Source organism: Rhodococcoides kyotonense, from assembly GCF_001645385.1.
In the GTDB taxonomy this organism is placed as follows: domain Bacteria; phylum Actinomycetota; class Actinomycetes; order Mycobacteriales; family Mycobacteriaceae; genus Rhodococcoides; species Rhodococcoides kyotonensis_B.
In genome coordinates this window covers 1-56,820 of the sequence record NZ_LVHI01000003.1, presented here as the reverse complement: position 1 = coordinate 56,820, position 56,820 = coordinate 1, and the positions used below count along the sequence as shown (strand labels likewise).

Genomic DNA, 56,820 nt, shown 5'->3' with positions numbered 1-56,820 from the left:
AGGCGTCCGTCGGGCAGCAACATGAAATTCCCTGGATGCGGGTCCGCGTGCAGCAGACCGGCGCGAGCAGGCGCAGCGAACGCGAACAGCGCGAGCAGGGCGCCTGCGTCGTTGCGCTGGTCGGCGGTTCCCGACGCGATGATCGACGACAAGGGGGTACCCGTCATCCATTCGCTGACGAGCACCTTCGGAGCACTCGCGACGACACGGGGAATCGCGAACTGTGGGTCGTCGGCGAACTCTTTCGCGAATGCGCGCTGACTGTCGGCCTCGATGCGATAGTCGAGCTCGTCCTCGGTCCGTGCGATCAGCTCGTCGAGCACGGGCTTGACGTCGGCGCCGGTGAAGATCGCGCTGAAGGTGCTCGCGAAACGTGACATCGTCTTCAGATCCGCGCGCAGTGCGTCGTCGGCGCCCGGGTATTGAATCTTGACGGCGACATCGCGACCGTCCGTCCACACCGCGCGGTGGACCTGCCCGATACTCGCCGATGCGACAGGGGTGTCGTCGAACGACTCGAACCGTGATCGCCAGGCCGTGCCCAGCTGGCGATCGAGCATGCGATGAACCTTGGCTGCCGGCAGTGGCGGCGCGGACGACTGAAGCTTGGTCAGTGCTTCCCGATACGGCTCGGCGAACTCCTCCGGAACGGCCGCCTCCATGACGCTCAGCGCCTGGCCGAACTTCATTGCGCCGCCCTTGAGTTCGCCGAGAACCGAGAACAGTTGTTCGGCGGCCTTGGCCGCGAGATCCGAGTCGATCTCCTCGCGATTGCCACCGGCGAGCTTCTTGCCGAAACCGACCGCGGCCCGTCCTGCGATACCGATGGGGATTCGAGCGAGCTTGGCGGTTCGGGCTGATCCCCGACGAGGAATGTCTGGCACGTACCCATCATGGCTGACGGACGACCATCTCGCCCATAGTGCAGGTAAGAGCGCCGGCACTCGGACGAACGCCCGTCATTCGTGCGCGCAGTCGCACCTGGGGTGGCGGGACCATCGCCGCGTCGTCGTACGGTTCGACGCGAGGTCGATCTCGAGCGTCGTGTCGATCATCGGCGTCGAGTCACGCTTCGTGCAGGCGTCGATCTGAGCCAACGCGAACGCCGCGGTGGCGAGAACGGTCGGTCCGCTCGCGTCTCCCGTGCGTCCGAGCAGCTGCGCCGACACGTAGGGCCACTGCGGATCCAACGCGCTGCGGGTGAGTTCCAGACAGCGGAGGCACGTCGATACTCCGGGTAGGACGAACGGCCCGACGATCCCGACCCCGTCGCGCAACCGAATCTGCAGATGGGGGGTGCGCGTCGCAGCCAGCGCCGTGATCGTCTGCGGGTCCGCCACGAGATCGTCCGCGAGCACGACGAGATCGTTCTGCCAGTGGCCCTCGTCGTAGCGCAGAAGACGACGAGGAGGGTTCGACGATCGTGTCACGGCGATCGTCGACGCGGTGAGACCGTGCTGGACGGCGTCGGCGAGCGGGCCACGTCCCACGATGTGCAGTGTCGACACTCGAGGTTCGGGGGTTGTCGCGCAGTCGACGAGAAGCCCGAACTCGGCGAGTTCGGCCAGAAGCGTGGATGTCGTGGGCGCGGACATTCCCCGCGTTCCGGCGTACCAGACGATGTTCGCTCGCGAGGCTTTGCCGTCGAGGCGGGACAGAACGTCGAGGACGACGTCGGGCGGCACGGTGGGAAGAGCCGTGAGCACGTACGAGCGATCGGGATTCAGCCCGAGCCGGATGGAGCCGTCTCGGAGGACGAACGCGCCGACACGCAGTTTCGGTCTGCGCACGAGTGCACCTATGGACATGAAAGAACGATGACACGGTGGTGCTCGGCGTTTCCGCCCTACGACACGAGTTGTCCACAGGCAGCCAACCCGCTGACCTGGCATTCCATCGAAAAAGAGGGGTGGATCCGACAACGTCGGATCCACCCCTCTTCTTCCTGCGATCAGGCCTGTTCGTCGCCGCCGTCGCGCTTGTCGCGTTCGGAGCGTTCCTGCTCCTCCGTCGCCTTCAGCATCGCGATGGGATCGTCGAACTCGCTGGTTCCGCCGCCGACGACACCGTCGATGAACGATGCCGGATCGTCGAGGTCGGACGACGTCGGAAGCAGGTCCGGGTGGGCCCACACGCCGTCGCGTCCGTCGATGCCTGCCGCTGCAGTCAGTCGGCGCCACAGTTCGCTGGCTTCACGAACGCGACGAGGACGCAGTTCGAGGCCGATGAGTGTCGCGAACGTCTGCTCGGCCGGACCGCCGGACGCGCGCCTGCGGCGGATCGTCTCGCCCAGCGCCACGGCACCGGGGAGTCGTTCGCCGAGAGCGTCCGCGACGACGACCTCGACCCATCCCTCGACGAGGGCGAGCATGGTCTCCAGACGTTCGAGTGCCAGCTTCTGCTCCGGGGTGGTCTGCGGTTCGAACGCACCCTGCTGGAGAATCTCCTCGATCTTCGACGGGTCCGTCAGCGACGCCGGATCCAGTCCGGACGCCGCTTCCTCGATCGCCGAGAAGTCCATCTTGATGCCACGCGCGTACTCCTCGACGGTCGCGAGCACCCGTTGACGCAGCCACGGAACGTGGCTGTAGAGACGCTGGTGGGCGGCTTCACGTGCGGCAAGGAAGACGAGGACTTCGCGTTCGGGCTGCTCCAGCCCGTCGGTGAAACTCGCGATGGCGTCGGGAAGCAACGCGGCGACACCGCTGGGCCCGAGCGGAATTCCGATGTCGGTCGAGGTCAGAACCTCTTTCGACAGCTGCCCGAGCGCCTGGCCGAGCTGCGACCCGAACGCCATTCCGCCCATCTGCGTCAGCATGCCCATCATGGGACCGGCCATCTGCTGCGCCTCGGCGGGCATTCCGGACGTCCACATGCTCGAGATCTGGGCTGCCACCGGGTCGCACAGACGCTTCCAGGTGTCGATGGTGTTGTCGAGCCAGTCGCCCGGCGTCCAGGCAACGGTGCGCGACGCACCCGCGGGAAGCGTCGTCGATCCGTCGAGCCAGAGCTCGGCGAGATGTGCCGCGTCGGCGATCGCGTCGGTCTTGCCGGCCGACACGGGAGACACCGTGCCGATCTGCTGTCGGGCGAGCTGGGTGGCCAGGTCGTAGTTCACCGGGCCCGCGCCCGCGGAACCCGCGGTGCCCATGCCGCTCAGCATCTGACCGAACTGTGTGAGCATCTGGCCCAGCGCGGCGGGGTCGAAGCCTTCGGCACCGAAGCCGAAGCCGTCCGGCATGCCGGCCTGGCCGCCGTCTCCGCCCTGATCCTTCTTCTTGTCCGGATCGTCGTCGGGGCCCTGAAAACCGAAATTGCTCATGGTTCAACGGTACAAGGCATGCAGGCCGGTGGCACCGCTGGTTCTCACGCTGACGGCGAACACGATTGCCGCTGCGAAACACCGCCTGGCACGCCAGTGGGAGGGGTCTCACATCCGCTGCACAGACATCGGTTCTAGTCTTTGTCGGGTGAATCGTAGGATCGCCACTCTCGTGGCCGCTCTCGTGCCGGTCGTCGTACTCGGCGTCGCAGGAACCGTCGTCACCGTCCCGTTCGCTGCGCTCGGCCCGGGACCCACCTACAACACTCTCGGCGACGCGGACGGTCGCCCGGTCGTACAGATCGACGGCACCGACGTCGACCCCACCACCGGGCATCTGAACATGACGACCGTGGCGGTCCGCGACCAGTTGAACATCTTCGAGGCGTTCGGCTTCTGGGCGAGCGGACGGCAGGGCCTCGTTCCTCGCGAAGAGGTGTACCCGCCGGACAAGTCGAAGGAAGAGGTTCAGCAGAGCAACCAGGCGGACTTCGAACAATCCGAGGACAGCGCCGAACTCGCCGCACTGCGACACCTGGGCTATCCGGTGGTGCTGACCGTCGGAACCGTGGCGCCCGACGGTCCTGCCTCGGGCTTGCTGAACGAGGGCGACCGTGTGGTGTCGATCGACGGCGCTCCGATCGACACCGTCACGGGGGTGCGCGACGTCGTCAGCGCCCACTCTCCGGGCGACGTGATCGTCGTGCGGGTGTCCACCGACGGAGTCGAACGCGACGAGTCCGTCACGTTGGGCGCCCGGCCCGACGACGCCGAGAAGGGGTACCTCGGTGTGACACCGACCGAGGAACCCGACGTTCCGTTCGACGTCACGTTCAACCTCGCCGACGTCGGCGGGCCCTCGGCGGGCTTGATGTTCAGCCTCGCCGTCGTCGACAAGCTGAGTCCGGGGGAGCTGAGCAACGGTGAGTTCGTCGCCGGCACCGGCACGATCGCCGATGACGGGGCGGTCGGACCCATCGGAGGCATTCCGTACAAGTTGATCGCCGCGCGTGATGCGGGTGCGACGACATTCCTGGTGCCGTCGCAGAACTGCGACGAGGCCAGTGCGAACACGCCCGACGGTCTGCGTCTGGTGAAGGTCGACTCACTCGACGGCGCGATCGACGCGCTCGAATCGATCGGAGCGGGCGGCGACGCGCCGTCGTGCAGCTGACCGCTTGCGAATCAGGCGGCGTCGTCAGTCATCGGATTCGTTGTCGAAAGTCGCGTACAGGGCCTGCACGATGTTCGGCGCCAGATCCTCGTAGGTGAGCAACTCGGCGGCACCGAACGGGTCTGCGTCGTCGTCGGGCTGCATCTGCAGCAGTGCCAACGACGGACCGTCCTTGACGACGGCCGCGATCAGACGGCCGTCCTTCCGTTCGGGATGCGCGTGTGCAGTCAACCGGGCGGCCTCGTCGGCTGCGTCGCGATCGGCGAGCAACGGCGTCAACGCCTCGTCGAGGTCGGACTCCGCCGTCGGCGGCAGCACGACGATCTCCTGAACGAGCGCGCAGCCGACGACGCCGTCGGGCCAGCTGGTGGTGGCGAGAAATTCCTCGAGCGCGGGTGAACCGCCCTCGATGTCCTCGGGAAGCGAGTGCTGCTGGATCGGCGTCAACGCCGAGCCGTCGGCGATGTCGTCGAGCAGGCCCGGCTCCGCCGCGGCGAGGACGGACGTCGGCACGAGGGCGAAGATCTGCGGAGATTGGCCCCACCCCTCGGCGTCGACGAAATCCGCGACCTCGCGCGCACAACGCGCGAGTGCCGCCTCTAGCTCGTCGGGGCTCATGTCCATGTCACTGCCGTCGAATCGGTGGTCGTCGAAATCGCTCACCTGCTCATCCTCGCATCGACGTGCCGATCGACGTCCCCCGGCCACTGCCGACAGGACGGGTGTGGCCGGGCGACCGAGCGGTTCCGTACAGTGGTTCACAAATCGGACAGGCGACGCACGTTGTGCGTCGCCGAAGCCATCTGCGGTACACGCTGTATCGCCCGAAGTTGGAGTGTGGCACGTGGGCATGAGGGCCCCCACCGGTCTACCGTCGTTGTCGCGGCGGAGCCGGATTCTGCTCGTATTGGCATTGGTCCTCGCAGCGTTGCTGCTTGTCGGTCCGCGCCTCATCGACACCTATACGAACTGGCTGTGGTTCGGGGAAGTCGACTTCCGCCAGGTGTACACGACGATGCTGGTCACCCGGGCGTTGTTGTTCCTGATCGTCGGCGTGCTCGTCGGCGGTGTCGTGTTCCTGGCACTGCTGCTGGCGTATCGCAATCGCCCGGTGTTCGTACCCGTTGCAGGCCCGAACGATCCGATCGCTCGGTACCGGACCACCGTCATGAGCAGGCTTCGTCTGTTCGGAATCGGAATCCCGGTCGCGTTCGGCGTCATCTCCGGTTTGATCGCGCAGACCAATTGGGTTGTCGTGCAACTGTTTCTGCACGGCGGCGACTTCGGTCGCGTCGATCCGCAGTTCGGTCTCGACGTCAGCTTCTACTCGTTCGATCTGCCGTTCTACCGCTTCGTGCTGAACTGGTTGTTCGTCGCGACACTCATCGCGTTCTTCGCCAATCTGTTGACGCAGTACGTCTTCGGCGGAATCCGCCTCGCGGGACGCGAAGGTGCACTGACGCGTGCTGCGCGCGTACAGCTCGCAGTCCTGGCGGGCGCCTTCGTTCTGTTCAAGGCCATCGCCTACTGGCTGGACCGCTACTCGTTGCTGTCGAGCAGCCGTAAGGAACCGACGTTCACCGGCGCAGGCTTCACCGACATCAACGCGGTCCTGCCGGCCAAGCTGATTCTGCTGGCGATCGCATTGATCTGTGCTGCAGCGTTTTTCGCTGCGATCTTCCTGCGTGATCTACGCGTCCCCGCGTTGGCGACGGCGTTGCTCGTGCTGTCGTCGATCCTCGTCGGTGCCATCTTCCCGCTGCTGATGGAGCAGTTCTCGGTGCGCCCCAACGCGGCGGAGAAGGAAAGCGCCTACATCGAGCGGAACATCGCCGCGACGCGGGACGCGTACGGCATCGGTGACGACGTCGTCGAATACCAGGCCTACTCGGGAGAGGGTTCCCAGAACCCACGCGAGAGTCAAGCCGACATCACGACGATCGCGAACACCCGGCTCCTCGACCCGAACGTGTTGTCTCGCACGTTCACTCAGCAGCAGCAGCTGAAGAACTTCTTCGGCTTCCCGGCGACGCTCGACGTCGACCGGTACGAAATCGACGGCCAGCTGCAGGATTACATCGTCGCGGCTCGTGAGCTGTCGCCCGAGAGCCTGACGGGCAACCAGACCGACTGGATCAACAAGCACACGGTGTACACCCACGGCAACGGCTTCGTCGCTGCTCCGGCGAACCGCGTGAACGCGGCCGTGCAGGATCCGACGGCCGAGGGCGCCAACAGCAACAGCGGTTACCCGATCTACACCGTCAGTGACATCGCGTCGCAGGGAACCGAACAGGTCATCCCCGTCGATCAACCGCGCATCTACTACGGCGAGGTCATCGCACAGTCGGATCCCGACTACGCGATCGTCGGCACCGGCGGCGAGGGCGAGGACCGTGAATACGACACCGACACCTCTCGCTACACCTACACCGGTGCGGGTGGCGTGTCGGTGGGCAACTGGTTCAACCGGTTGGCGTTCGCTGCGAAGTACGCCGAACGAAACATCCTGTTCTCGGGTGCGATCGGCGACAATTCGAAGATTCTGTTCAACCGCGATCCACGTGAGCGTGTACAGAAGGTCGCTCCCTGGTTGACGACGGACAGCGACTCCTACCCGGCAGTGGTCGACGGCAAGATCGTGTGGATCGTCGACGGCTACACCACGTTGAAGGACTACCCGTACGCGCAGCGCGCGTCGTTGGACGGCCTGACCGTCGACAGCTTGGAACCCACTACCGGTCGCCCGCTTCCGAAGGAAGAGGTGTCCTACATCCGCAACTCGGTGAAGGCCACGGTCGACGCCTACGACGGAACCGTCACGCTCTACCAGGTCGACGACAAGGATCCGGTGCTGAACGCGTGGATGGGAGTGTTCCCCGACTCGGTCAAGCCGTCGTCGGAGATCCCGGACGATCTGCGGTCCCACTTCCGTTACCCGGAAGACCTGTTCAAGGTCCAGCGCGAGATGCTCGCCAAGTATCACGTCGACGACCCCAACGAATTCTTCACCAACAACGCGTTCTGGTCCGTCCCGAGCGACCCGACGGTCGACGGTGGAACGGATCTGAATCAGCCGCCCTACTACGTGCTGATCGGTGATCCGGAGACCGGTGAACCGTCGTTCCGGTTGACGAGCGCGATGGTCGGCTTCAACCGACAGTTGCTGTCCGCGTACATCTCGGTGCGATCCGACCCGGAGAACTACGGCAAGTTCACGGTGTTGCAGCTACCGACGGACACGCAGACACAGGGTCCTCAGCAGGCGCAGAACTCGATGACATCGGACTCTCGTGTGGCATCGGACCGAACTCTGTTGCAGCAGTCCAACAACATCCAGTACGGAAATCTGTTGACTCTGCCGATCGCAGACGGCGGAATCCTGTACGTCGAACCGCTGTACACCGAACGCAACACTGCGTCGACGTCCACGTTCCCGCAGTTGACGAGAGTGCTCGTCAGTTACCGGGAACCGGGAGCCGGGGGAGGCGTGCGCGTCGGGTATGCGGCGACGCTGTCCGAGGCGCTCGACCAGGTGTTCGGTTCCGGCACCGGCTCCGCGGCGACCGCACCGGGTGGTGACGCGTCGAATCCGCAGTCCACGGAGGAGGAGCCGACACAGTCGGGCACGCAGGCGACCACTCCACCGCCTGCCAACGCGCCGACGCAGAGTCAGCCGCCGAACTCCGATGCGGTGCAACGACTCGACGCTGCGTTGACCGAGGTGCGCTCCGCTCAGCAGAGTGGTGATCTGGGACGGTTGGGTACCGCGTTCGAGGCGCTTCAGCAGGCGATCGACGCGTACCAGAACGGCCGCTGACTCTGCGCCCGGGAAGCTCGGTAATTCACTGAGCTGCAACCGAACACGACAACTGAATTGCGAAAACCGAAGCGGCGCCGTCACTGTCTTCCACAGTGACGGCGCCGCTTCGTCGTCGGATCGTCGACGCGATCCGAACTGCGGTCAGCCGAGAAGATGTCGGCCGAACGTGTTACCGGCCGAACGAAGCCAGCGCCGGCTGTGCGGCGGCGACTGCCTGATCGAACTGCGCGCTGAGCCCGTACTGGCTCGCCAGTGCCGAGGCCTGGTCGAAGCCGTGCTGTGCGACAGCGGTGGCGTGATCGATGTACTGCTGAGCGGTCGCCTGGTATTCGGGTGCGACCGGCAGCTGCGGTGCTGCGGGTGCCTCGACTGCCGGGCCGACGGGTGCGGGCGCCTCCTGGACGGGGGCTTCCTCGATCGCGGCCGCCGGTGCGACGGACGTGGACTCGCCACTGGTCAAGTGCTGACCGCAGACGGGCCATGCGCCGACGCCCTGGGTCGCGAGGACGTTCTCGGCGACGCGGATCTGCTCGGCCTTCGATGCGCCTGCGGGTGATCCCGAGCCGCCGTTGGCCTCCCAGGTGCTCTGCGTGAACTGCAGACCGCCGTAGTAGCCGTTTCCGGTGTTGATGCTCCAGTTGCCGCCGCTCTCGCACTGTGCGACGCCATCCCAGTTGTGCCCGGCAGCGTTCGCGGTGCCCATGGAGACGCCGAGGGGAATCGCAACGACGGCGCCGGTCACGGCAGCCCATCCCAAAGCACGCTTGCCGAATGATGTGTGTGTGGTCATGCGGGTGAATCCTCTCCGCGCTAGCCTGCGCATCTCGTAAGACGAACATCGATCGATGTGTCTCGCGTCGGTGTACGAACGGTCACGGGTTCGTACTTCTCGCGCCTCTGCCCCCGTGCCAATCGGGGAACCGGTCCCCGCGGGGCAGAGAGTCGCAGCGGCGGGGGCGGTTTCGGCCCTGGTTTCTAGGACCGATCGTGAAGGTAGTCCAGTAATCTGGTGACGTCACACAGAGATTTGGTGGCTGGCTTGTCCACATGTTGAGACAAAGAACGGCGTTCGCGCAGGTCGATCCGGGTTGCGACGGATTCGTTTCCGCTTCGTTACACCGTTGTGATGTGACGCAGATCACCGGTAAACCGTGATGCAGCGCACCCATTTCTGTGCATTTTCGACGATGACGCGAGGCCGTTCGGCACCGACGGCGATCGGGAAGCAGGCCCGGGCCGTGAATTTGCTTATCCTCGACACCGTCCTGTAACTTTGCGTTCGCAACGCGGGGTGGAGCAGCTCGGTAGCTCGCTGGGCTCATAACCCAGAGGTCGCAGGTTCAAATCCTGTCCCCGCTACCACCCACAAGACCGGCACTCGCGCGAGTGCCGGTCTTGTTCGTTTTCGGGCGGTCAAATGCGTGCTCATGTGCGCACATAATTGGCTAGTCTGATTCCGTGCCTCTTGCCGACTCGCGGTTCCGACGCCTGTTCACCGCCCAGATCCTGGCTCTGATCGGTACCGGGCTGACGACGGTTGCACTCGGACTCGCGGCATTCGACATCGCCGGATCCGACGCGGGTGCCGTCCTCGGCACGGCCTTGGGCGTCAAGATGGTCGCTTACGTCGCGGTGTCACCCGTCGCGTCGGCCCTGACCGCACGCGTGAACCGTACGACGGTTCTGGTCGCCGCCGACGCGGTGCGTGCGGCGAGCGTGCTCGTACTTCCGTTCGTCGTCCATCCCTGGCAGATCTACGCGCTCGTATTCGTCCTGCAGTCCGCGTCGGCGACGTTCACACCGGCGTTCCAATCGACCATTCCCGCGCTACTGAGGGAGGACGTCGCCTACACGAAGGCATTGTCGCTGTCCCGGCTCGCGTACGACCTCGAGTCGATCGTCAGTCCGATGGTGGCGGCAGCTCTGCTGACCGTGGTTTCGTACCACGTGCTGTTCGTCGGAACGGCTGCCGGCTTCGCCGCGTCGATGAGTATGGTCCTGAGCGCCCGGCTACCGTCGATGAGATCGGTCGACCCGGTGCCGTTTCGCACGCGAATCACGTCCGGCGCACGCGACTTCGTGACTCGAGCACCGTTGCGGGGAGTAGCAGCGATGAACCTCGTCGCGGCCGCGGTGACGAGTGTCGTCGTCGTCGACACGGTCGTGTACGTCCGTGCGCGGCTGGATGGGTCCGCGGATCAGGTAGCGCTGCTGTTGGGCTGCTTCGGCGCAGGCTCCATCGCCGTTGCAGTGTGCCTTCCCCGGCTGCTGAAACGTGTCTCGGACCGCACCGTCATGCTGACGGGATGCGCGGTAGCGGCGTTGACGACCGCCTGTACGACGATCTTCGCTGTCGTCGTCACTACCGGCCCGATCGCCTGGATCTGTCTCGCCGTCCTGTGGGTGGGTGCGGGAGCAGCGGCGTCGGCAATAGGCACTCCGACGGCCCGCGTGATCCGTCGCTGCGCCGCCGCCGACGAGCTGACAGCGCTGTTCACGGCTCAGTTCTCGCTGTCACATGCGTGCTTTCTTCTGACCTACCCGATCGTCGGGTGGGTCGGTGCGGCAGCGGGACAATCGGTCTCGACGGCGATCTCGGCCGTGCTCGCTACACTGGCGACGATTGCAGCCTCGTTGCTGTGGAGGTCGAGTGAGGGAGGTGGCGATGACCGAATCGGTGCCGACTCGAAGTCCGAGTCTCGACCACGGGACGAACCCGGACCGCGTCCGGCTGGAATCCGCCAGTGACATCTTCCGCATGTTGGCCGATCCCACACGGCTTCACCTGCTGTGGATTCTGTCGCACGACCCGTCCGACGTGTCGACTCTGACAGAGGCTACCGGTGCATCGCGGACAGCGGTCAGTCAGCATCTCGCGAAATTGCGCTTCACCGGAATGGTCGAGACGACCAGGGACGGCCGACGCGTCGTGTACCGGATCGTCGACGGGCACCTCGCACGACTGGTTCGCGAGGGCTTCAACTATGCGGATCACCGGGTGACCGGCGAACCGCCGCACCGGTGACGCGCAGAAGGACAGCCGGATTCTGGAGCAGCAGAAGGGCGACGCTTACGTCGCCGCCCTTCTGGCAGCGGTGAAGATCTAGTTCTTCTCGGACGTGTCGGTGTCGACCGCGTCGGAATCGGCATCGGTCTCGTCGGCTGTCAGGTCGACGGTGTCGGCACCCTCGAGTGCGGTCAGCTCCTGCTCGGCCTCGGCGATTAGACCCCTGGCCTCGTCCTTGATCTTCTTCGTCCATTCGGACATGTTCACTTCTCCTCCGCTACCCGTCGAGCATTCGACGCACGTGTACCCGATACTCCGCCAACCATTCTCGGCCCAGTCGACGCCTGCGGGCTAGTCAGGGTCGGAAAGTAGACGTCGGAGGACCTTGCCGGTGGCGTTGCGCGGTAGGTCGTCGACGAACACGACGTCACGAGGGACCTTGTGCCGCGCGAGATGTGCCTTTACGTAGGTCTTGATGTCGTCGGGATCTCGATGGGACGCGGGCGTGGGCACGACGTACGCCCGGAGTCGGTGTCCGAAGTCGGGATCCGCGACACCGACGACGGCGGCCTCGACGACGTCGTCGCGGTCGGCCAGTAGGTTCTCCACCTCGATCGGGTAGACGTTCTCGCCGCCGGACACGATCATGTCGTCGTCACGCCCGTCGACGAAGAGCAGACCGCCTTCGTCGAAATGTCCGAGGTCACCGGTCGACAGCATCCCGTCGATGCGTTCCTTGTCTCGTCCGTCGGTGTAACCGGAGAAGCTGAGGCCACTGGAGACGAAGATGCGTCCCACGGTTCCTGCGGTCGTCACGGGTGTGTCGTCGTGATCGAACAATTGAACGCGGCACGTCACCGGTGGTCGGCCCGCCGTGCCGGGAGCCTGCTCGAGCTCGTCGGGTGTGGCGACCGTCGCCACGGCGACTTCGGTCGATCCGTACAGGTTGTGCAACACCGGGCCGAAGGCGCGGGCGGTCCGACGCGACAGATCCGGTGAAATCGACGAGCCCGCCGCGAAGATGACGCGCAGAGCGGATGTGTCGAACCGATCGAGAACGTCCGGACCGAGGTCGACGATGCGCTGCAACATCGTGGGTACCAGCACGAGCGTGTCCGCCTTGTGCTGTGCGAGCAGTTCGACGGTGTTCTTCGGATCGAACTTGCGATGCATCACGACGGTGTCGGCCAGCGCGAGTGCGAGCGCGAACTGGGACAAACCGGTGCCGTGGAAGATCGGTGCCGCCATCACCATGGTCTTGTTGCGGCGCAACGGCACTCGATCGAGGAACTGCGCCGACGCCAGCGGCGACGTGTGATCCCGAGGAGCCCCCTTCGGCGCGCCCGTCGTTCCGCTGGTCAGCAGTACGAATCCCCCCTGGATCTTGGGTGCCGGCACTGCCGCGGTCGATTCTCGCTCGATGATCGACGCCAGCGTCCGCAAGCGCGGGCTCGCCGTGTCGGTCCATGCGAGATATGTGGTGACTGCGGGGGAGAGGGCGGCGGCGACGTCCGAGAATTCCTCGTCGAAGACGAATGCGCCGACCTGCTCCCTGGCTGCCACGTCGGCCAGCTGCGGGGCGGCGAAGCCGGTGTTCATCATGACGAGCCGGACGCCTCCCTTGGCCGCCGCGAGCATCGTCGTGACCAGGAGTCGGTGGTTACGCGCCATGGCACCCATGACCGATCCGGCTCCGATACCGTCGGCGCGCCACCCTCGGACGAGCGCATTCGACATCCGCTCGAGGTCCGCATATGTGAGGCTGCCCGCCTCGTCGATCAGCGCGACGGTGTCGGCATCGGTGTCCGAATGTGCATGCGCGTGAACGGGACCGGCGAACGGCCCGTACTTGCGCACGGCTCGGAGAGACGCGATCCCCTGATCGATTCGGGGGAACGGGAGAAGCCCCGAGCGGTTCATCACGCGTACCGCGCCCAGACTGTCGACGATGTGCGTCAGCGTGCGGTGGCGTTCGACTCTGTGTCGTACCGACATGATCGTCTCCCCCGAGAACGTTCCGGTGATCCAGCAGTGTTCGTCGAGAAACGATGGTAGTGAACGATCACAAAGCTCGGGCGGAAAGCGCGAACGGGGGTTCAGCCCTCCGCGAATCGTGCGTCGATGATCCGCCGTCGCATCAGATCTCGTTCCGGGTTCGAGCCGGCCAGGTCGAGAGCCCGTCGGAACTCTGCGGCAGCCTCGGCGTTCCGGCCCGACCGCAACAGCAGGTCGCCACGGGCTGCGGCGTACGGAAAGTAGTTCGCCAGCATCGGCTCGTCGGCGATGTCGTCGAGTAGTGCAAGTCCTACCTCGGGGCCGTCGCGCATCGCGACGGCCACCGCACGGCCCAGCGAGACGACAGGAGACGGTGCGACGACGGACAGTACGCCGTACAGGGCGACGATCTGTGGCCAGTCGACGTCGTCCGGGGTGCGCGCCTCGTCGTGCAGCGCAGCGATGGCGGCCTGCACGGCATACGGCCCAGGGGTATCTCCGGACAGTGCCTCGACGACGAGAGCAGTCCCTTCGTCGATCATGGCCTGGTCCCACAGCGTGCGATCCTGTTCCTCCAGCATCTCGATGGCACCGCCCGGGCCGGTGCGAGCGGCACGCCGTGCATGGGTCAGCAGCATCAATGCCAGCAACCCGGTCGTCTCGCGCTGACTCGGTAGCAGCGCGCGAAGAATGCGGCCGAGGCGTATCGCCTCGTCGGCGAGGTCGGTGCGCATCAGATCGTCACCGGTCGATGCGGCGTACCCCTCGGTGAAGATGGAATACACGACCTGCAGCACCCCGGGGAGGCGGTGGGGCAACTCGTCGACGCCGGGGACTCGGAAGGGGATGCGCGCGTCGCGAATCTTCTTCTTCGCCCTCGTTATTCGCTGACCTGCGGTGGTCGGAGTGACGAGAAACGCTCGCGCGACCTCGTGCGTCGTGAACCCTGCCAGGCACCGCAACGTCAGCGCGACGCGGTCGTCGGGTCCCAACGCCGGGTGCGAACACGTGAAGAACATCTGCAGACGGTCGTCGGGAAATTCGGCGTCGGTCACGTCCGGCGGCGACGAGTACTCCGCCCGGTCGCGATCCACGTGCAGCAAGGCCAGCTTCGACGCGTAGGTCGAGTCCCGACGAAGACGATCGACGGCTCGACGCCTTGCCGTCGTCAGAAGCCAGGCGCCGGGAGCTTTCGGGACGCCGTCGACCGGCCAGTGCACCAGGGCGGCTTCGATCGCGTCCGACGCCACATCCTCGGCGAGGTCGAGATCGCCGTAACGACGCACGAGTGTGGCCAACAGTCTGCCGTGTTCTTCGCGGAACACCGCGTCCAGGGAATTGTCCACGCCCGTGCGCCGCACGAGGTCAGTACTCGGCGATCGGGCGTACGACGACGGTCCCGCCGCCCTGCGAACCGGGGCACCGAGCGGCCCAGTCGAGGGCCGCGTCGAGGTCGGGGACGTCGATGACCTCGAAACCACCGAGTACTTCGCGTGTTTCGGCGAACGGCCCGTCGGTGATGCTGCGGCGTCCGTCGTCGTCGACCCGAACGGTGGTGGCGCTCGTCAGATCGGCCAGCGAGTATCCGGTGACGAAGACGCCTTCGTCCTGCATCTCCTTGCCGAACTGGATCCAGTCCTCCGGCGTGCAGCCGTTGTCGAAGTCGGCGCTCGGTGCGTTGATCAGCAGCATGTACTTCATGGTGTCTCCTCGGTCGTTTCTCTCGGCTTACATGATGTAAGACGAACGGAATGCTGCGCTTTCGACACGGCCGAGAAAAAAACTTCGGAGAAACGACGAGAGCCCGCGGCACGAATGCAGCGGGCTCTCGTCGGTCGGTTCTGCTACTTCAATTCGGCGGACGTTTTACCGAGTACGCGACGGGCGACGATCAGCTGCTGAATCTGCTGTGTGCCTTCGAAGATGTCGAGAATCTTGGCATCGCGACTCCACTTCTCGAGCAGAAGTCGTTCGGAGTAGCCGTAGCTGCCGGCGAGTTCGACGGCCTTGAGCGTGATCTCGGTGGCCGACCGTCCCGCCTTGGCCTTGGCCATGGACGCCTGCAGAGAGTTGGGCTCCTTGTTGTCCGCCATCCAGGCGGCGCGCAGGGCAAGAAGGTGCGACGCCTCCCAGTCGGCTTCGAGACGCAGGAACTCGGCTGCCGCTGCGTGCTGGTTGTACGCGGGGGTCGTGTACGAGATCTCGACACCGGCCTCGTCGAGAATGGACCGGAGCTCTTCCAAGGCCGCACGCGCGACGCCGATCGCCATGCCTGCGACGAGCGGGCGCGTGTTGTCGAACGTTTGCATGACGCCCGCGAAGCCCTTCTCGGTGTTGACCTCCGCCGATCCGAGCAGGTTGTCCTTCGGGATACGGCAGTTCTCCAGCAGCAGTGCGGCGGTGTCGGACGCCTTGATGCCCAGCTTGTGCTCGAGTCGTGCGACGCTCAGACCAGGAGCGTCCCGCGGGACGACGAACGACTTGATCGCCGCGCGGCCCTTGGACCTGTCGACGCTGGCCCAGACGACGATGTGGGTGGAGCGTTCGCCCGCGGTGACGTAGATCTTCTCACCGTTGAGCACCCATTCGTCGCCGTCGAGCTCGGCGGTGGTGGTGACGGCGGCCGAATCCGAACCGAAGCTGGGTTCGGTGATCGCCATGGACGCCCACACCTTGCCGAACCGCTCGAGCTGTTCGTCGGTGGACACTGCAGCGATGGCCGAGTTACCGAGGCCCTGGTAGGGGATGGACAGCGTCAGGCCCACGTCGCCCCAGCATGTTTCGATGACGTTGACGAGTGCGGACATGTTGCCGCCGTTGGCATTTGCCGTCTTGCTCGGCTTCGGGGCGGATTCGCTGTCCTTCTCGCGTCCGCCTGCGGCCCCGCCGATCTCGTTGCCCGCGTCGGACATGCCCTCGACCATGGACGCCATCGTGTCCAGCTCGACGGGGTAGGCGTGCTCGGCCAGGTCGTACTTACGGGAGATGGGCCGGAAGATCTCGGCTGCGACCTGGTGCGCCTGATTCGCCTGTGCCCGAAGCTTTTTGGGGAGTTCGAGATTGATCATCGTGTGTCCTCGAGTCTTTCGTTCGCGCGTTGAGACGAATCAGATGAGTACGATGCCCTCGGCAACGCCGACGGCGCGGAGATCGCGGTACCAACGCTCCACCGGGTGCTCCTTGGTGAAACCGTGGCCACCCAGCAACTGCACTCCGTCGGAGCCGATCTGCATGCCCTTCTCGGATGCAAGGCGTCGTGCGAGCGCGGCCTCACGGGCGAACGACTTGCCCTGCTCCGCCCGCGATGCGCCACGCAGCGTGACCAGACGCAGACCATCCACCTCGATCGCGATGTTCGCGACCATGAACGCGACTGCCTGTCGGTTGCTGATCGGTTCGCCGAATGCCACGCGGTCGTTGACGTAGGGAATCACGTAGTCGAGGACTGCTTGGCCGGTGCCGACGGCGAGAGAGGACCAACCGAGCCGAGCGAGGCTGATGGCGTCGGCGTAATCGAGCGCACGCTGGTCGGCGTCACCGCCACCCAGCAGGGCCGATTCGGGAACGGCTACATCGGTCAGATGCAGCCGTCCGAGTCCTGCGGCGCGCAGACCCATGCTCGGATCCGCCTCGACGACAAGGCCTTTGGAATCCGATTCGACGATGAAGAACGACGGCCGTCCGTCGAGCTCGGCGGCCACCACGAACAACTCGGACGAGCCCGCGGCAGGCACGACGCTCTTGACTCCGTTGAGCTTGTATCCGCTGGGGGAGCGAACAGCCTTGGTCTGCAACGAGAACGGATCGAACAGTGCACGAGGTTCGTTGACGACGACCGCCGCGTTCGGGACCTTCTCGCCGACGAACGCCGGGAGGTAGGTCTGCTGCTGAGCGTCGGTTCCCCACTGCGTCAATGCAATTGCGACGCCGCTCGGCGCGAGAATCGGAAGCGCGAGGCCCATGTCGCCGTGTGCGAGGGCCTCGGCGACGAGCGCGTTGGTCACCGCGCCACGCTCACTGGCGGCGCCGTCGAGCTCCTCGGGAACGTTGATGAGCGTGATGCCCAGCTCGGCGCTACGACGAACCAGATCCTCGGGTGACGACGCGGAGGCATCGGCGTCGTGCGCGGCAGGGCGCAGGATCTCGTCGGCGAATTCCTTGACCGTCTCGACGATCATGCGCTGCTCGTCGTCGGGCGTCAGGTCGAAGTAGTCGAGATTCTTGACCGCGGCGTCGTCGAGGCGCTTGGGCTTGCCGCCGCCGGTGACCTTCGCGAAGGTACGCGTGGCCGCGCCGAGTGTCTTGAACCCCGACTTGGTGCCCTCGTACGTGACGCGATCGATGGTCTGCCGGATCTTGTACTTCTCCGCCAGTTCCGATCCGGTGATGGCCGTGAGCACGCGCATGGCGGTGCCGATGGCATCTCGCTTGATCGGGTTCAGGCCGATTGCGGATGTGTCGCGAGGCGTCTTGCGCTTCGTCTCGATCACACTGTCTTGCTTGCTCATGATCACCAGCTGTTTCTCGGTGTCGGGCTCGGACTCCGCCAACCTTACTCCCGAGTAAGATAGCTGTCTACTCCCCGGTAAGAACGGGAACGTCCGCGCACGTCAACGCCGATATGGCACGATTTCGTACCGTGCCGATACTTGCCCAGGTCTTTGCCGCACTCGCGGCCGTGCTCCACGTCGCCATCTTCGTCATGGAAAGCGTCGTCTGGACCAGGCCCACGGTGTGGAAGCGGTTCGGAGTCGCCAGCCAGGCCGACGCCGACACCGTCCGGCCGATGGCCTTCAACCAGGGCTTCTACAACCTCTTCCTCGCACTCGGCATCGTCGGCGGCCTGATCGTCGGAGGATCTGCAGGCCACGCCGTCGTGATCTTCGCGTGCCTGAGCATCGTCGGCGCGGCCGTCGTTCTGGCGACGGGCGGACGCACGTACTTCCGAGCGGCGGTCACGCAGGGCGTCACTCCGCTCGTCGCCCTCGTGATCGCGGCTCTGTTCTGAGCGTCAGCCGTGCTGCAGCGCGGCCAGGACCTCGTCGTGCAGCAGTCCGTTCGTCGCGACCGCGCTGCCGCCGTGCGGTCCGGCGGTGCCGTCGAGACCGGTGAAACGCCCGCCCGCCTCGCGGACGAGAACGTCGAGTGGGGCCAGGTCCCACAGTGAGACCTCGGGCTCGGCGGCGATGTCCAGCGTGCCCTCGGCGAGGAGGCAGTAGGAGAAGAAGTCGCCGTACCCTCGCGTCCTCCACACGGTGTCGGTCAGAGCGACGAACTGCTCACGGATTCCGCGGTCCTTCCAACCGCTGAGGCTCGCGAAACTCAAACTCGCAGAACTCAAGTCACGCACGGACGACGTCGTGATCGCGCGGGCGTCGCCGCCGTCGTACGACGTGAACGCGCCCATGGAGTCGGCGGCCCACCACCGCCGGTTCAGGGCTGGGGCGCTGATCACTCCGACGACCGGCACGCCGTCCTCGAGTAGTGCGATGAGCGTCGCCCAGATCGGCACTCCTCGTACGAAGTTCTTGGTGCCGTCGATGGGATCGACGACCCACTGCCTGCCCTCGAAGACCGCGTCGCCGCCGAACTCCTCACCGAGGACGGCGTCGTCCGGGCGCTGTTCGGCCAGCACGGCGCGCACGTGCCGCTCGACCGCGAGATCGGCGTCGCTGACCGGGCTGAGGTCGGGCTTGTCGTCGACCTTCAGGTCCAGCGCGAGAAATCGATCGCGGGTGATGACGTCGGCCTGGTCGGCGAGGGACAGAGCGAGTTGCAGGTCAGCGGCGGAGAAGGTCACGAGGAGAGCCTAGACAGGGTGACAGTCGCATCGTCACCCCGTCCCGGGCCGGAACCAGCAGTGACCACGACTCGAGTTCGACCACGATCGGTGTGCCGGTAACCTTGTATCTCGTGCATCCTGACGTCTCCGCAGATCTGAACGAACTCGACATCACCCTCACCACCATCGAGTCGGTGCTCGATGTCGAGGAACTGCGTCGCCGGATCGACGAACTCGAACACCAGGCCGCGTCTCCGGACCTCTGGAACGACCAGGAACACGCGCAGCAGGTGACCAGTCAGCTGTCGCATGCGCAGGCCGAGTTGCGTCGCGTCGAAGAGCTTCGTCAACGGCTGGAGGACATGCCGGTTCTGTACGAACTCGCGGAGGGCGAGGAGGGCGACGCGCAGGCGTCGGCCCTTGCCGACGCGGACACCGAGCGCGCGTCGCTGCGCGAGGACATCGCGGCGGCCGAGGTGCGGACTCTTCTGTCCGGTGAGTACGACCAGCGCGACGCGCTCGTCAACATCCGGTCCGGTGCAGGCGGGATCGACGCGGCCGACTGGGCCGAGATGCTGATGCGTATGTACATCCGCTGGGCGGAGAAGCACGGCTACGGCGTCGAGGTGTACGACACGTCGTACGCGGAAGAAGCAGGCATCAAGAGCGCGACCTTCGCGGTCAAGGCGCCCTACACGTACGGAACGCTGTCGGTGGAACAGGGCACGCACCGCCTCGTTCGCATCAGCCCGTTCGACAACCAGGGTCGGCGTCAGACGTCCTTCGCCGAGGTCGAGGTACTTCCCGTCGTCGAGACGACCGATCACATCGACGTCCCGGAAGGCGACATTCGCGTCGACGTCTACCGATCCAGTGGACCGGGCGGACAGTCGGTCAACACGACCGACTCGGCGGTGCGCCTGACGCACATTCCGACCGGCATCGTCGTCACCTGCCAGAACGAGAAGTCGCAGTTGCAGAACAAGGTGTCCGCGATGCGCGTCCTCCAGGCCAAACTGCTCGAGGTCAAGCGCAAGGAAGAGCGCGCCGAGATGGATGCCCTCAAAGGCGACGGCGGCAGCTCCTGGGGCAACCAGATGCGGTCCTACGTGCTGCATCCGTACCAGATGGTCAAGGATCTGCGGACCGAGTACGAGGTCAACAACCCGTCCAGCGTCCTCGACGGCGACATCGACGGTTTCCTCGAATCCGGCATCCGCTGGCGGATGCGCGGCGAAGAGTAGGTCACCCCGGTGAACTCGGCACTCGACTTCGGCGTTCCGCTCTACCTGCGTCTTCGTGGGCTCGAAATAGTGCTGTTCGTTCTGGGCGGCGTGCTGCTGGCCCGGTTCATCTCCTGGCTCGGTTCGCGCATCACGTCTCGGATCGACGCCAACTATCAGCACAGCGACGCGCTCGTGCGTACCGAGGCGGCCAAGCATCGGCACGCTCTCGCGCAGGTGATCACGTGGGTCGCCGTGACGATCGTCTACATCCTCGTCACGATCGAGGTGCTTCGGCGACTCGGCTTCGCTGTCACCGGACTCGTAGCTCCGGCGACGGTCCTCGGTGCGGCGCTCGGCTTCGGTGCGCAGCGCATCGTGCAGGACATTCTCGCGGGCTTCTTCATCATCACCGAGCGGCAGTACGGGTTCGGTGACGTCGTGCAGATCGCGGTCACGGGGTCGGCGGAGGACGCCGTCGGCACGGTCGAGGACGTCACGCTGCGCGTCACGCGGATCCGTAGCGTCGACGGCGAGGTCATCACCGTTCCCAACGGGCAGATCGTGAAGGCCATCAACCTGTCGAAGGACTGGGCCCGGGCCGTCGTCGACGTCCCGGTGCCGTCGGTCGCCGACCTCAACCGTGTCAACGAGGTGCTCCGACGCGTCGGGCACGCGGCCTACGAGGACTCGAACCTGCGGCCGTTGTTGCTCGACGAGCCGACGGTCATGGGTGTGGAGAGCATCGAGGTCGATCAGGTCAACGTCCGTCTCGTGGCCCGAACACTGCCGGGCAAACAGTTCCAGGTCGGCCGTGAACTACGCGTCCGCGTCGCCGCCGCGCTGCAGCCGGAAGGCATTCGCGTCACACCCGACGTGTCGACGGCAGGGGTGGCGGCCGAAGGGCGCAGTCGTAACGAAGGTGAGCCGTTGTGACCGAGAACCCTGTCGCCGAGCCCGAGGAGCGGTCGTCGTGGCGAGCCTGGCGGCCGCCGGCGAAACTGTTCGGCCGCATCCGGACGTCGACGGCGATTCTGTCACTGTGTTTCGTGTTGACGGGCCTGCTCTACAACCAACTGCAGGAGGGCAACGACGCGCCGGCCGCAGGACCGACGGCCGTCGACCCCGGGCTGGTGAGTCCCGGACCGAGCGCCCAGCAGGAGTACACCGAGCAGTACACGACGACGACTCCGCCCGCCCCGACGACGACGGTCTCTCCGACGCCGACGGACGTGCCCACCACGACATCAGGGGTTCCTGGCGCGCCGGGAACGGGCACCAGCGACACGGGTACGTCGACGACCACCGCCCCCACCTATCTCCCCGGATTGACGGTGCCGCCGGAGCTGCGATCGCTGCTACCTGCGCCGCCGACCGCGACGGGCACGCCCTGAGTGAGCCTGGGACGGTTACCGGCCGGTAGGGGCTACACTGGCGACCCGTGATCAGCACGACGAAACTGTCCAAGTCCTACAAGACGTCGACCAGGCCTGCTCTGGACGACGTGACCGTATCCGTGGACAAGGGCGAGTTCGTCTTTCTCATCGGTCCGTCCGGTTCGGGCAAGTCCACGTTCATGCGGCTGCTGCTCAAGGAAGAGACGCCGACGTCGGGTGACATCCACGTCGCCGATTTCCACGTGAATCGACTGTCGTCGCGCCGCGTCCCTCGTCTGCGCCAGAGCATGGGGTGCGTGTTCCAGGACTTCCGGTTGCTGCAGAAGAAGACGGTCGTCGAGAACGTGGCCTTCGCGCTCGAGGTGATCGGCAAGCCCCGCTCGGTGATCAAACGTACGGTCCCCGAGGTGCTCGATCTGGTCGGTCTCGGCGGCAAATCCGACCGGCTTCCCACGGAACTGTCCGGCGGAGAACAGCAGCGTGTTGCCATCGCACGCGCGTTCGTCAACCGCCCGTTGGTCCTGCTCGCCGACGAGCCGACCGGAAACCTCGACCCGGATACGAGCCAGGACATCATGATGCTGCTCGAACGCATCAACCGCACCGGTACGACGGTGTTGATGGCAACCCACGACAACCACATCGTGGACTCGATGCGTCGACGTGTCGTCGAGTTGGACAACGGACGAGTGGTGCGCGACGAGGCCCGCGGCGTCTACGGCGTCGGCAGGTAGAGACGTAGGACCGACTCCCGCCGACATTCTCGTTCTGCACTACCGAAGGGCCCGATACCGCGATGCGCGCCAGTTTCATCACCAGTGAGGTTCTGACCGGACTTCGCCGCAACATCACCATGACCATTGCCATGATCCTGACGACCGCGATCTCGCTGGGGTTGTTCGGCGGGGGACTGCTCGTGGTGCAGATGGCAGGGAAGACCCAGCAGATCTTCCTGGACCGCGTCGAGGTGCAGATCTTTCTGACCGACGACATCTCGTCGGGGGACCCCGACTGCGCGCAGGACACCTGCCGCACGCTGCGGTCCGATCTGGAGCAGACGCCGTCGGTCGAGACCGTGCAGTACCTGAACCGCGACGACGCGGTGAAGGACGCCACCGAGCGCGTGTTCAAGGATCAGCCCGAACTCGCGGAGTTGGTCAGTCCGGACAGCTTCCCGGCGTCGTTCAAGGTCAAGCTCAACGACCCCGAACGCTTCGGCGTCATCAACGACAACTTCGGCAGCAGGCCCGGCGTGCAGAGCGTTCTCAACCAGCGCGACCTCGTCGAGCGGTTGTTCAGTGTCCTCAACGGTGTGCGCAACGCGGCGTTCGCGATCGCGGTCGTGCAGGCCATCGCCGCGATTCTTCTGATCGCCAACATGGTGCAGATCGCCGCGTTCACCAGGCGCACCGAAGTCGGCATCATGCGGCTCGTCGGCGCGACCCGCTGGTACACGCAGCTGCCGTTCCTGCTGGAAGCCGTCGTCGCCGCGTTGATCGGATCGGTGCTTGCCATCGCCGGACTGTTCACCGCCAAGAACCTCTTCATCGACGACGTGCTCTCCGAGGTGTACGACGCCAACATCCTTGCCCGTATCTCCAACAGCGACGTACTGCTCGTCTCGCCCTTCCTGGTGCTCGTCGGCGTCGGCATGGCAGCAGTCACGGCGTACATCACCCTGCGCTTGTACGTGCGGGAGTAAATCCACTTGCCGTGCAGTTCTATGCTGGAGCGGTTGTGCACGACGCGTGCACGACCTCGAGGCGCTCGGAAGGAAAGGGCCCTGCAGTGAAGGAAAAGGGCCGCAAGGCCATCGCGACCAATCGTAAGGCGCGACACAACTATTCGATTCTCGATGTCTACGAGGCCGGCATCGCGCTGGTCGGCACCGAGGTGAAGAGTCTGCGAGAGGGCAAGGCGTCGCTCGCGGATGCGTTCGCGACCGTCGACGACGGCGAGATCTGGCTCCGCGGGCTGCACATCCCCGAGTACACGCAGGGCAGCTGGACCAACCACGCCCCGCGTCGCACCCGGAAGCTGTTGCTGCACAAGCGTGAGATCGAACGCCTCGTCGGCAAGGTCAAGGAAGGCAGTCTCACCCTCGTGCCGCTGTCGATGTACTTCTCCGACGGCAAGGTGAAGGTCGAACTGGCGTTGGCCAAGGGTAAGCAGGACTACGACAAGCGTCAGGATCTGGCGCGTCGTACCGCCGAGCGCGAAGTGACCCGCGAGCTCGGGCGTCGCATCAAAGGTATGCGCTGACCGCCGTTCTGCTCGCTCTGGTCGCAGCTGTCGGATACGGGGTCAGTGATTTCGTCGGCGGTGTCGCGTCCAGGCGAGTGGCAGCTCTCCGGGTCGTCATCGTCTCGTACCCGTTCTCGCTCGTCGTCGTCCTCCTGATCGCGCCGTTCGTCGGAGGGACGCTTTCGTGGACGCCGATCCTGTGGGGTCTCGCGTCGGGCGTGGCGGGTGCACTGGCCGTCTGGTGGTTCTACCTGGCACTCGCGACCGGGCCCATGGCCGTCGTGTCGCCGTTGACCGCGGTGCTCGTCGCGGGCATTCCCGTCGTCGCCGGATTCGCCATCGGCGAGCGACCCGGCGCGCTCGCCTTCGTCGGAATCGCGTTGGCGCTCGTCGCCGTCGTTCTCGTCAGCAAGGAGTCGCCCGACGAGACCACCGGCGAGGTGGCGGGCGGCCGCGAGATGAAGTTCACCCGTTCGGTCGCATGGTTGACGATCGGGTCCGGGGTGACGTTCGCGATCGCGTTCATCTGTCTCCACCAGATCGAGGACGGTACGGGCCTGTGGCCGCTCGCGGCGTCGCGGGCGTCGGCCACCGCGGTCGTCTGGTGCGTCGCTTTGGCGTCCCGTCACTTCGTCCTGCCCCACGGCAGTGTGTTGAAGTTGGCCGCATTCGTCGGTGTGCTCGACGTCGTCGCGAATGCCGCACTGCTGTACGCCTATCAAGGTGGTTTGCTGTCGCTCGTCAGCGTCATCGCGTCGCTGTACCCGGCGGCGACCGTCATGCTCGCGATGGTCATGCTCGGCGAGCGCGTCGGTCGGTTGCAGCAGGCCGGAATGCTGTTGGCTCTCGGGGCGGTCGGGCTGATCGCCGTCGCCTAGTGCCGCGGCGCGCACGCCCGGTTGAACCGGGCTCGGCGAGGGTATCGACCCGCAATGACCGCCGAACAGACCCCACGACCATCCAGAGTTCTCGTCACCGGTGCGACGGGCTATCTGGGTGGCCGGCTCGCCCCACGCCTGCTCGACGCCGGCTACACGGTGCGAGTTCTGGCCCGTAACCCCGACAAGCTTCGTGGCGTCCCGTGGGCCGAGAAGGTCGAGGTCGCGCAAGGCGATCTCGGAGATCGTGATTCGCTGAAGTCGGCGTTCGCCGACGTCGACGTCGTCTACTACCTCGTGCACTCCATGGGGACGTCCGGTCACGACGACTTCGCGAAAACCGAACGGGAAAGCGCGGAGAACGTCGCGGCGGTGGCCGCCGATGCGGGCGTCGGCCGCATCGTCTATCTCGGCGGGTTGCATCCGCAGACCGGCGATCTGTCTCCACATCTGGAGTCGCGCGCAGAAGTCGGCCGAATTCTCATGGAGTCCCCGACGCCGACGCTCGTGCTGCAGGCAGGTGTCGTCATCGGGTCGGGTTCGGCGTCGTTCGAGATGATCCGGCACCTGACGAATCGCCTCCCGGTCATGACGACACCGCGCTGGGTGCACAACCGAATTCAGCCGATCGCGGTACGGGACGTGCTGCACTATCTCCTCGGCGCTGCCGAGGCGAAGCTGCCGCAGAGTCGTGCGTACGACGTCGGAGGACCGGATGTCATGGAGTACGGCGAGATGATGAACATCTACGCCGACGTCGCGGGGCTTCGCCAGCGACGCATCCTGGTTCTACCGGTCCTCACCCCGCGGCTCGCCGGGCATTGGATCGGGTTGGTGACCCCGATGCCGCGTGGACTCGCTATGCCCCTCATCGAGTCGCTCCAGTACGACGCCGTGGCACACGAACACGACATCGATGACGTCGTCGACCGGCCGGAGGGAGGTCTCACACCCTACCGCGAGTCCGTTCGCCTTGCGTTGCGCAACATCGAGGAAGGGGAGACGGAATCGTCGTGGGCGGATACGGTCACCGCACCCTCGGATCCGCTCCCGTCGGACCCGCACTGGGCGGGGGAGGTCGTCTATTCGGACGTCAAGGGTGCATTCCTCGGAACGGAACCCAGCGTCATTCGTCGCAGGCTGGGGGACGTGATCCACTCCGACGACACGAGAGGCTGGCGGCTCGACGACGACGGATCCGACGACGTTCGGTTGCGTTCGACCGCGCGGATCGCAGGCACCGCATGGCTCCGTTACCGCGCGACCTCGGCAGGAGGGGGAACACGTGTGGAGCAGCGCATCGACTACTTTCCCCGCGGTCTCGCCGGCCGGGCGGTCTGGTACGGGTCCTTCCCGCTCCGCAAGGTGCTGACCGGACGCATGTTGGCTCGGGTCGTCGGCGACATCGACCGGGCCTGACCGGAGACGAAGGCCACGCCGAGATATCGGGATGATTCTTCGTGGGTCGCTTGTTACACTGAAGAGCCCGAGCAAGGTGCTGGGGACGTACGGGGCTGAACGGTTTCGACTCTGTATGTTGAGTCAGGGGAAGCGTGTCGGTGCAGGCGAGAGACCACCGTAAGCGTCATCGCAAACATATAAGCGCCGATTCCAATCAGCGCGACTACGCACTCGCTGCCTAAGTAGCGACTGCGTGTCTGTCAGTCCGGATTCGCCCTCGGTCCGGGTACTGGCATCAGCTAGAGGGCTTACCGAATCACTCGGCTACGGAGTGGTGAGGAACATCAAACAGTGGCTGGGATCGTCATCCTGACTTGTTTGCGAGATCGGGAGATCCAAGTAGAGGCATAGCAAACTGCACACGGAGAAGCCCTGCCGATACAGCGGAGGACCCGGGTTCGATTCCCGGCAGCTCCACTGAAACAGCCGGGCCGGAGAGCGAAAGCTCACCGGCCCGGCTTTTTCGTGCGTAAGGGTTCGTTGTGTGTCTCCACAGACGTAGCCCACGTCACATCGGTACAGAACCCAACCCGGGGCCGCCTCGGTGCCGAATAGCGGATATGAGCAACAGCCCACGACCGAGATTGTGGACGGGTCCGTCACCGAAGTCATCGACACCGGTGACGTGTGTCGTACTGGTTCTGCACGGCGGAAAGGTGTCGAGCGTCAGACGCAGCCGGCCGTGGCATCTGTCGGGAATTCGCATGTGGCAGTTCACGTGCGCGCTTCGACGCGCAGGCCGGTCCGAGGGCGTCGTCGTCGCTCAACTCCAGTACCGATTCCGCGGATGGAACGGGGTGGAGCAGAGCCCCGTCCAGGACGCGCGGTGGGCGCTTCGGGAGATTCACCGTGATCACCCGGACGTTCCCGTCGTGGTGGTCGGCCATTCCATGGGCGGCCGGACGGCTGCCGCCGTCGCCGACGATCATCTGGTGAGTGGCGTGGTCGCGTTGGCGCCCTGGTGGCCCGACGGAGGTGAGCTGAACGCGATGCGAGCGAACCAGGTCGTGCGCGTCGTGCACGGCGCCGACGACACGTGGACCGACCCGGTGCGGGCGCGCCGCGAAACCGAGGCTGCCGCCGAGCGGGGTGTCGACGCCCGATTCGTGTCGATGCCGGGCGGGCACTTCATGATTCGCGGTGCGCGCCGATGGGTGCGCATCACGCAGGAGTTCGTCATGGCCGCCGCCGGACGGTCGACCGCGGACCGTGACGAGGCGACGCGATGACCACTCGTTCCATCGCCGTCGTCGGTAGCGGCGTGGCGGGACTGACCGCTGCGTACGTGTTGACCAAATCGGCGCGAGTGACGTTGTTCGAGGCCGACTCCCGGCTCGGTGGGCACGCGGACACGCACATGGTCGACGGTCCGGACGGGCCGACCGCAGTGGACACCGGCTTCATCGTGCACAACGACCGCACGTACCCGACGCTGCTGCGGTTGTTCGCCGAACTCGAGGTGCCGACGCAGGAGTCGGACATGAGCATGTCGATCCGATGCGACGGCTGCGGCCTCGAATACTCGGGCGGACAGGGACTCCGCGGGATTCTGCCGTCGGTGCGCACGGCGACGCGCCCGCGCTATCTCGGAATGCTCGTGGAGGTCAAGCGATTTCACCGCGAGGCGACGGCTGTGCTGCAGTCCGATTCGCCGGACCGTGACGAGACGCTCGACCGGTTTCTTCGTCGCGCCAAGTTCTCCGATTACTTCACGTCGCACTTCATGGCGCCGTTGGTGTCGGCCGTGTGGTCGTGTGACCCGGTCACCGCACTGAACTATCCCGCGCGTTATCTGTTCTCGTTCCTCGACCACCACGGAATGCTCAGCGTCTCCGGGTCGCCGGTGTGGAGGACGGTCACCGGCGGATCGGTCGAATACGTACGGCGAGTGGCGGAGCGCATCGACGAGATCCGCGTGTCCACGCCGGTCCGAGCCGTCTATCGCCACGACGACGGCGTCGACATCAGGGACGACGGTGACGAGCTACGACGGTTCGACGCGGCGGTCGTGGCGGTGCATCCGCAGCAGGCCCTGAAGATCCTGGCCGAGCCCACTGCACTCGAACACGCGGTGCTCGGCGCCATGCCCTACTCGGTCAACCGAACTCAACTGCATTCCGACGAATCGGTACTGCCGACGACGGAGCGGGCGCGTGCGTCGTGGAACTACCGAATTCCCGATTGTGGTGCCGCACCGGACACCGTTCTGGTCAGCTACGACATGACTCGACTGCAGCGACTCGGCGGACCGCGTCGATACCTGGTGACGTTGGGCGGATCTCATCTCGTCGATCCTCGGAAGGTGGTGGACGAGATGACCTACGAGCATCCGCAGTACACGCCGGAATCTCTTGCGGCGCAGCGACGGCTTCCCGAACTGGACAGCGACACCGTCGCGTTCGCGGGTGCCTACCACGGCTGGGGTTTCCACGAGGACGGCGCGAGATCGGGGCTCTCCGCGGCGGAACGGCTCGGCGGACGATGGACGTGACGGCGTCGAACGCCATCTACTCGACCACGATCGAGCACGTACGGACAGCGCCGCTTCGGAACAGGTTTCGATACAGGAGCTACAGCTGGTTCGTAGACCTCGACGACCTGCCTCGCTTGCATCGGATGGCGCGGCCGTTGGCGGTGTTCGATCCCCGCGACCACATCGGCGACCCGACGAAGTCCATCCGCGCGAACATCGACGCGTTCCTCGCCGAACACGACATCGATCTACGCGGGGGACGAATCACGATGTTGGCCAACGCCCGGGTGCTCGGGCACACCTTCAACCCGCTCAGTGTGTTCTGGTGCCACGACCCGGAGGGGAACGTGAGGTGTGTCGTCGCCGAAGTGCACAACACGTACGGCGAACGGTACGCATACCTGCTCCACACGGACGCCACCGGCCGTGCGCGTACGCGCAAGGAGTTCTACGTGTCTCCGTTCAACGACGTCGACGGTGAGTATCGGATGAGGCTCCCCGAACCCGACGACGCGCTTCGGCTGTCGATCGTGCTCGAGCGAGAAGGGTCGCCGCCCTTCGTCGCGACCGTCACGGGCTCGCGTCGTGAAGCGAGCACCCGTGCAGCCGTGAAATCCGCAGTCGCGGTACCGCTCGCGCCGCTGCGGGTGGTGATGCAGATACGACTTCAAGGAATTCGTCTGTGGGCGAGGGGACTTCCCATCCGTCCACGCCCGCGTGTTTCGACAGTAGGAAAGGCAATCCGATGACGACAACGCTGACGCGACACGTCTCGACCATCGACCGCGACGTGTGGCCTGGGATCGCGTGTGCCCCTGCCGGGGTGAAGGCCACGGTTGCCGGGCCCATCGCGGATGCTCTGTTTCGCCGTGCGGTGAACCGCCTTCCGATCAGGGTCCTTCTGGAGGACGGCACGCTGATCGGTGGTGGTACCGCGGAATCGCCGCTGATGACGATCCGGCGGTCCGCGGACTTCGCGGCCCGTGTCGGAGACAGTGGACTCATCGGGTTCGGCGAGGCGTACATGGCGGGGGACTGGGACGCCGAGGACCTCACTGCCGTTCTCGAGGTCTTCGCGACGCGCATGGCCACCCTGATTCCGACGTCACTGCAGCGCCTCCGAGGACTGTACGTTGCGAAACCGCCACGCACCGAGCGCAATACGACGAAGAACACGCGGTCGAACATCTCGCGGCACTACGACCTGTCCAACGATCTGTTCGAGTTGTTCCTCGACGACACGATGACGTACTCGAGTGCGCTCTTCGCCTCGACCGGGACCGTCGACGACGGGGAATCACTCGCCGACGCCCAACGTCGCAAGATCGATCGGCTACTGGACAAGGCCGGAGTGGGCGAAGGAACCCGTGTGCTGGAGATCGGCACGGGGTGGGGCGAACTCGCGATCCGCGCAGCTCGGCGCGGCGCGACGGTGCGGTCGGTCACGCTGTCGACCGAACAGAAAGACCTGGCGGACAAGCGCATCGCAGCGGCCGGATGTGCCGAGCGTGTTCAGGTGGATCTGCTCGACTACCGGCTCGTCGACGGAGAATACGACGCGGTCGTGTCGGTCGAGATGATCGAGGCCGTCGGACATCAGTACTGGGGCACGTACTTTCGGACGATCGACCGCGTTCTCGCGCCGGGCGGACGCGTCGCCATCCAGGCGATCACGATGCCGCACGATCGCATGCTCGCCACCAGGAATACCTATACGTGGGTGCACAAGTACATCTTCCCCGGCGGATTCCTGCCGTCGATCCGGGCGATCGAGGAGGTGACCGAGCAGCACACGAGTTTGCGTGTGCGCGAACGATTGTCGATGGGGGATCACTACGCTCGCACGTTGCGTCACTGGGATCGAGCGTTCGGCCGCAAGTCCGAGCACGTCGCCGAACTCGGATTCGACAGCGTGTTCGCCCGAATGTGGCATTTCTATCTGTGCTATTCCGAGGCAGGCTTCCGGTCGGGGTACCTCGACGTCCAACAAGTCGTGCTCGATCGAAGGAGAGGCGAATGAACACCACTGCACCGACCGGCGTCGCGCCACGTCTGGCCGACCTTCTCGCGCCGTTCGTCGGGGGCGAGCTTCCCGTTCACCTCGAGGCGTGGGACGGCAGCGTCGCGGGTCCGGAGAGCGCTCCGCACGTTCGCGTGAACAGTCCGAGCGTCCTGCGTCGATTGCTGTGGAGCCCAGGGGAACTCGGGGCCGCGCAGGCGTACGTCACCGGGGAACTCGACGTCGACGGCAGTATCGCCGACGCGCTGGATCACGTGTGGTCCGAAGTGCGTTCGCGTGATCTGACGGCTGTGCGTCCCACGCCTGCGGCGCTGGTGAAGCTGGCGAAGCTCGCGAAAGACCTGGGCGCGCTGGGAAAGCCGCTTGCACCCCCACGCTCGCAGGCCGTCATCAAGGGGCGACTGCACTCGTTGCTGCGCGACCGGGCCGCGATCAGTCACCACTACGACCTGTCGAACGACTTCTACGAGTTGGTTCTCGACTCGCACATGGCGTACTCGTCCGGCTATTGGACGTCCGATGCACCGGACTACACCCTCGACGACGCCCAGCGGGACAAGCTCGATCTGGTCTGTCGCAAGATCGGGCTCGACGCCGCACCGGGGCAGCGGTTCCTCGACGTCGGATGTGGTTGGGGGTCACTGAGTCTGCATGCCGCCGAGCACTACGACGCACGCGTCGTCGGCGTCACGATCTCGCGGGAGCAGAAAGCGTTCGTGGACAAGCGCATCGCGAATCGCGGACTGCAGGACCGTGTCGAGATCAGGATTCAGGACTACCGCGAGATCCCGGACGGCCCGTTCGACGCCGTCGCGTCGATCGAGATGGGTGAGCACGTCGGCGAGAAGAATTATCCGACGTACGCGGCTGCGCTGTTCTCCAATGTCCGACCCGGCGGACGTGTGCTCGTGCAGCAGATGTCGCGCAAGGAGGGGGACAACCCCGGAGGCGGCGCATTCATCGAATCGTTCATCGCACCGGACATGTACATGCGACCGGTGGGACGAACGGTCGCGATGATCGAGGAATCCGGACTCGAGGTACGCGACGTCCACGCGATGCGGGAACACTACGTTCGCACCGTCGACGTGTGGACCGAACGGTTCGAGGCTCGCTGGGACGACGTCGTCGCGCTCGTGGGGGAGGAAGTCGCCCGGGTCTGGCGCCTCTACCTCGTCGGCGGCGGCATGGCGTTCCGGGACGGTCGCATGGGCGTCGACCAGATTCTCGCGGTGCGACCGGATGAGTGTGGGCACGTCGGCATCGAGATGGTGCGCCCACAGTGGGTGGGCGCGAGACCGTGACGTCGTTCGAATGGTCCGATTTCCTGGTCGTCGCGCTGAGCAGTGCTGCTGCGACCGCGGTGCTGATGATCGTGACTGCGGTGATCGGGTCCCGCATCGGTCGGCACAACGTCGTCGACGTGACGTGGGGCGCCGGCTTCGTGCTCATCGCGGCCGTCGCGGCTGCGGTCGGCACGGGTGAGCTGTGGCGCCGGCTCGTGCTGGCTGCCGTCGTCGCACTCTGGGGACTGCGACTGGCGTCGCACATGTTCCAGCGCTCACGCGGGAAGGGCGAGGACCCGCGGTACGAGGAGATGTTGTCGAAGGCGTCCGGCAACCGCACCCTGTATGCGCTGCGCAAGATCTATCTGACCCAAGCCCTCGCGTTGTGGTTCGTGTCGCTGCCGATCCAGGTGTCCTCGGTGGCACACGGCTCGGTCGTGGTCGTTGCACTCGTCGGAATCGTCCTCTGGGCCGTCGGGCTCACGTTCGAGGCCACGGGCGACGCGCAACTGAAGGCGTTCAAGGCCGACCCGTCGAACAAGGGCAAGGTCATGGACCGCGGTCTCTGGTCGTGGACGCGTCACCCCAACTATTTCGGCGACGCGTGCGTGTGGTGGGGCATCTACCTGATCGCGGCGTCGGCGTGGCCGGGCGTCGTCACGGTGCTGTCACCCGTGGCCATGACGTACTTCCTCGTCTTCGCAACCGGTGCCCGGTTGTTGGAGAAAAGCATGTCGCAGCGGCCCGGATACGAGGAGTACCAGCAGCGGACCAGCTACTTCCTTCCGCGCCCTCCGAAGTAGCCGTTCCGCTCTCGGGACGCCACCACGAGAAAGTCGGTGCGGGCAACTAGTGTTGACCGCAGGCGAATCGAGCAAGGCAGAGGGAGGCGCATCGTGGCGCACGACAGAGCAGGAACCGTGGCCCTACCGGAGGATCTCGTCGACCTTCCGCACCTGGTGACGGCGTACTACTCGCGCACGCCCGACGTGTCCGACCCGGGTCAACAGGTCGTCTTCGGTACCTCGGGACACCGCGGTTCCAGCCTGGACGGCGCATTCAACGAGGCCCACATTCTCGCGACGACACAGGCAATCGTCGAGTACCGGGCATCGCAGGGCATCACCGGCCCGTTGTTCATCGGCCGCGACACCCACGCGCTGTCCGAACCTGCATGGACGACGGCCTTGGAAGTGCTTGCCGCCAACGACGTCTCGGTTCTCGTCGATTCCGGGCAGGGATACACTCCGACGCCCGCGGTCAGTCATGCGATCCTGCGACACAACGCATCCGGGCCGTCGGCCCAGGCCGACGGCATCGTCGTCACTCCATCGCACAACCCGCCGCGCGACGGTGGGTTCAAGTACAACCCTCCGCACGGCGGTCCGGCCGACAGCGACGCGACGAAGGTCATCGCGGAACGTGCGAACGCACTGCTGAAGAACGATCTGGCCGGAGTGAAGCGAGTATCGCTCGCCACGGCGCTGCGTACGACGGTGGGCGAGTACGACTACCTCGGCAGCTACGTCGACGATCTGCCGGGCGTCGTCGATCTCGACGCCATTCGGGCTGCGGGCGTGCGCATCGGGGCCGATCCGTTGGGCGGTGCCAGCGTCGACTACTGGACCGCGATCGCCGAACGTCACAACCTCGACCTCACCGTGGTCAATCCGCTCGTCGACGCCACCTTCCGGTTCATGACGCTCGACACCGACGGCAAGATTCGCATGGATTGCTCGTCGCCGAACGCGATGGCGTCGCTGATCGCGGCGCGCGACAGCTACGACATCGCGACGGGTAACGACGCCGACTCCGACCGCCACGGGATCGTCACACCCGACGGTGGTCTGATGAACCCCAACCATTACCTGGCCGTTGCCATCGACTACCTGTTCACCCACCGGCCGGGCTGGTCGCCCGCGACGAAGGTCGGCAAGACGCTGGTGTCGTCGTCCATGATCGATCGCGTCGTCCAGGGGCTCGGCCGGTCGTTGATCGAGGTCCCGGTCGGCTTCAAGTGGTTCGTGTCCGGGCTCGTGACCGGCGACCTCGGTTTCGGTGGCGAGGAGAGCGCCGGAGCGTCGTTCCTGCGCGCCGACGGCAGTGTCTGGACCACCGACAAGGACGGAATCATCCTCGCGCTGCTGGCGTCGGAGATCACCGCGGTCACCGGCAAGACCCCGTCGCAGCGCTACGGCGATTTCACCGCGCAGTACGGCAATCCGGCGTACGCGCGCGTCGACGCGCCCGCCACTCGCGAGCAGAAGGCAGTTCTGGCCGCGCTGTCTCCCGACCAGGTCACCGCGACCAGTCTCGCCGGCGAGAAGATCACCGCCACCCTGACCGCAGCGCCCGGCAACGGAGCGGCGATCGGCGGATTGAAGGTGACGACGGAGAATGCGTGGTTCGCGGCGCGACCGTCGGGGACCGAGGACGTGTACAAGATCTACGCAGAGTCCTTCCACGGTGAGAAGCACCTGGCCGAAGTTCAGTCCGCCGCGAAAGAACTCGTGTCGCAGGCTCTGAAGGAATCGTGACGAGTTCGAACCCTTCGAGCTCTTCGGAACGCACGGATCGACTTCCCTCCGAGATCTGGGTCCTCGTCTCGGCGAGCTTCGTCATCGCGCTGGGATTCGGCATCGTCTCGCCTGCGTTGCCGCAGTTCGCTACCGAGTTCGGCGTCGGCGTCGTCGCGGCGTCGGCGGTCATCAGCACGTTCGCCGCGATGCGATTGGTGTTCGCGCCCGCGAGTGGAGCACTCGTGCAGAAACTCGGCGAGCGGCCCGTCTACCTGACGGGCCTGCTCATCGTCGCCGCGTCCACGGGTGCGTGCGCGGTCGCTCAAACCTACTGGCAGCTTTTGATCTTCCGTGGCCTGGGCGGTATCGGATCGACGATGTTCTCGGTGTCGGCGCTCGGCCTGCTGATTCGTATGAGTCCGCCGCAGAGCCGTGGCCGGGTATCGGGCATGTACGCGACGAGCTTCCTGATGGGGTCGATCGGGGGCCCGCTGGTCGGCGGCGCTCTCGTCGACTTCGGTCTGCGCGTGCCGTTCGTCGTCTACGCCGTCGCTCTCGTCGTCGCCGCGGCGGTCGTCTTCTTCAGTCTCGGAAAGGACGCCGGACGACAAGACGAACACGACTCGGCCGTGCCGGTGATGTCTCTGCGGGCTGCGTTGAAGGTGCCCGCGTACCGAGCGGCGCTCTCGTCGAACTTCGCTATAGGGTGGGCGGTCTTCGGCGTACGTGTCGCGCTGATTCCGTTGTTCGTCATCGAAATACTGGACCGGTCCGCTGCCGTGGCTGCGATCGCGCTCGCGGTGTTCGCGGTCGGCAATGCGCTCGTCCTGATCGGGTCGGGTCGTCTGTCGGACGTACGCGGGCGGAAGCCGTTCGTCGTACTCGGTCTCGTCGTCTCGGCGGCAGGCACAGCGGCCATCGGTCTGACCGACCACATCGTCCCGTTCATGATCGCATCGTTCGTGGCGGGCGTCGGATCCGGAGCGATGACGCCGCCGCAGCAGGCGTCGGTCGCCGACATCATCGGTTCGAAGGCGCGCGGTGGTCCCGTGCTGTCGACCTTCCAGATGGTGGCGGACGTCGGCGCGATTCTCGGTCCGGTGATTGCAGGCGCCGTCGTCGAACATTATTCGTACGGAGCGGCTTTCGTCATGTCCGGCGTGATTCTGTTCGTCGCGGCGGTGTGGTGGATGTGCGTTCCCGACACCCTGGATCGATCGAAACCGGCCGAACGCGCGTCGTGACGAGTCGTCGACGCACGTAGATCCGTACTATTCGGACTGTGAGTCAGAAGAGACCGTCCAGCGTCAAGCACACGCCGCAACCCACCTCCAGCACGTCCACCTACATTCTGGCGGGCGTCGCGCTCGTCGTCGTGGTGATCGTTGTCGTCGTCGCAATCCTGTGGCAGCGCGGCGGAGACGAACCACGCAACGACGGATACGGTTCCGTCAAGAACGCCGACGTGGCGCTGACGGTGCAGGACGGCGGGGTCGTTCAGCTCGCACGGCCGGGCGCAGCCACGACGGTCGATCTCTTCGAGGACCCGATGTGCCCGTTCTGCGGCCAGCTCGAGATCAAGCACGGTCAGGAACTCGCGCAGAAGATCGACGAGGGCGCCGTCGCCGTCCGCTATCACATGGTCGTTCTGCCGGGCCTCGACGCGGTGTCGGCGAGCGGCAACTATTCGAGCCGCGCGGCGGCCGCGTCGCAGTGCGTTGCCGCCTCGGAGAACGCGGTTGTCTATTCGGCGTTCCATTCAGGGCTTTTCGCGGCGGATTTCCAGCCCGAGGAGAACGCGGACTCGGACCGGTCCGATTCCGAGCTCGCCGATCTCGCGCGTCGCAGTGGCGCGTCGGATGTCACGGCCGAGTGCATCACGTCGGGCGCGATGACCGAGCAAGCGGCAGCCGACGCCGACGGTGCCCGTGAAGCTCTGGCGGCAACCGGGGCTGCGGGGACCCCGGGCGTACTCGTCGATGGTTCGCTCGTCGACGCGCTCCGGGACTCCGGCTGGGTCGAGTCGATCGGCTGACGGCGACCGCGGCTCCGACCAGCTGATTTGTAGCTCCAAGTCGGCATGGTGTAACTTCGTTCAAGCAAACGCACTGCGGTGCGGGAGCGAAGTACGGGGCTATGGCGCAGCTGGTAGCGCACCACACTGGCAGTGTGGGGGTCAGGGGTTCGAGTCCCCTTAGCTCCACTCGAACACAAGCTTCACCGAAAAGGGAGTCACCGCGAGGTGACTCCCTTTTCTGGTCTCACGCTCGTCTCGAACTGCAGAGACGTCGGCGATCCCGCACCCCTGTCGTCGACGCCTCCGAGTCCGACCCGAGTCGGGTGGCTACGTCAGTGCGCTGCGTCGAAAGCGTTCTCGACGTCGGCTGGAATTCGGCCTCGCGCCGAGATCGCGTAGCCGTTCGCTTTCGCCCATTCTCGAATTGCCTTGGTCTGATTGGCGTCGCGTTTACCGCCCGCAGTCGTCGTCCCGACCGACTTCTTGGTTCGTTTTCCACCGACACGCGCCGAGTGATCGATGTAGTAGTTCAGTTTGCGGTGAAATTCTTTCGCGTTCTTGTCGCTCAGGTCGATTTCGTAGTCGACACCGTTGACGGAGAATGCAATGTGTTCGCCGCCCGACTCGATGGGCTTGTCATCGATATCGTCGACGAGTTGAACATAGACTTTCTTGGCCATTTCCGAAGTTCTCCAATGATGTTTTCGGGGTGCGTCGGTGCGAACGAAACGACTATACGACTGCGATCCCGAATAATCCATGCACGGTCTCCATCAGAACGTTTTTCTTTCCGACGCGCGATCCGAAATAGCAAGATCGCGGAACGGAACAATTGCGAATCAGTAACGATCGGTACGGTCGCGCACGACGGCAGAACGTAAGTCGTCGACTCCGACGTACTTGATGCGTGGGCGGCCGTGCTCTGCCCCCGCGTTTCTTTCCGCTTCGTCGATTCGCGACCAGTCCGAGAAATCCAGCGCGTCAGGGCATTTCTCGGCGAGTATCGCATCGAGTTCGACGCGTCCGTGCGGGGCGCGCGGAATGGATTCCGCGGCAATGTCTTCGAGAATGGCGGCGACGGTATCCGCGGCGCACTTTCTGTTGGTCCCGATGACACCCGACGGTCCTCTTTTGATCCACCCGGTGACGTAGACGCCCGGGACCGTCGATCCGTCGTCGTCGATCACACGTCCGTCTCGATTCGGAATGATTCCTCGGGTGTGGTCGAAAGGTATCGATTCGACAGCGCGGCCTCGATATCCCACCGAGCGAAGCACGAGACCGGTGTCGATCGTTTCCTCCTCGCCGGTCGGTTCGGTCGTGACCGTTCCGTCGTCGTGCACGGTCGACGTCGCGCGCACGAACCGGATGGCGGAGACGGATTCCTCCCCGAGGATCTCGGCGGGAGACAACCCGAACCGAAGAATCAGCCGTTTTTTCGCCTCGTCGACCGAGTCCGGTGTCGGGCGAGCAGCTATCTCCTGTGCCAGAGCCACTTTCATCACCGTCGTCACTTCTGCGGAACCGGCGTCGATCGCAGTCCTCGTCGCCTCGTCCGTGGTGACGTCGTTCTCGGGCGTGTGGAGGTCGATCCACGGCGATGCCATGATCTCGAGCAACTCGGGCCCGGTGTACGCGGCATGCGAGGGACCTCGTCGTCCGACGACGACGACCTCGCGAACGGCACTCGAACGCAGCGCCTCCAGTGCGTGATCGGCGATGTCGGTCTTCTCCAGTTCCGTGATGGGCGCCAACAGGATTCGGGCGACGTCGAGGGCGACATTGCCGTTGCCGACCACCACGGCACGGGGCGAACTCAGATCGTAGGTGCGATCTGCGTACTCGGGATGGCCGTTGTACCAGGCGACGAACTCGCGGGCTGAATGGCTGCCCGGCAGTTCTTCGCCCGCAATCCCGAGGGTGCGGTCGTCGGCGGCTCCGGTCGCGTACAGAACGGCGTCGTGGTGGGCGATCAGGTCGTCATGGGTGAGGTCGGAACCGATCTCCACGCCGAGGTGTACCCGCACGGATTTCCGGCCCGCAACGCTGCGGAAGAGGTCCGTCACGGCCTTCGTGCCCGGATGATCGGGAGCGACGCCCGAACGTACGAGGCCGTACGGCGTCAGAAGTCGGTCGTACATCTCGACTTCGATGCCGCGAATGCCGGCCAATTCCGTCGCCGCATAGAACGCGGCAGGCCCGGTACCGACGACGGCGACGCGTCGGCCGGAGAAATCCACTCCCGCCCAGTTTCGTGGTTCGTCGTAGACACGGGCTCCCGACGGGTGCAGCTCGAACCAGTCGGCATTCAGATCGAGATACCGACCCTGGGTGGCGTCGAGTTCGTGATCGGCCCGAATCGCGTCGACCGGGCATTCGTCGACGCACGCGCCGCAGTCGATGCAGACGTCGGGTTCGATGTGCAGCATGTCCGACGTCATGAATTCCGGTTCGTCGGGAGTCGGATGAATGCAGTCGACGGGACAGACATCGGTGCACGACGCGTCGTTGCAGCACTGCTGGAGGATCACGAACGTCATGTAGTCGTTCTACCGCTCGGGTCGCTCCGCCCGTGTCGAGATCGGAGGAACCTCGGCAACAGTTCGGTCACGGCATGCTCACGATCGGTCATCGAAACCCGGCGGGCTGGTGTGGCTTCCGCACGTCTGTTTCACTTGGTGCGCAAGTGCCTGCTGTTGCCCATGTTCGCCGCAGTGGCTGTCGAGGTTCGAATCCGGAAGGGGAGCGGCTCATCGGCGACGGTCGATGGGTCCACATCGCGATGAAGAGAACTGCGCTGCTCGGCGTGTGGTCCGCGGGCGTGGTCGCCGCTGCGCTTCTGGCGCCGGGCGTCGCCGCTGCCGAACCCGCCACCGGCACCGAATTGGCAGGCAAGACTGTGTTCCTCGACCCCGGGCACCAGGGAACGAGCCACAGCGAGAATCTCGGCAAGCAGGTCGACGACGGCCGCGGCGGTACGAAGGATTGCCAGACGACCGGTATGACGACGGTGAACGGCGTCGCCGAGCACACCATCAACTGGAACGTGGCGAAGCTGGTGCAGTCGAGCCTGGAAAGCCTCGGAGCGACCGTCGTTCTGTCGCGCAACGACGATTCCGGATGGGGCGGATGCGTCGACGACCGAGCGAGAGCGGCGAGCGCGTCCGGAGCCGACGTCGCCGTCAGCATCCACGCCGACTCCACGTCCACCGGATCCGATCCGGGCAAGCGCGGATTCCACCTCATCGTTCCGACGCTGCCGATTCCCGACGCGGCGGCGAACGCCGCGCAGTCCGCGGGTGGTCGCGCGGCGTCGAATGCGATGCGCGACGCGTACACCAGGGCCGGTTTCTCGCCCGCGAACTACGCCGGAGCGGTCGACGGCATCCAGGAGCGCTCCGACGTCGCGGGACCCGCCCTGACGAGCGTTCCGTTGGTGTTCGTCGAGATGGGCAACGGCTCCGACCCGGACGACGCGTCGGTGCTCGAAAGCTCGGAGGGGCAGCTGAAGCACGCGATCGCACTGTCGACGGGCGTCATCGATTATCTGCTCGGTCCCGACGCCGGATCCGACGAGTCGTCGCTGGAGTCCGAGACACCCGACGTCGTCGCGAAAAGCCCGGCAGCGTCGGTGTCTCCGTCGACGACCGCGTCTCCGTCCGCGGGTGCCACCGTCGGCGAGAGCGCGCTGTCGCGAGTGCTCGCCGGGATCGCGCCCTACATCGATTCCGCCGGCGTCGACGGGCTGACCGACCTCGTGACCGAGGACAACGTCGGTGCCGTCTCCACCTTCGCTCAGGGTCTGCTCCAGCAGATACTGGCACCCGAGTAGCGTCTTCGTGCGTGGCACGCGCGCGAGAAGACCGTCAGATCCCCGTCGTTCTCGTTTCGGGCTTTCTCGGTTCAGGGAAGACGACGCTGCTCAATCACCTGCTGCGCAACAACCGCGGGATCCGAATCGGCGTGGTGGTCAACGACTTCGGGTCGATCAACATCGATTCCATGATGGTCGCGGGTCAGGTCGACTCGATGGTGTCCCTCGGCAACGGGTGTCTGTGCTGCGCCGTCGACGCGGCGGAGATGGACACGATGTTCGACGCCTTGGCGAGCAGCGCGTCGAACATCGACGTCATCGTCGTCGAGGCCAGTGGTCTCGCGGAGCCGAGAAACCTGATCCGCCTCGTCCTGGCCAGCGAGAACCGTCGCATCGTCTACGGTGGCCTGGTCGGTGTCGTCGACGGAGTCGAGTTCGCCGGCACTCGTCGGTCGCACCCCGAGATCGACCACCATCTCCGACTTGCAGATCTGGTGGTGCTCAACAAGATCGACCGCCTGGACAGCGCAGAGCGTGCGGTCGTGCGAGACGTGGTGCGCGACATCGTCGGGGAGGTGCCGATCCTCGAGACCGCACACGGACGCGTCGACGCGCAACTGTTGTTCGACGTTCCCGAACGGACCGTCGACCGCACCGCGGCTCGTCAGCTGTCGTTCGACGAGCTTCTGTACGAGGAGGACGACCACTCGTCGCATCTCCACGCCGGCTATTCGACCACGACGTTGTTCAGCGACGAGCCGATGGATCCTCGTCGGTTCGTCGAGTTACTGGAGAATCCGTCGGGTGACGTCTATCGGAGCAAGGGTTTCGTGCACTTCGATGTCGACGGGTACCGCGGCAAGTACGTGCTGAACACGGTCGGACGACATATCCGACTGAATTCGGCGCGATGGGATCCGGGTGAGGTCGAGGCAACGCGGATCGTGCTGATCGGCACCGACATCGACGCCGAGTACGCCGAGGTGCGTTTCCTCGATTGCGTCCGCAGGCCCGGCGACGCGACCGATGCGTCGGCGATGCTGCCGGTGCATCGATACACGTCGCAGAACTGACCTACAGTCCGACCCATTCGGACGTGCCCGCGGCGAACTGCTGACGCTTCCAGATCGGCACCTCGGATTTGATGCGCTCGACGAGCGTCGCACAGGTGGCGAAGGCCTCGGCGCGATGCGCGGACGCAACCGCGGCCACGAGCGCGATGTCGCCGACGACGAGATCGCCGACTCGATGTACCGCGGCCACGGGTAGCCCGGACTCCGATGCGACTGCCGCGCAGCATCGTTCGAGGAATTTCTCCGCGTCGGGATGCGCCTGGTACTCGAGTGCCGAGACCGATTGTCCGCCATCGTGGTCACGCACCACCCCGGAGAAGACGACGACGGCTCCGTGTTCCGGGCCGGACACGGCGGCTTCGACGGCCGCGGCGTCGAGCGGTTCGGACGAGATCCTGGCGAGCATGAACTTCACTGTCCTTCTGTGTCGTCGTGGAGACCGCCGCCCGCTACCTGAGCCAGCAGGTGGTCGACGATCGGATCCAGTACTGCGAGACCGTCTTTCACGCCACCCGGGGATCCCGGGAGGTTGACGACGACGGTCGACCCGGCCAGGCCTGCGAGCCCTCGGCTGAGATTCGCGTGCGGGGTGACGTGGGTGCCCTTCGACCGAATGGCGTCGGCAACGCCGGGAAGCTCGCGGTCGAGAACGGCCGCGGTGGCCTCGGGTGTCGCGTCCGTGGGCGACACTCCGGTACCCCCGGTGCTGACGATCAGCGAGGGCCGCGTCGACAAGGCGTCGTCGAGGCCGGCTGCGATGTCTGCGTCGGCATAGACCAACGGTCCGCGCACGGCGAAGTTGCGCTCGGACAGCCATCGTGCGATCGCCGGGCCGGTCGTGTCCTCGCGGGTTCCGCGCGCGCCGCCGGTCGATGCGACCAGAACGACGGCCGACCGCGGCCCTGCCGGTTCCGACGTCGCGGCTGCGGCGTCGTCGCGCGACCAACGGCCGCGTTTGCCGCCTTCCTTCGTCAGTAGTCGGACGCCGTTCATCGTCGCGGCGGGGTCGACGGCTTTCACCATGTCGTGCAGCGTGAGCCCGGCGACGGCGACAGCGGTCAGTGCCTCCATCTCCACGCCGGTCGCCCCCTTCGTCTTGGCGGTGGCCTCGACGGTGATGGTGGTGTCGGTGAACCCGAACCGGACATCGACGGACGACAACGCCAGCTGATGGCACAGCGGAATGAGCTCGGAGGTCTTCTTCGCGCCCGAGATCCCGGCGATGCGCGCGGTGGCGAGCACGTCGGCCTTGGGCATACCGTCGGCGCGTACGAGAGCGACGACTTCTGCCGTCGTCGCCAATTCTCCTGCGGCGACGGCGATTCGGGTGGTGTCGGACTTCGACGAGACGTCGACCATGCGTGCCCGGCCCTCGGAGTCGAGGTGAGAGAAGCCGCTCACAATGCCACCACCGATACCTCGGTGCCCGCATCGAGGGCAGTGACGTCGGCGGGGACGTCGACGAGCACGTCCGCCCATGCCATCGCGGCGACGAGGTGTGAGCCCGGTCCTGCGACGAGCGAGACATGACCGTCCTGCACGCTGCCGCGGAGGAACTGTCTCTTTCCCCGGATCGAGTCGATCGAATTCTTCAGTGGCACGGTGTGTTTCGGGAGCGGCGACAGTCCGGCCGCCTCGCGGACGATGTCGCGCGCGAACACCACGAACGAGACGACGGTGCTGACCGGATTTCCCGGGAAGTTCAGCACCGGTACACCGTCGACGACGGCTGTGCCCTGTGGTCCGCCGGGTTGCATGCGTACGGATCCGAACGTGCCGCCCATGGGCTCGAGTGCGTCCTTGACGACCTCGAAATCGCCCTTCGAGACGCCGCCGGACGTGATGACGAGATCGGCTGCGGTGACGGCGCTCGCCAGAACACCTCGGAACACCTCGGGGTCGTCGGAACTGCGCAGGACCGCGACGACGTCGGCACCGTTCGCGCGAAGGTGCGCTGCGAGCGTGATTCCGTTGGAGTCGTAGATCTGTCCGGGCTGCAGGTCGCTGCCTGCGTCGACGAGTTCGGCTCCGGTGGTGATCACCGCGACGCGCGGCCGCGAGACCACGTCGACGTGCGACAGTCCGACGGCGGCGAGGACGGCGACGTGCCGGGGCGCGAGCAGTTGTCCCGCGCGTACCAGCACCATTCCTCGGCGGACGTCGCTGCCCTGCTGACGGATGTACTCGCCGGCCTCACGTGACACGTTGATGGTGACGTCGTCGCCGTCACTCGTCGTGTTCTCGACGGGCACGATCGCGTCGGCGCCGTCGGGAACGGGAGCGCCCGTCATGATCTTCAGCGCGGTACCGGGCTGAAGAGTGCGATCGTGCGCACCGCCCGCCGCGACGGTGCCGACGACGCGCAGAACCGCGGGCACCGAGGCGATGTCGGCAGCACGTACGGCGTACCCGTCCATCTGAGAGTTCTCGAACAGTGGCAGATCCACCGGCGACGCGACGTCGGTGTGCGCGACGCGGCCGACCGCGTCGGCGACGGTGACCGATTCGGCGGTCCGATTCGTCATCGGTTGCAACAGTTCGCGGACGTGGGCTGCGTGGTCCTCGACCGAGGCCGCGCTCACGCCGGACACGTCCTGGCAGTCCGAGCAACACATTTCGTCATGTGACCGATCCTAGGCCGGGAGTGGAGCCTGCAGGAACGACCCTATGGTGCCGGGAGTAGAGCCTGCAGGAACGACCCCATTCTGCCGGGAGTGGAGCCTGCAGGAACGACCCCGTTAGGGGGAGCGATCGTCGAGGCTCCGAAGGGAACGGCATACTGGAAGAAGTTTCGACGACCACGTCTGCGTGGAAAGAAGGTGTGCATGACCGTCAGCAGCGTCGTCGGGCTCGGCATCCCTTCGGTGAAGAACACCGCGGTTCCGACTACCGACGATCGACCGAACGTCCCTGGTTTGTTGGACCGTTTCGGGCGTGTGGCTCGCGATCTTCGCGTGTCCATCACGGAGAAATGCTCGCTGCGCTGCACGTATTGCATGCCGGAGGAAGGCCTGCCACCGATCCCGGCGCCCGACTTGCTCTCGGCCGAGGAGATCGCGCGTCTGGTCGGTATCGCCGTCGCCCGCCTCGGCGTCGAGGAAGTGCGGTTCACCGGCGGCGAGCCGTTGATGCGCGCCGATCTCGCGGACATACTCGCGCAGACCTCCGCCCGTGCACCCGGCGTTCCGCTTGCGATGACCACCAATGCGGTCGGCCTCGAACACCGTGCCGAGCGCCTTGCCGCCGCCGGATTGCACCGCGTCAACGTGTCGCTCGATTCGATCGACCGAGCACATTTCGCGGAGCTGACTCGACGCGATCGGCTTCCGTCGGTTCTCGCGGGAATCCGCGCCGCGAAGCGGGCAGGCCTGACGCCGGTCAAGGTGAACGCGGTGCTCATGCCCGAAACACTGCATGGTGCAGCCGATTTGCTCGAATGGTGTCTGAACGAGGGAGTCCGGCTCCGTTTCATCGAGCAGATGCCGCTCGACGCCGATCACGAGTGGGCACGTTCGCGCATGCTCGACGCGGCTCGATTGCTCGACGTTCTGTCCGCCCGATTCGATCTGCGCGAGGTGGGCCGTGAGGATCCGTCGGCGCCTGCCGAGGAGTGGGCTGTCGACGGCACTTCCGACACCGTCGGAATCATCGCGTCGGTCACCCGCTCGTTCTGCTCGGAGTGCGACCGCACGCGTCTCACCGCGGAAGGAACTGTCCGGTCATGCCTGTTCAGCGATTCCGAAACCGACCTGCGTGCGGCGCTGCGCGGGGGAGCGTCGGACGAGGACATCGCAGATCTGTGGCGCGGTGCAATGTGGAACAAGTGGGCGGGCCATGGAATAGATGCGGACGATTTCGTGCCGCCGGCCAGAAGCATGGGAGCGATCGGTGGTTGAGGTTCGGTACTTCGCAGGAGCAGCCGACAAGGCGGGATGCGCGAAAGAGACGTTCGATCTGCAGCCGGGCAGCACGATCGCAGAGCTGAAAGCGGCTGTGGCACACCGGCACGGCGACGTCATGGCGGATGTGCTGCGCGTCTCGGCGTTTCTCGTCGGTGACGACCTCACGCGCGAGGAGACCGCCACGTTCGGCGACAGGGTGGATGTCCTGCCGCCGTTCGCGGGGGGCTAGAGAGCTCGGTCCGAACGGTTCAGTTCTCGGTGGTCCACCAGTCGTCGAAGGGTGTGACCGGTACGGCTCGTTTGTGCCGGGTGTTCAAGAACATTCGCTCGAGCTTCTCGGCGACGTCGTCGTCGACCTCCTTGCCTTCGAGGTAGTCGTCGATCTGGGTGTACGTGACGCCGAGGGCTTCCTCGTCGGGCAGGGCCGGGCGGTCGTCCTCCAGATCGGCAGTCGGTACTTTCTTCCACGTACTCTCGGGCGCTCCGAGTTCGCGCAGCAATGCCGCGCCCTGACGCTTGGACAGCCCCGTCAACGGAGTGATGTCGACGCCGCCGTCGCCGAACTTGGTGAAGAATCCGGTGATCGCTTCGGCTGCATGGTCGGTACCGACGACGACGTAGCCGAGCTCCCCGGCCAGCGCGTACTGCGCCACCATGCGCTCGCGGGCCTTGATGTTGCCGCGCACGAAGTCTCGTGTCGCCTCGGTGCCCAACGCCCGTGCCGCGGCCACCGCCGACGCGTCGGCAGCGTCCTTGATGTTGACCGTGACCGTGCGGTCGGGATCGATGAACTTCAACGAGACCTCGGCGTCGGCTTCGTCGGCTTGTACCCCGTAGGGCAGTCGGACGGCGAGGAACTCGGCCTCTGCCCCCTCGTTGCGCAGCTCTGCTGCGGCTCGCTGACACAGCTTGCCCGTGAGGGTGCTGTCCTGGCCGCCGCTGATCCCGAGAACGAAGCCCTTAGCGGGCGTCGACCGGAGGTACGCCTTGAGGAAGTCGACGCGTCGGGTGATCTCGGTGGCGGGATCGATGGTGGACTGGACTGCCAATTCGCGTTGGATACGCGTACGCAGCTCGGAACGGAGAAGGGCCATCGGGCCATCCTAAGGCGGTCGGTAGGCTGGTGCGCGATGTCTGCCGATACGTATTCGAAGACCGATCGCAGTGCACACCCGGATTTCTTCGCTGCGGAAGCCGCTGGCTTGCAGTGGCTTCGCGACGGGGGAGCAACCGTGGTGGACGTCCTGGACGTCGATCGAACTCACATCGAACTGGAACGGCTGATTCCGACGTCGCCCACCGGCGACGCCGCCCGCAGGTTCGGAGCCGAGCTTGCCGGCGCACACGATGCAGGCGCGCGTCAGTTCGGTTGTCCGCCGGAGGGTTTCACGGGTCAGATGTTCATCGGCGCTCGGCCGATGTCCAGCGTCGAACATCCCTCGTGGGGTGCGTTCTACATCGCCGAACGTGTTCTTCCGTTCCTCCGAACCGCGGTCGACGCGGGCAACATCTCCACCTCGGACGCGGCCGACGTCGAGCGCGCGTGCGGTCCGGTGGCCGACGGGGTGTTCGACGACGCCGACCCGCCCGCGCGCATTCACGGCGACCTGTGGACGGGAAACGTCGTGTGGACCGCATCGGGTGTCGTCATGATCGACCCGGCCGCGCACGGCGGCCACCGCGAGACCGATCTCGCGATGCTCCCGTTGTTCGGTGCGCCGTTGCTGGACGACATCGTCGACGGATATCGGTCGGTGCACCCGCTGCGGGACGGTTGGAAACAGCGCGTACCACTGCATCAGCTGCATCCACTCGCCGTGCATGCCGCCGGTCACGGACCCTCCTACGGAGTTGCTCTACGACGGGCTGCCGACGCCGTCGCACGACTCTCCTGAACCACGTCAGTTGCGAGTAGCCCTCCGCACCAATGCTTCCCATCCGTCGGCGAGGCGTTCCATGGACATTCCGAGGTCGCGGAACTGGTGGAGTACGAGAGTCGCCTCGAGCGGGGTCAACAATGCGTACGCGAGAAGTTCGAGATCGCCGTCGACGCCCGCCGCGCGCAACAGATTCAGCACGTGGGTGTAGTTGACCATGTGGGCAGGCGCGGAATAGCGCAGTCCCGGGGAATTCTCCGCCGCTCGCATCACCTCGCCCTGAACATGGACGAAATCCAGGCGAGCGCGGCCGAAGGCCACGAGGCGGTCGATGGGATCGGCCCCGGGGCCGAGTGGGGGAGGGCCGAACAGAAACGCGGCCTGCAGATCCTTCTCGGTGTGGTCCAGGAGTGCCTGCATCAGGCCCGATCGGCTTCCGAACCGCCGGAAGACTGTGCCCTTGCCCACACCGGCCTTGGCGGCGAGGCCGTCCATGGTCACCGCGTCGGCGCCGACGGTCGCGACCATCTCTGCAGCTGCATCCAGCAGAAGGCGTCGGTTGCGGGCCGCGTCGCAGCGCTCGGTCTCCTCGCCTGCGATGGGGAGCATGAAGTCGGTCACAACGGACAGTCTACCCGGTTGGGAATGAAAGTGGACCGCGGTCCGGTTGAGTGGTAGGAATTGATCGAACACCGGCTTTCACCCATACATCGAAGGAAGATCGTCATGAGCAACGCTCAGGTACTCGCACTTGTCGGAAGCCTCCGCGCCGACTCCGTCAACAAGCAGATCGCCGAGACCGCGGCATCGCTGGCCCCCGAGGGCGCCGAGGTGGTCGTCTACTCCGGCCTGGCCGAGGTTCCGTTCTACAACGAGGACATCGACGTCGACGGCAAAGTTCCCGCCGCTGCTCTCGAGCTGCGCGCCGCCGCCGAGAAGTCCACTGCATTCCTGTTGGTGACGCCCGAGTACAATGGCACGATCCCTGCCGTTCTGAAGAACGCCATCGACTGGCTGTCGCGCCCGTACGGCGCGGGTGCCGTCGTCGGCAAGCCTGTTGCCGTCATCAGCGCGTCCCCCAGTGGCAACGGCGCGAAGTGGGCGCACGACGACGCCCGCAAGGCTGTCGGCATCGCAGGCGGCAAGGTGCTCGAGGACGTCGAACTCACCATCGGCGGCACCATCGACAAGTTCGGTACGGGACACCCACGGGAGAACGCCGAGGTGGCCGGTCAGATCTCCACGGTCGTCACCGAGCTCGTCAAGGCGTCGAACGAACTGGTCAGCGCATAACGACAATCGTTTTCAGGTAGGGTTGTCGCATGAAGGTACGCAACTCGCTGAAATCGCTGAAAGACAAGCCGGGCGCCCAGGTCGTGCGACGTCACGGCAAGGTGTTCGTCATCAACAAGAAGGAGCCTCGCTTCAAAGCGCGTCAGCGCTGAGACGTGGAAGCGCGTCAGCGCTGAATGGGCTTCCTCTGCCGGACCCCCGAACTCGCGAAGTTCGGGGGTCTCGCACGTTTCGGGCCGGGTGAGCTCGGGGCACTCCAGTGAGACGGTGCGGACGGAGAGAAGGCAGTTTTCACCCTTTGTGTGTGGCGTGTCGGCTTGCGTGCCGACGGCGGGCGGCAGTCGTCGTCTTCTGTGTTCGACGTCACCGCGAGCCTGTGATCTGCGACACGCTGACGTGACCACGACGTTCCGAGATGCGTAGGGCTATGACCAGGAATTTCATCAATGTTGTTCGCAACATCTCGTGTTGTAGGTATATGTCGGCCACTAGGTGTAGTGTTTGAACCGTCGAGAGGCCACAACGCGACAAGCCGCTGATCCCACCGGGCGATGGGCTTGTGCAGCGGGTGGAACTCCTGCCGAGATCGCGGAAATTGTGAACGTTCACGGGTCTGGGCAAGTCGACGAGTTCGAAGACGAACGCGTCGGCTCGAACGCTCGACAGAACACGCAGCGCATATCGACATCTCGGACACTTACCGCGATTTCGGCCAGGGAGAAGGGACCCCTCATGAGCATCACCGTCTACACCAAGCCCGCCTGCGTTCAGTGCAATGCCACCTACCGCGCCCTCGACAAAGAGGGCATCGAGTACACCGTCGTCGACATCTCGCAGGACCCCGAGGCCCGTGACTACGTCATGGCGCTGGGCTACCTGCAGGCTCCCGTCGTCGTCGCCGGTGACGAGCACTGGTCGGGCTTCCGCCCCGACCGCATCAAGGCGCTCAGCGCGAGCGTTGCTTGAACAGAAAATGGAGATGAGCAGGTGTGACTTCCGCTCTCACTCCCCGGTCGACGCATCCGATCGTGTACTTCTCGAGTGCGTCCGAGAACACGCACCGATTCGTCGTCAAGCTCGGTCTTCCGGCCAGTCGGATTCCCCTGCATCATCCTGAGAACTTCGTGGTGGATCAGCCGTACGTGCTGATCGTGCCCACCTATGGCGGGGGAATGACGTACCTGGGACGTGACACCAATTACGTTCCCAAGCAGGTCATCAAGTTTCTCAACCAGAAGCACAACCGATCTCTGATCAGAGCGGTCATCGCAGCGGGCAACACCAACTTCGGTGACTCGTTCTGCTTTGCAGGCGACGTCATTTCACAGAAGTGCGCAGTTCCGTATCTCTACCGATTCGAGCTGATGGGCACGCCCGAGGATGTTCACCGAGTACGCGATGGGCTCGAGGACTTCTGGGAACGCGAGTCCCGCCGCGCAGAACAAATTCACTAGTCACACACCGGAACACACGAGGAACTGGAGCGATCGCCGTGGCACCGACCATCACAGAGGCAGCACCCGTCAAGGCCGATCGGTCGGCGAGCGACCTGGACTATCACGCGCTGAACGCGATGCTGAATTTGTACGGACCCAACGGCGAAATTCAGTTCGACAAGGACCGCGAAGCGGCCAACCAGTACTTCCTGCAGCACGTCAACCAGAACACGGTGTTCTTCCACGACCTCGACGAGAAGCTCGACTACCTCGTCGAGGAGAACTACTACGAGCCCGAGGTGCTCGACCAGTACTCGCGCGAGTTCGTGAAGTTCCTCATCAACCACGCGTACTCGAAGAAGTTCCGGTTCCCGACGTTCCTGGGTGCGTTCAAGTACTACACGTCGTACACGCTGAAGACGTTCGACGGTAAGCGCTACCTCGAGCGTTTCGAGGATCGTGTGTGCATGGTCGCGCTGACGCTTGCCGCCGGCGACGAAGCTCTCGCAACCGATCTCGTCGACGAGATCATCGCCGGTCGGTTCCAGCCGGCCACGCCGACGTTCCTGAACTCGGGAAAGAAGCAGCGCGGAGAACCCGTGTCGTGCTTCCTGCTGCGCATCGAGGACAACATGGAGTCCATCGGTCGTTCGATCAACTCGGCTCTGCAGCTGTCCAAGCGCGGAGGCGGAGTTGCGTTGCTGCTGAGCAATATTCGCGAGGCCGGCGCGCCGATCAAGCGCATCGAGAACCAGAGCTCCGGCGTCATCCCGATCATGAAGCTGCTCGAGGACTCGTTCTCGTACGCCAACCAGCTCGGTGCGCGTCAGGGAGCGGGTGCGGTGTACCTGCACGCCCATCACCCCGACGTCTACAAGTTCCTCGACACCAAGCGTGAGAACGCCGACGAGAAGATCCGTATCAAGACGCTGTCGCTCGGAATCGTCATCCCGGACATCACGTTCGAGCTGGCGAAGAAGAACGAAGAGATGTACCTGTTCTCGCCGTACGACGTCGAGCGCATCTACGGCGTCCCGTTCGCCGACATCAACGTCACCGAGAAGTACTACGAGATGGTCGACGACAGGCGAATTCGCAAGACCAAGATCAAGGCACGCGAATTCTTCCAGACGCTCGCCGAGCTGCAGTTCGAATCCGGCTACCCGTACATCATGTTCGAGGACACCGTGAACCGGGCGAACCCGATCGAGGGCAAGATCACGCACTCGAACCTGTGCTCGGAGATCCTGCAGGTCTCGACGCCGTCGCTGTTCAACGACGATTTGTCGTACAGCCATGTCGGCAAGGACATTTCGTGCAACCTCGGCTCGCTGAACATCGCGAAGACGATGGATTCGCCCGACTTCGGCAAGACGATCGCCGTCGCGATACGCGGATTGACGGCCGTCTCCGATCAGACGCACATCTACTCGGTGCCGTCGATCGAGCAGGGCAACAACGACTCTCACGCCATCGGTCTCGGCCAGATGAACCTGCACGGATACCTCGCTCGAGAGCGCATCTACTACGGCTCGACCGAGGGCATCGATTTCACGAACATCTACTTCTACACGGTGCTGTTCCACGCGATCCAGGCGTCGAATCAGCTCGCCAAGGATCGAGGGTCGTACTTCAAGGGCTTCCCGCAGTCCAAGTACGCGTCGGGTGAATTCTTCGACAAGTACACCGATCAGGTGTGGGAGCCGAGCACGGCGCGCGTCGCCAAGCTGTTCGCCGACGCCGAGGTACACATCCCGACGCAGGACGACTGGACCGCGCTGAAGAAGTCGGTGCAGGAGTACGGCATCTACAACCAGAACCTGCAAGCCGTCCCGCCGACGGGGTCGATCTCGTACATCAACAACTCGACGTCGTCGATTCACCCCGTGGCGTCGAAGATCGAGATCCGCAAGGAAGGCAAGATCGGTCGCGTCTACTACCCGGCGCCGTACCTGACCAACGACAACCTGGACTACTACCAGGATGCGTACGAGATCGGCTACGAGAAGATCATCGACACGTACGCCGCGGCGACGCAGCACGTCGATCAGGGACTGTCGTTGACGCTGTTCTTCAAGGACACCGCGACGACCCGCGATATCAACAAGGCGCAGATCTACGCGTGGCGCAAGGGGATCAAGACGCTGTACTACATCCGTCTGCGTCAGATGGCCCTCGAGGGCACCGAGGTGGAGGGTTGCGTCAGCTGCATGCTGTAGTGAGCAGTGCTCACTGATCTAGACTGAGTCGAACCGACGCAAGGACATTTCATGACAGCAGCACCGCATTCGCCTGCGGACGGGGCGAAGATCAAGCTCATCGACCGCGTCTCCGCGATCAACTGGAACCGCGTCCCGGACGACAAGGACGCGGAAGTCTGGGAGCGGCTGACCAGCAACTTCTGGCTTCCCGAGAAGGTCCCGGTCTCGAACGACATCCCGTCGTGGCAGACGCTGACCGCTACCGAGAAGCAGTTGACGATGCGGGTGTTCACCGGCCTGACGTTGCTGGACACCATTCAGGGCACGGTCGGCGCCGTCAGCCTCATTCCCGACGCCGTCACCCCGCACGAAGAGGCCGTCTACACGAACATCGCGTTCATGGAGTCGGTGCACGCCAAGAGCTACAGCTCGATCTTCTCGACGCTGTGCTCCACGCGCGACATCGACGACGCGTTCCGCTGGTCCGAGGAGAACTCGAACCTGCAGCGCAAGGCAGAGATCGTTCTCGACTACTACAAGGGCGACGACCCACTGAAGCGCAAGGTCGCGTCGACGCTGCTCGAGTCGTTCCTGTTCTACTCGGGCTTCTACCTGCCGATGTACTGGTCGTCGCGCGCAAAGCTGACCAACACGGCAGACCTGATCCGTCTGATCATCCGTGACGAGGCAGTGCACGGGTACTACATCGGATACAAGTACCAGCGCGGACTCGAAAAGCTCACCGAGGCAGAGCGCGAGGACCTGAAGGCGTACACGTTCGAGCTGCTGTTCGAGCTGTACGACAACGAGGTCGAGTACACCCAGGACCTCTACGACGAGATCGGTCTCACCGAGGACGTCAAGAAGTTCCTGCGGTACAACGCCAACAAGGCGCTCATGAACCTGGGCTACGAGGGTCTGTTCCCGAAGGACGAGACCGACGTCAACCCGGCGATCCTGTCGGCGCTGTCGCCGAATGCCGACGAGAACCACGACTTCTTCTCCGGATCCGGCTCGTCGTACGTCATCGGCAAGGCAGTCAACACCGAAGACGAAGACTGGGACTTCTGATCCTCCGGTAGTTGTCGCGACGGGGACGACCCCCGGGCCGTCACGAGCCCGGGGGTCGTCCCTGTTTGCGTATCTTCTCCGCGTCCTTCGGCATTCGTCCCTGCTCCGTCAACGCTCGACGAAGCAGGAACTCGATCTGTGCGTTGGTGCTGCGGAGGTCGTCGGCGGCCCAGCGGGCCAGTGCGTCGTGCACCGCCGGGTCCAGCCGCAGCAACAGCTTCTTACGTTCGACTGCCATGGGTCACTGGTAGAGCGATCCGGTGTTCACCACGGGCTGAGTATCCCGGTCGCTGCAGAGGACGACGAGCAAGTTCGACACCATCGTGGCCTTTCGCTCCTCGTCGAGTTCGACGACGTGCTTCTCCTCCAGTCGCGACAGCGCCATGTCGACCATTCCGACGGCGCCCTCGACGATCTGCTGACGGGCTGCGATGACGGCGCCGGCCTGCTGACGTCGCAACATCGCCTGGGCGATCTCCGGTGCATAGGCGAGACGGTTGATACGCGTCTCGACGACCTCGACGCCTGCCGACCTGACCCGGGCGTGCACCTCCTCGGACATCGCCGCCGTGATCTCGTCTGCGTTCTCGCGCAACGACATTCGACCTTCGGCGTCGTACGGATAGCTGCCGGCGATGTGCCGCACCGCCGATTCGGTCTGCACGGCCACGAATTCTTCGTAGTCGTCGACCTGGAACGATGCCAATGCGGTGTCCGCCACCTGCCAGACGACGATCGCCGATATCTCGATCGGGTTGCCGTCGGCATCGTTGACCTTCGACTGACCCGTCTCGTGATTGCGGATACGGGTGGAGATCGCTCTACGGATGGTCAACGGGTTCGTCCATCGCAGCCCAGGCGTGCGGAGCGTTCCGCTGTACGAACTGCCCAGAAGTTGCAGCACCCGAGCCTGATTCGGCTGCACCAGGGTGAGACCCATCAATGCCGTCAGCGCCACCAGAAAGATCACGACGCTGCCGATGACCCCCGGGATCGATTCGGACAGGATTGCAGGAACGAACACGGCGATGCTTCCGAGGAAGAGAAGGGTGCCGGCCCCGAGCATCCACCAACCGGGCAGATCCCAACCGGGGCGTTCGGCAATCGTCGTCGTGGGGGTGCCCGTCGGCTTCTCGGCGACGGTCGTGGGTGTGGACATCTCGGTCTCCCTGCGTCGTAGTGATACTAAAGTGATATCACATTTCCGCCGCACGTACCGACCGAATGTCACGTTCGGTCACTCGGAGTGAGCAAGGGACGCCCTCGGTCCGGCCGGGGTGGGGGCGGGATGCCAGCGAGGGGCGCCTTCGGTCACTTCGAGTGAGCAAGGGACGCCCTCGGTCCGGGCGGGCTGGGCGCGGGATGCCAGCGAGGGGCGCCTTCGGTCACTCGGAGTGAGCAGGGGACGCCCTCGGTCCGGGCGGGGTGGGGGCTAGCGCCGAAACCAGGCTTCCGCAGACCCGCTGAGCGCCTTGGAGATTCGCAGCCGCGAGGTGTCGGTCAGGTCGTCGGGCAATGCGTCGACGTCGAACCAGCCGACCGCAAGGTTCTCGTCGTCGGCGACGCGGGCTTCGCCGTCGGTGTGGCGGGCGAGGAAGGTGAGGTCCAGGTATTGGGCGACGTCGCCGTTCGGGTAGGTGATCTTCTCGGTGACGTCGACGCTCGTGAGTCGGACGAGTTCGGCGCCCAGGCCCGTCTCCTCGGCGATCTCGCGCAGCGCGGCGGGCCCGGGTTCTTCACCGGGTTCGAGGATGCCGGACACGATGGCCCAGAGCCCGTTGTCGCGGCGACGCGTCAGCAGGATTCGTCCGTCGGCGTCGAGGACCACCGCGCTGACCCCCGACAGCCACAGAGGCGACGTACCGATCCGACTGCGCAGGGCGAGGACGAACTCGGGGATCGGCATATCAGGAAACGTACGCGTTCAACGAGTTCGTCACATCCGCAAGCATCGCGCGAGCCGCGACAATGCCGCTGCTCGACCAGACGGTGTCGTCGACGACGAACACTCGACCGTCCTTCGCGGCGCCGAGGTCCTTCCAGCCGTCCCCGTCCATCACGTCGGTGCCGAACGACTCGCCGTCGTCTCCGTCGAATCGGGCGTAGACGATGTCGCCCTCGACTGCGGACAGATCGTCGGCGGGCACCGTGTTCTCGGCGTCCTGCTGTGACGGCGGCCGGCCGACGCCGACCTCGGCGAGCACCTCGGACGCGAACGACGACGGGCCGTCGGTGACGATCGAGTCGGGCAGGAATCGGACGACCGATGCTTGGGTCTGGGTGGCGTTCACATCGCGCCCGACCTGTTCGGCGTCGGCGGTGAAGCGCGCCAGCTCGTCGAAACCGGTCTGTCCACGTCCGAGCGCGGCTGCGGACTGCAGAAACGTGCCCTTCCACCCGGAATCCGACGAGGTGAAGACCGTCGGCGCGATCCCGCTCAACGATCGGTAGGTCTCTGTGCCCAGCGAGTCGGCGCCGATGATCAGATCGGGGTTCAGCCCGGCGATGGCATCCAGATCCGGTGAGTCGACCGTTCCGACGCCGGGGATCTCGGCAATTCCGGTACCGAGATACAACTCCTGGTCTCCGTCACCGCGGAAGTCCGGATCCAGCGTCGACGCGCCGACGACGCGTTCCCACACTCCCAGCGCGCAGGTGGCGTCCAGTGCGGCCGCGTCCAACACGACGATGCGCATGGGGTCCGCCGGGATCTCGCTGATTCCTTCGCTGTGGCCGACAGGTCGCACCGAACCTTCGATGCCCGTCGGGTCGAGCGGCGCGGTCGCGGGGCACAGCCCGGTCGTCGGACGATTGTTTCCGACGACGCCTGCCCCCGCGATGTTGGTCGTACTACGCACGATGGTCGACGCGTTGTCCTCGGACTCGGAGGTGCCCGAGCATGCCGTGACGGTCAGTGCAACACCGACCGCGAGCGCGAGTGCGGTGATGCGATGAGCCGGAAGTGAAGCAGGGACTGACCGAAACGACTGTCTGGACAACTCGTGAAATTCCTAACGGGAGTCGGATGCCGTCACACCCTATCCGGCCGCGCTTCCGGGCAGGTGCGACGTTCGAGTACGACACTCGGTAGGACCGGTGAGGCGAGGCGCCGAGTCAAGGTCTACGATTCGACGTAGCGCAAGACACCCGGACGTGCCCTCGCATGCTCGCCGACGGGACGCATCTTCAGGAGGATCAGTGACTGCCCTAGCGCCTAGGCCGACTCCCGCGGTGGAAGCGGCACGGCCGTTTCCGCCGCGGATGGGACCGAAGGGTTCTTTCATTCACAAGGCGGTGACGACGACTGATCCCAAGGTGTTGGGGATCATGTACATCGCGACGTCGATCGCGTTCTTCTTGGTCGGCGGGTTGATGGCGTTGTTGATGCGCGCCGAGTTGGCTGTGCCGGGGATGCAGTTCCTGTCGAACGAGCAGTACAACCAGTTGTTCACCATGCACGGCACGATCATGTTGCTGCTCTACGCAACGCCGATCGTCTTCGGATTCGGCAACTACATTCTGCCGCTGCAAA

General features: G+C 65.1%; 57 protein-coding genes, 2 tRNA genes and 1 other RNA gene (1 of these 60 only partly in view). 37 read left to right on the top strand and 23 right to left on the bottom strand.

The annotated features are described in order from the left end of the window. From A3K89_RS02660 to A3K89_RS02650, 3 genes are all read right to left on the bottom strand, one after another. Positions 1-884, bottom strand: the 5' portion of a protein-coding gene (locus A3K89_RS02660) for an ABC1 kinase family protein (protein ID WP_068421411.1). 433 nt of this gene lie to the left of the window's left edge; 884 of the gene's 1,317 nt are visible here — the first part of the coding sequence; it begins with the start codon at positions 882-884; its stop codon lies off the left edge, out of view. A gap of 75 nt (positions 885-959) precedes the next feature. Beyond that, positions 960-1,808, bottom strand: coding sequence for a hypothetical protein (locus A3K89_RS02655; protein WP_068421408.1), 849 nt, complete (start codon positions 1,806-1,808; stop codon positions 960-962). 143 nt (positions 1,809-1,951) lie between these two features. Further along, complete coding sequence (locus A3K89_RS02650; RefSeq protein WP_068421405.1) at positions 1,952-3,322, bottom strand: zinc-dependent metalloprotease; 1,371 nt, start codon at positions 3,320-3,322, stop codon at positions 1,952-1,954. Between the two features lie 148 nt (positions 3,323-3,470). Between A3K89_RS02650 and A3K89_RS02645 the strand changes: the two genes are divergently transcribed. Next, on the top strand, positions 3,471-4,496 hold the full coding sequence (locus A3K89_RS02645; RefSeq protein WP_068421402.1) for a YlbL family protein: 1,026 nt from the start codon (positions 3,471-3,473) through the stop codon (positions 4,494-4,496). A 24-nt stretch (positions 4,497-4,520) separates the two neighbouring features. Here A3K89_RS02645 and A3K89_RS02640 read toward each other — a convergent pair whose 3' ends face one another. Next, positions 4,521-5,120 (bottom strand): PPA1309 family protein, encoded by a 600-nt coding sequence (locus A3K89_RS02640; protein WP_068421609.1) that lies wholly within the window; start codon positions 5,118-5,120, stop codon positions 4,521-4,523. Between the two features lie 220 nt (positions 5,121-5,340). Here A3K89_RS02640 and A3K89_RS02635 point away from each other — a divergent pair, with 220 nt between their 5' ends. Next, positions 5,341-8,316 carry a UPF0182 family protein gene (locus A3K89_RS02635; RefSeq protein WP_174551345.1) on the top strand — a complete coding sequence of 992 codons (2,976 nt, stop codon included), beginning with the start codon at positions 5,341-5,343 and terminating at the stop codon, positions 8,314-8,316. 172 nt (positions 8,317-8,488) lie between these two features. Here A3K89_RS02635 and A3K89_RS26565 read toward each other — a convergent pair whose 3' ends face one another. Further along, a complete protein-coding gene (locus A3K89_RS26565; protein WP_068421400.1) occupies positions 8,489-9,109 on the bottom strand; it encodes a transglycosylase family protein in 621 nt (206 codons plus the stop codon). Positions 9,110-9,604: 495 nt separating this feature from the next. Between A3K89_RS26565 and A3K89_RS02625 the strand changes: the two genes are divergently transcribed. The 3 genes from A3K89_RS02625 (at position 9,605) to A3K89_RS02615 (ending at position 11,344) form a co-directional block, all read left to right on the top strand. Continuing rightward, positions 9,605-9,681: transfer RNA gene (locus A3K89_RS02625), tRNA-Met, on the top strand. Between the two features lie 96 nt (positions 9,682-9,777). Further along, positions 9,778-11,067 carry an MFS transporter gene (locus A3K89_RS02620; protein WP_068421397.1) on the top strand — a complete coding sequence of 430 codons (1,290 nt, stop codon included), beginning with the start codon at positions 9,778-9,780 and terminating at the stop codon, positions 11,065-11,067. Further along, a complete protein-coding gene (locus A3K89_RS02615; RefSeq protein WP_084423537.1) occupies positions 10,985-11,344 on the top strand; it encodes an ArsR/SmtB family transcription factor in 360 nt (119 codons plus the stop codon). Before A3K89_RS02620 ends, A3K89_RS02615 begins: the two co-directional genes overlap by 83 nt. A gap of 78 nt (positions 11,345-11,422) precedes the next feature. On the opposite strand, the gene A3K89_RS25930 is transcribed toward A3K89_RS02615, so the two are convergent. From A3K89_RS25930 to A3K89_RS02590, 6 genes are all read right to left on the bottom strand, one after another. Beyond that, the gene (locus tag A3K89_RS25930) at positions 11,423-11,587 is read right to left on the bottom strand and encodes a hypothetical protein (RefSeq protein WP_165839602.1); all 165 of its coding nucleotides are present in this window, start codon (positions 11,585-11,587) and stop codon (positions 11,423-11,425) included. Between the two features lie 90 nt (positions 11,588-11,677). Next, positions 11,678-13,321, bottom strand: a complete 1,644-nt coding sequence (locus tag A3K89_RS02610; RefSeq protein ID WP_068421392.1) for an acyl-CoA synthetase — start codon at positions 13,319-13,321, stop codon at positions 11,678-11,680. 101 nt (positions 13,322-13,422) lie between these two features. Continuing rightward, positions 13,423-14,667, bottom strand: coding sequence for an RNA polymerase sigma factor (locus A3K89_RS02605; RefSeq protein ID WP_254303386.1), 1,245 nt, complete (start codon positions 14,665-14,667; stop codon positions 13,423-13,425). Positions 14,668-14,686: 19 nt separating this feature from the next. After that, positions 14,687-15,022: a YciI family protein gene (locus tag A3K89_RS02600; RefSeq protein WP_068421386.1), complete on the bottom strand. Its 336-nt coding sequence runs from the start codon at positions 15,020-15,022 to the stop codon at positions 14,687-14,689. Positions 15,023-15,165: 143 nt separating this feature from the next. Continuing rightward, positions 15,166-16,389 carry an acyl-CoA dehydrogenase family protein gene (locus A3K89_RS02595; protein ID WP_068421383.1) on the bottom strand — a complete coding sequence of 408 codons (1,224 nt, stop codon included), beginning with the start codon at positions 16,387-16,389 and terminating at the stop codon, positions 15,166-15,168. A gap of 39 nt (positions 16,390-16,428) precedes the next feature. Next, on the bottom strand, positions 16,429-17,835 hold the full coding sequence (locus A3K89_RS02590) for an acyl-CoA dehydrogenase family protein (RefSeq protein WP_068421599.1): 1,407 nt from the start codon (positions 17,833-17,835) through the stop codon (positions 16,429-16,431). Positions 17,836-17,960: 125 nt separating this feature from the next. Between A3K89_RS02590 and A3K89_RS02585 the strand changes: the two genes are divergently transcribed. Next, positions 17,961-18,329: a DUF1304 domain-containing protein gene (locus A3K89_RS02585; protein ID WP_068421594.1), complete on the top strand. Its 369-nt coding sequence runs from the start codon at positions 17,961-17,963 to the stop codon at positions 18,327-18,329. 3 nt (positions 18,330-18,332) lie between these two features. Here the strand turns inward: A3K89_RS02585 and hisN are convergent, their stop codons facing one another. Beyond that, complete coding sequence (hisN, locus tag A3K89_RS02580) at positions 18,333-19,121, bottom strand: histidinol-phosphatase (protein ID WP_068421380.1); 789 nt, start codon at positions 19,119-19,121, stop codon at positions 18,333-18,335. A gap of 113 nt (positions 19,122-19,234) precedes the next feature. Between hisN and prfB the strand changes: the two genes are divergently transcribed. From prfB to A3K89_RS02485, 19 genes are all read left to right on the top strand, one after another. Beyond that, on the top strand, positions 19,235-20,347 hold the full coding sequence (prfB, locus tag A3K89_RS02575) for a peptide chain release factor 2 (RefSeq protein ID WP_068421593.1): 1,113 nt from the start codon (positions 19,235-19,237) through the stop codon (positions 20,345-20,347). Between the two features lie 9 nt (positions 20,348-20,356). Continuing rightward, entirely contained in the window at positions 20,357-21,262 is a 906-nt protein-coding gene (locus A3K89_RS02570) for a mechanosensitive ion channel family protein (protein WP_068421377.1), read from the top strand. Beyond that, on the top strand, positions 21,259-21,720 hold the full coding sequence (locus tag A3K89_RS02565; RefSeq protein ID WP_068421374.1) for a hypothetical protein: 462 nt from the start codon (positions 21,259-21,261) through the stop codon (positions 21,718-21,720). The genes A3K89_RS02570 and A3K89_RS02565 overlap by 4 nt, the downstream gene beginning before the upstream one ends. 47 nt (positions 21,721-21,767) lie before the next feature. After that, a complete protein-coding gene (gene ftsE / locus A3K89_RS02560; RefSeq protein ID WP_068421371.1) occupies positions 21,768-22,457 on the top strand; it encodes a cell division ATP-binding protein FtsE in 690 nt (229 codons plus the stop codon). 62 nt (positions 22,458-22,519) lie between these two features. Continuing rightward, on the top strand, positions 22,520-23,425 hold the full coding sequence (gene ftsX / locus A3K89_RS02555; protein ID WP_068421369.1) for a permease-like cell division protein FtsX: 906 nt from the start codon (positions 22,520-22,522) through the stop codon (positions 23,423-23,425). Positions 23,426-23,511: 86 nt separating this feature from the next. After that, positions 23,512-23,985 carry an SsrA-binding protein SmpB gene (smpB, locus tag A3K89_RS02550; protein WP_068421367.1) on the top strand — a complete coding sequence of 158 codons (474 nt, stop codon included), beginning with the start codon at positions 23,512-23,514 and terminating at the stop codon, positions 23,983-23,985. Between the two features lie 8 nt (positions 23,986-23,993). Further along, positions 23,994-24,845: a DMT family transporter gene (locus A3K89_RS02545; protein WP_068421364.1), complete on the top strand. Its 852-nt coding sequence runs from the start codon at positions 23,994-23,996 to the stop codon at positions 24,843-24,845. Between the two features lie 54 nt (positions 24,846-24,899). After that, positions 24,900-26,264, top strand: a complete 1,365-nt coding sequence (locus tag A3K89_RS02540; protein ID WP_068421361.1) for an SDR family NAD(P)-dependent oxidoreductase — start codon at positions 24,900-24,902, stop codon at positions 26,262-26,264. 91 nt (positions 26,265-26,355) lie between these two features. Further along, positions 26,356-26,726, top strand: a transfer-messenger RNA (tmRNA) gene (gene ssrA / locus A3K89_RS02535). A 140-nt stretch (positions 26,727-26,866) separates the two neighbouring features. Then, the gene (locus A3K89_RS02530) at positions 26,867-27,535 is read left to right on the top strand and encodes an alpha/beta fold hydrolase (RefSeq protein ID WP_068421358.1); all 669 of its coding nucleotides are present in this window, start codon (positions 26,867-26,869) and stop codon (positions 27,533-27,535) included. Continuing rightward, complete coding sequence (locus A3K89_RS02525; protein ID WP_068421355.1) at positions 27,532-28,797, top strand: NAD(P)/FAD-dependent oxidoreductase; 1,266 nt, start codon at positions 27,532-27,534, stop codon at positions 28,795-28,797. The genes A3K89_RS02530 and A3K89_RS02525 overlap by 4 nt, the downstream gene beginning before the upstream one ends. Next, the gene (locus tag A3K89_RS02520) at positions 28,788-29,528 is read left to right on the top strand and encodes a DUF1365 domain-containing protein (RefSeq protein ID WP_068421352.1); all 741 of its coding nucleotides are present in this window, start codon (positions 28,788-28,790) and stop codon (positions 29,526-29,528) included. The genes A3K89_RS02525 and A3K89_RS02520 overlap by 10 nt, the downstream gene beginning before the upstream one ends. Next, entirely contained in the window at positions 29,525-30,799 is a 1,275-nt protein-coding gene (locus A3K89_RS02515; RefSeq protein ID WP_068421349.1) for an SAM-dependent methyltransferase, read from the top strand. The genes A3K89_RS02520 and A3K89_RS02515 overlap by 4 nt, the downstream gene beginning before the upstream one ends. Continuing rightward, a complete protein-coding gene (locus A3K89_RS02510) occupies positions 30,796-32,103 on the top strand; it encodes an SAM-dependent methyltransferase (protein ID WP_068421346.1) in 1,308 nt (435 codons plus the stop codon). Before A3K89_RS02515 ends, A3K89_RS02510 begins: the two co-directional genes overlap by 4 nt. Beyond that, positions 32,100-32,888 (top strand): DUF1295 domain-containing protein, encoded by a 789-nt coding sequence (locus A3K89_RS02505; RefSeq protein ID WP_068421590.1) that lies wholly within the window; start codon positions 32,100-32,102, stop codon positions 32,886-32,888. The genes A3K89_RS02510 and A3K89_RS02505 overlap by 4 nt, the downstream gene beginning before the upstream one ends. A 93-nt stretch (positions 32,889-32,981) precedes the next feature. After that, positions 32,982-34,622 (top strand): phosphoglucomutase (alpha-D-glucose-1,6-bisphosphate-dependent), encoded by a 1,641-nt coding sequence (pgm, locus tag A3K89_RS02500; protein ID WP_068421343.1) that lies wholly within the window; start codon positions 32,982-32,984, stop codon positions 34,620-34,622. Further along, a complete protein-coding gene (locus A3K89_RS02495; RefSeq protein WP_068421340.1) occupies positions 34,619-35,848 on the top strand; it encodes an MFS transporter in 1,230 nt (409 codons plus the stop codon). Before pgm ends, A3K89_RS02495 begins: the two co-directional genes overlap by 4 nt. A gap of 38 nt (positions 35,849-35,886) precedes the next feature. Continuing rightward, positions 35,887-36,639 (top strand): DsbA family protein, encoded by a 753-nt coding sequence (locus tag A3K89_RS02490; protein WP_068421337.1) that lies wholly within the window; start codon positions 35,887-35,889, stop codon positions 36,637-36,639. 95 nt (positions 36,640-36,734) lie between these two features. Beyond that, a tRNA-Ala gene (locus A3K89_RS02485) sits at positions 36,735-36,807 on the top strand. Positions 36,808-36,953: 146 nt separating this feature from the next. Here the strand turns inward: A3K89_RS02485 and A3K89_RS02480 are convergent. Both A3K89_RS02480 and A3K89_RS02475 read right to left on the bottom strand, forming a co-directional pair. Beyond that, positions 36,954-37,301, bottom strand: a complete 348-nt coding sequence (locus tag A3K89_RS02480; RefSeq protein ID WP_068421335.1) for a histone-like nucleoid-structuring protein Lsr2 — start codon at positions 37,299-37,301, stop codon at positions 36,954-36,956. 159 nt (positions 37,302-37,460) lie between these two features. Beyond that, the gene (locus A3K89_RS02475) at positions 37,461-39,161 is read right to left on the bottom strand and encodes an FAD-dependent oxidoreductase (protein WP_068421332.1); all 1,701 of its coding nucleotides are present in this window, start codon (positions 39,159-39,161) and stop codon (positions 37,461-37,463) included. A gap of 242 nt (positions 39,162-39,403) precedes the next feature. On the opposite strand from A3K89_RS02475, the gene A3K89_RS02470 reads away from it, so the two are divergent. Together A3K89_RS02470 and A3K89_RS02465 are read left to right on the top strand one after the other, a co-directional pair. After that, on the top strand, positions 39,404-40,453 hold the full coding sequence (locus A3K89_RS02470; protein ID WP_068421329.1) for an N-acetylmuramoyl-L-alanine amidase: 1,050 nt from the start codon (positions 39,404-39,406) through the stop codon (positions 40,451-40,453). Positions 40,454-40,464: 11 nt separating this feature from the next. After that, the gene (locus A3K89_RS02465; protein ID WP_068421327.1) at positions 40,465-41,508 is read left to right on the top strand and encodes a CobW family GTP-binding protein; all 1,044 of its coding nucleotides are present in this window, start codon (positions 40,465-40,467) and stop codon (positions 41,506-41,508) included. A gap of 1 nt (position 41,509) precedes the next feature. Here A3K89_RS02465 and A3K89_RS02460 read toward each other — a convergent pair whose 3' ends face one another. From A3K89_RS02460 to A3K89_RS02450, 3 genes are read right to left on the bottom strand one after another with little or no spacing between them, the layout of a single operon-like run. Then, positions 41,510-41,914, bottom strand: a complete 405-nt coding sequence (locus A3K89_RS02460) for a molybdenum cofactor biosynthesis protein MoaE (RefSeq protein WP_068421587.1) — start codon at positions 41,912-41,914, stop codon at positions 41,510-41,512. A 5-nt stretch (positions 41,915-41,919) separates the two neighbouring features. Then, complete coding sequence (gene moaCB / locus A3K89_RS02455; RefSeq protein WP_068421324.1) at positions 41,920-42,909, bottom strand: bifunctional molybdenum cofactor biosynthesis protein MoaC/MoaB; 990 nt, start codon at positions 42,907-42,909, stop codon at positions 41,920-41,922. Further along, positions 42,906-44,090 carry a molybdopterin molybdotransferase MoeA gene (locus tag A3K89_RS02450; protein ID WP_254303385.1) on the bottom strand — a complete coding sequence of 395 codons (1,185 nt, stop codon included), beginning with the start codon at positions 44,088-44,090 and terminating at the stop codon, positions 42,906-42,908. The genes moaCB and A3K89_RS02450 overlap by 4 nt, the downstream gene beginning before the upstream one ends. Before the next feature lie 243 nt (positions 44,091-44,333). On the opposite strand from A3K89_RS02450, the gene moaA reads away from it, so the two are divergent. Then, positions 44,334-45,404 (top strand): GTP 3',8-cyclase MoaA, encoded by a 1,071-nt coding sequence (gene moaA, locus A3K89_RS02445; protein WP_068421319.1) that lies wholly within the window; start codon positions 44,334-44,336, stop codon positions 45,402-45,404. After that, positions 45,397-45,639, top strand: a complete 243-nt coding sequence (locus tag A3K89_RS02440) for a MoaD/ThiS family protein (protein WP_068421316.1) — start codon at positions 45,397-45,399, stop codon at positions 45,637-45,639. Before moaA ends, A3K89_RS02440 begins: the two co-directional genes overlap by 8 nt. 19 nt (positions 45,640-45,658) lie before the next feature. Here the strand turns inward: A3K89_RS02440 and nadE are convergent, their stop codons facing one another. Next, the gene (nadE, locus tag A3K89_RS02435; protein ID WP_068421313.1) at positions 45,659-46,504 is read right to left on the bottom strand and encodes an ammonia-dependent NAD(+) synthetase; all 846 of its coding nucleotides are present in this window, start codon (positions 46,502-46,504) and stop codon (positions 45,659-45,661) included. A gap of 36 nt (positions 46,505-46,540) precedes the next feature. Between nadE and A3K89_RS02430 the strand changes: the two genes are divergently transcribed. Next, positions 46,541-47,305, top strand: a complete 765-nt coding sequence (locus A3K89_RS02430) for a fructosamine kinase family protein (protein ID WP_068421310.1) — start codon at positions 46,541-46,543, stop codon at positions 47,303-47,305. 6 nt (positions 47,306-47,311) lie between these two features. On the opposite strand, the gene A3K89_RS02425 is transcribed toward A3K89_RS02430, so the two are convergent. Next, complete coding sequence (locus tag A3K89_RS02425; RefSeq protein ID WP_068421585.1) at positions 47,312-47,908, bottom strand: TetR/AcrR family transcriptional regulator; 597 nt, start codon at positions 47,906-47,908, stop codon at positions 47,312-47,314. 105 nt (positions 47,909-48,013) lie between these two features. On the opposite strand from A3K89_RS02425, the gene A3K89_RS02420 reads away from it, so the two are divergent. From A3K89_RS02420 to nrdF, 6 genes are all read left to right on the top strand, one after another. Then, positions 48,014-48,580, top strand: coding sequence for an NAD(P)H-dependent oxidoreductase (locus A3K89_RS02420; RefSeq protein WP_068421306.1), 567 nt, complete (start codon positions 48,014-48,016; stop codon positions 48,578-48,580). Positions 48,581-48,609: 29 nt separating this feature from the next. Next, positions 48,610-48,732, top strand: coding sequence for a type B 50S ribosomal protein L36 (gene ykgO / locus A3K89_RS02415; protein ID WP_068421304.1), 123 nt, complete (start codon positions 48,610-48,612; stop codon positions 48,730-48,732). Positions 48,733-49,312: 580 nt separating this feature from the next. After that, entirely contained in the window at positions 49,313-49,546 is a 234-nt protein-coding gene (locus A3K89_RS02410) for a redoxin NrdH (RefSeq protein WP_068421582.1), read from the top strand. Positions 49,547-49,569: 23 nt separating this feature from the next. After that, on the top strand, positions 49,570-50,034 hold the full coding sequence (gene nrdI, locus A3K89_RS02405) for a class Ib ribonucleoside-diphosphate reductase assembly flavoprotein NrdI (protein WP_243636881.1): 465 nt from the start codon (positions 49,570-49,572) through the stop codon (positions 50,032-50,034). Between the two features lie 38 nt (positions 50,035-50,072). Then, a complete protein-coding gene (nrdE, locus tag A3K89_RS02400) occupies positions 50,073-52,235 on the top strand; it encodes a class 1b ribonucleoside-diphosphate reductase subunit alpha (RefSeq protein WP_068421301.1) in 2,163 nt (720 codons plus the stop codon). Positions 52,236-52,286: 51 nt separating this feature from the next. Further along, entirely contained in the window at positions 52,287-53,288 is a 1,002-nt protein-coding gene (gene nrdF, locus A3K89_RS02395; protein WP_068421299.1) for a class 1b ribonucleoside-diphosphate reductase subunit beta, read from the top strand. A 40-nt stretch (positions 53,289-53,328) separates the two neighbouring features. On the opposite strand, the gene A3K89_RS02390 is transcribed toward nrdF, so the two are convergent. The 4 genes from A3K89_RS02390 to A3K89_RS02375 form a co-directional block, all read right to left on the bottom strand. Beyond that, positions 53,329-53,526, bottom strand: a complete 198-nt coding sequence (locus A3K89_RS02390; RefSeq protein ID WP_068421296.1) for a hypothetical protein — start codon at positions 53,524-53,526, stop codon at positions 53,329-53,331. A 3-nt stretch (positions 53,527-53,529) separates the two neighbouring features. Then, on the bottom strand, positions 53,530-54,447 hold the full coding sequence (locus tag A3K89_RS02385; protein ID WP_068421292.1) for an SPFH domain-containing protein: 918 nt from the start codon (positions 54,445-54,447) through the stop codon (positions 53,530-53,532). A gap of 273 nt (positions 54,448-54,720) precedes the next feature. After that, on the bottom strand, positions 54,721-55,194 hold the full coding sequence (locus A3K89_RS02380; protein WP_068421289.1) for an NUDIX hydrolase: 474 nt from the start codon (positions 55,192-55,194) through the stop codon (positions 54,721-54,723). Between the two features lies 1 nt (position 55,195). Then, on the bottom strand, positions 55,196-56,287 hold the full coding sequence (locus A3K89_RS02375) for an ABC transporter substrate-binding protein (RefSeq protein ID WP_068421288.1): 1,092 nt from the start codon (positions 56,285-56,287) through the stop codon (positions 55,196-55,198). Positions 56,288-56,486: 199 nt separating this feature from the next. Here A3K89_RS02375 and A3K89_RS02370 point away from each other — a divergent pair. Continuing rightward, positions 56,487-56,820, top strand: a 334-nt coding sequence (locus A3K89_RS02370) for a cbb3-type cytochrome c oxidase subunit I (RefSeq protein WP_174551343.1), incomplete at its 3' end; no start/stop codon positions are given.

Coding starts and splice junctions, on each gene's coding strand:
- A3K89_RS02655 (WP_068421408.1), bottom strand. CDS start 1,808: ATGTCCATAGGTGCACTCGTGCGCAGACCGAAACTGCGTGTCGGCGCG.
- A3K89_RS02650 (WP_068421405.1), bottom strand. CDS start 3,322: ATGAGCAATTTCGGTTTTCAGGGCCCCGACGACGATCCGGACAAGAAG.
- A3K89_RS02640 (WP_068421609.1), bottom strand. CDS start 5,120: ATGGACATGAGCCCCGACGAGCTAGAGGCGGCACTCGCGCGTTGTGCG.
- A3K89_RS26565 (WP_068421400.1), bottom strand. CDS start 9,109: ATGACCACACACACATCATTCGGCAAGCGTGCTTTGGGATGGGCTGCC.
- A3K89_RS02615 (WP_084423537.1), top strand. CDS start 10,985: ATGACCGAATCGGTGCCGACTCGAAGTCCGAGTCTCGACCACGGGACG.
- A3K89_RS25930 (WP_165839602.1), bottom strand. CDS start 11,587: ATGTCCGAATGGACGAAGAAGATCAAGGACGAGGCCAGGGGTCTAATC.
- A3K89_RS02610 (WP_068421392.1), bottom strand. CDS start 13,321: ATGTCGGTACGACACAGAGTCGAACGCCACCGCACGCTGACGCACATC.
- A3K89_RS02600 (WP_068421386.1), bottom strand. CDS start 15,022: ATGAAGTACATGCTGCTGATCAACGCACCGAGCGCCGACTTCGACAAC.
- A3K89_RS02595 (WP_068421383.1), bottom strand. CDS start 16,389: ATGATCAATCTCGAACTCCCCAAAAAGCTTCGGGCACAGGCGAATCAG.
- ftsX (WP_068421369.1), top strand. CDS start 22,520: ATGCGCGCCAGTTTCATCACCAGTGAGGTTCTGACCGGACTTCGCCGC.
- A3K89_RS02540 (WP_068421361.1), top strand. CDS start 24,900: ATGACCGCCGAACAGACCCCACGACCATCCAGAGTTCTCGTCACCGGT.
- A3K89_RS02530 (WP_068421358.1), top strand. CDS start 26,867: ATGAGCAACAGCCCACGACCGAGATTGTGGACGGGTCCGTCACCGAAG.
- A3K89_RS02525 (WP_068421355.1), top strand. CDS start 27,532: ATGACCACTCGTTCCATCGCCGTCGTCGGTAGCGGCGTGGCGGGACTG.
- A3K89_RS02520 (WP_068421352.1), top strand. CDS start 28,788: ATGGACGTGACGGCGTCGAACGCCATCTACTCGACCACGATCGAGCAC.
- A3K89_RS02515 (WP_068421349.1), top strand. CDS start 29,525: ATGACGACAACGCTGACGCGACACGTCTCGACCATCGACCGCGACGTG.
- A3K89_RS02510 (WP_068421346.1), top strand. CDS start 30,796: ATGAACACCACTGCACCGACCGGCGTCGCGCCACGTCTGGCCGACCTT.
- A3K89_RS02480 (WP_068421335.1), bottom strand. CDS start 37,301: ATGGCCAAGAAAGTCTATGTTCAACTCGTCGACGATATCGATGACAAG.
- A3K89_RS02475 (WP_068421332.1), bottom strand. CDS start 39,161: ATGACGTTCGTGATCCTCCAGCAGTGCTGCAACGACGCGTCGTGCACC.
- A3K89_RS02470 (WP_068421329.1), top strand. CDS start 39,404: ATGAAGAGAACTGCGCTGCTCGGCGTGTGGTCCGCGGGCGTGGTCGCC.
- A3K89_RS02460 (WP_068421587.1), bottom strand. CDS start 41,914: ATGCTCGCCAGGATCTCGTCCGAACCGCTCGACGCCGCGGCCGTCGAA.
- moaA (WP_068421319.1), top strand. CDS start 44,334: ATGACCGTCAGCAGCGTCGTCGGGCTCGGCATCCCTTCGGTGAAGAAC.
- nadE (WP_068421313.1), bottom strand. CDS start 46,504: ATGGCCCTTCTCCGTTCCGAGCTGCGTACGCGTATCCAACGCGAATTG.
- A3K89_RS02430 (WP_068421310.1), top strand. CDS start 46,541: ATGTCTGCCGATACGTATTCGAAGACCGATCGCAGTGCACACCCGGAT.
- A3K89_RS02420 (WP_068421306.1), top strand. CDS start 48,014: ATGAGCAACGCTCAGGTACTCGCACTTGTCGGAAGCCTCCGCGCCGAC.
- ykgO (WP_068421304.1), top strand. CDS start 48,610: ATGAAGGTACGCAACTCGCTGAAATCGCTGAAAGACAAGCCGGGCGCC.
- A3K89_RS02410 (WP_068421582.1), top strand. CDS start 49,313: ATGAGCATCACCGTCTACACCAAGCCCGCCTGCGTTCAGTGCAATGCC.
- nrdF (WP_068421299.1), top strand. CDS start 52,287: ATGACAGCAGCACCGCATTCGCCTGCGGACGGGGCGAAGATCAAGCTC.
- A3K89_RS02390 (WP_068421296.1), bottom strand. CDS start 53,526: ATGGCAGTCGAACGTAAGAAGCTGTTGCTGCGGCTGGACCCGGCGGTG.
- A3K89_RS02385 (WP_068421292.1), bottom strand. CDS start 54,447: ATGTCCACACCCACGACCGTCGCCGAGAAGCCGACGGGCACCCCCACG.
- A3K89_RS02380 (WP_068421289.1), bottom strand. CDS start 55,194: ATGCCGATCCCCGAGTTCGTCCTCGCCCTGCGCAGTCGGATCGGTACG.